Origin of the sequence: Kitasatospora misakiensis (genome assembly GCF_042656005.1) — a bacterium.
GTDB lineage: Bacteria > Actinomycetota > Actinomycetes > Streptomycetales > Streptomycetaceae > Kitasatospora > Kitasatospora misakiensis.
Map to the genome: position 1 here is coordinate 1 of NZ_JBHSOF010000043.1, position 56,518 is coordinate 56,518.

Sequence of the window (56,518 nt, forward strand, 5' to 3'; positions counted from 1 at the left end):
GCCGCCCCGCCCGCCCTTCGGGCGGACGACGGGGGTTTGAAGACGGGCCCTAGCGGCGGCGGGTGGCGCCGGTGATGGTGCCGCGGGCGATGTGGGAGAGCTTGGCCACCTCGAAGGCCGGGTAGGCGCCGCCGGCGAGGAGGGAGAACTTGACGCCCTCGCGGCCGCTCGGGCGGCGGTGGCCGGCGGGCTGGAAGCGGCGGTAGTGGTCGGCGGCCCGGTGGAAGAACTGCGGGCGCTCGGCGCGGGCGACGCAGCCGGCCAGGTCGAAGACGAACAGGTAGTGCCGGATCATCCGGGTGAACAGGGCGTCACGGACGGCCTCCCGGGAGGGTCCGGCGGGGCCGGGCGCGGCGTCGAGCTCGTCCAGCAGGGCGAAGGTCTGCTCGTACTGGTCGAAGATGTCGAAGTTGCTGCTGCCGGGCGAGCCGGTCGGGTGGACGGTCTCGCGGCGGCGCAGCTGGACGCAGGCGCGCGGCAGGACGGCGATCCGGCGGGCCGTCAGCATCGCCCGGTGGACGACGGGGAGTTCCTCGTAGCGGCCCTCGGGGAAGGCCAGCCCCTGGCCGCGCCAGTGCTCGTGGCGCACGAGGCGGTCCCAGATCAGGGCCGGCGCGCCCAGCAGCTCCGGGTGGTCGAGCGGGCCGAAGACCTCGGGACCGGCCTCGGCCAGCAGTGCCTCGGCGCCGCCCGGCCAGTCGCGGCCGCCGTGCTGCCGGGTGTGGCCGAAGAGCAGCAGGTCGACCGGACCGGTCCGCTCCAGGTGGTCGGCGAAGGAGCTCAGGGCGTCGCGGGCGAGCAGGTGGTCCGCGTCGAGGAAGAGCAGGTACTCGCCGCGGGCCCGGGCGGCGCCCGCGTTGCGGCTGACGCCGACTCCGACCGCCGCGTCGAGGTGGAGGACGGACACCTGGGGGTGCCGGGCCGCGTAGCGGTCGACGAGCTGTCCCGGGCAGTCGGGGGACCGGTCGACGACCACCAGCACCTCGAAGTCGCGGAAGGACTGGGCGAGCAGCGAGTCCAGGCAATCCGCCAGCTGTTTCTGCTGGTCGTACGCGGGGATCACGACGCTGATCAGAGGTGAGGCCATGACGCCGGAGCGTAGGAGCGCCTGCGAACCGTGGCAAAGCCCTGACGGTCCGTAAATGCGAGCAATACCCGGCAAATCGTACGGACGTGCGCCATATCTTCACCGACTGCTCCGGTCGCGTCCACGTCAGGAACGCAGGAGCGCGACCGATCGGGGCCCGCGACGGATCGGGGCCCGTGACCGATCCGGGCCCGCGACGGATCCGGGCCCCGGGCGCCCCCGGCGCCGGCTCGGCGCGCGGCATCCCCCGGCGGCGGGCAGGCTGGAGGCGTCATCACGGTGGGAGGCGGACGGAGGCGGGCATGGAGCAGCGGACGCGGCCACCCCGGGTCGGCGAGCTCACCGCCTTCCTGGCCCGGCTCACCGCCGTCCTGCTGCGCAACAGCGGCGAGGGCGTCCAGGAGCTGGAACCGGCCGTCGCCGGCGCCGCCCGGGCGCTGGGCGGCGCGGCGCGGCTGCTGGTCGTCCCGGACGGCGCGGCGCTCACCGTCACCGTCGGCGGGGAGTCCAGCACGGTGACCGTCCGGGCGTTCCCCGAGGTGTTCCGCCTCGACCAGGTCGCCGCCGTCAAACCGCTGCTCGCCGACCTGACGGCCGGCCGGCTCACCCTGCCCGCGGCGGCCGGGCGGCTCGCCGTCATCGACGCGTCCCCGCCGCCGTACCCCTGGTGGGCGAAGGCGCTCGGGATCGTGCTGTTCTCCATCGGCTTCGCGCCGCTGATGCAGCCGACCTGGTGGGAGGTCGGCTCCACGGCCGTCCTCGCCACGGCGAGCGCGGCCCTCGCGACGGCGGCGGGCCGGTGGCCCCGGCTGGGAGCCGTCCTGCCGCTGGTGGCGGCGGTCGTCGTCTCGGTGATCGCGCTGCTGGTGTTCGCCCGCACCCCGGGGCACGGCGGGCCGGTGCTGATCATGCTGCCGGCGCTGTTCTTCTTCGTCCCCGGCGACTACCTGAGCGCCGCCGCCGCCGAACTCGCCGCCGGTCACCTGACGCCGGGCGCCGTCCGGCTGGTGTACGCGGTGTTCCTGCTGCTCCAGCTGTACGTCGGGGTGCTGATCGGACTCGCCGTCACCGGGCGCGACCGGCACTCGCTGTTCGACGTGGCCGCCGCGCAGGACCTGCCGCGCTGGGCGCTGTTCACCGCGTGGATCGTCTTCACGGCGGGTACCGTGCTGGCCTTCGCCGTCCCCGCCCGGCTCGGGCCGCTGCTGCTGCTCCTGGTCTATCTGACGGTGGCGGTGCAGACCCTGGCCACCTGGCTGGCCGGCGAGGTGACCGGGACCTTCGTCGCCGCCACCGTCCTCAGCGGGGTGACGACCCGGATCGCCGCCCGGCCGACCGCTCCGCCGCGGCTCCTCCTGCTGCTGCCCGGCTTCTTCACGTTGACCGTCGGCTCGCTCGGCATGCGCGGGCTGACCGACCTGGCCGGCGGTCACCCGATCGCCGGGTTCCGGGATCTGACGGAGATGGTCACGCTGGTGACGGCGATCGCGGTGGGCCTGCTGGCGGGCGCGGTGGTGGCGAACGCCGGACGGGGCGACCGTCGGGACGCCTGAGACGGGGGCGGCGCGTCAGACGGACTGCCTGGTGGCGGCCGGGCCGCGGGCGGCCGGAACGCCGCCGACCGGCAGGCCGGGAGCCGGGACGGCGACCAGCTCGCGGACGTACCAGTCGAGCCGGTTGCCGGTCGGCTCCGTCACCCGCGCGGAGTACCGGAAGCCGGCCCGCCGAGCCACCGCCGCCGAGGCGAGGTTCTCCGGGTCGACCCGGATCACGCCCTCGGTCGCGCCCTCCTGCGCCGCGTACCGGCAGACCAGGTGCACGGCCCGGGTCACCAGGCCCCGCCCGCGCCAGGCGGGGTAGAGGCCGTACGCGATGTTGACCTGCCCCGGGGCGAGGCACGGCATCGCGAACCGCAGGTCGATCGTGCCGGCCAGCTCCGGCTCCGGTCCGGTCCGGATCCCGAACACCCGGGCCGGACCCCGGTACAGCCACTGCGCCGTGGACCGCCGCACGTACTCCTCGGTGCCGGCCCGGGTGCTCGGCCCGCCGTTCAGCCACCGCACCAGCAGATCGTCCTCACCCGCCAGGTGCGCGTCGATGTCGGTGGCCCGGAACGGTGTGAGCGTGACGACCCCGTCCGACAGCCTGACCTGATTCATACGCCCACTCTGGCCCCCGGGGCGGCGCCGGGGCCACCGAAATTTCGGCCAGCTCGCACCCGAACGGACCGCCCACGAAGCATCGTTGTTCGCCACCGAACGAGCCCCGGGCGATCCGTGAACGAGCCACTGGCGAGCCCCGAACGACTGCCGGGCGAGCCCCGGAACGCCCGCGAACCGCCCCCGGACGGTTCGCGGACGGTGCGGAGCGCCCGCGTCCGGCGGCTCCGGTCGGCGGCCGGTCCGCGTCGTCGTGCCCCGCCCTCGGCCGGCCCGTCGCCGCCCCCGAACGCGGCCGAGCCCGCAGGCGGGGGCCTGCGGGCTCGGGGGTGCCGGGGTCGGCTCAGTACCAGTGGTGGGACTGCCAGAACGCCCAGGCGCCGCACGGGCTGCCGTAGCGGGAGTTCATGTAGTCCAGGCCCCACTTGATCTGGGTGGCCGGGTTGGTGCGCCAGTCGGAACCGGCCGAGGCCATCTTCGAGCCCGGCAGGGCCTGGACCAGGCCGTAGGCGCCGGAGGAGGCGTTGGTGGCGGTGACGTTCCAGCTGCTCTCGTGCGACACGATGTTGCTGAAGCACTGGAGCTGGCCGGCCGGGACGATCTGGGCGGCGATCTCGCGCGGGCTGCCGGAGTAGGCCGGCTTGGCGTTCAGCGCGGAGCGCTCCTGCGAGCGGGAGGCGGCGGCGTCGGACTTCGCCTTGGCGTCCGCCTGCGCCTTCGCCGCGGCTTCGGCCTCGGCCTGGGCCTGCGCGGCGGCCTGGGCCTGGGCCTGTGCGGCAGCGTCCGCCTCGGCCTGGGCCTGGGCGGCGGCGGCCGCCTGGGCGTCGGCCTGCGCCTTGGCGTCCGCCTGGGCCTGGGGCTGCGCGGCGGCCTGCGCGTCCGCCGAGACGGCGCCGGTGGTGCCGGCCACCGCGGCCACGGGGGCCTCGGCGACGGCGGTCCCGCTGTCCGGGATGGCGAGGGCGGCGGTGGCCGCGCTCGCCACCACGAGGGTGGCGATACCGGTGATCAGCGAGTTGCGGCGGGCATGGCTGAGCTGCATGGAGCGGACAATCCTTTTCCGTCGGGGTGCCGTCAGGGCCTCGGTGGCCGTCGGGGCGTGCCGGCCCCGGGCGGGGCGGCGGCGCGGGCGCCGGGCATCACGGGCACGGGGCTCGCTCGGGGGAGCGGCCCGTGGTGGCGTACGGGACGGCCGTGGTGCGTGCCCCGCGGAGTGCGGGGCGGACGAGGTGCGCGGCGGGGGACCGGCCGCGCTGCCTGGCGACGGACCATTCTTGGCAGAGCCCGAGACGGGCGGCAAAGGCGTCGGCTACTACGGCCGGTAGTCGTACCGGGGGCCCGAAACGGCGAAGCACCCGACCGATGGCGGGTGCTTCGATACGTTTTGTCCGTTTTGAGAAATTGATGGGCAGGACCGGGGATCGTCGACGAACGAATGGTCCCAACGGCCCGTCGCCTGCGTTGTTCCGGGCGGTGGCGGTCCGCCCGCCGTCGGCGCCGCCCGCCCGGCGGCCGGGCGACTCCCCGCGCGGGCGGGGCGTCGCGCGGCCGTCCACTATCGACGGCAGTAGATGGCCGAGCCCGTGTGGGGGGCCTCACACCCCGGCGGGCCGGGCCGGACGCAGGGTGACCGGTCGGTCACGCGCTCCGGTACGGGTTCGGCTCCGCGGGCTGCGGCGCACCGGCGTACGGGTCCGACGCGTACGGGGCCGACACGTGCGGGGCCGACACGTGCGGGGTCTTCGCGTACGGGTCCGAAGCGTAGGGGTCCGACGCGTACGGGTTCCCCGCGACGGGCCGCTGCACCCCGTACTCCGGCAGCTCCGGGACGTCGGCCGTGCCCGGCGCCCCCTCGTCCTCTTCCTCCTCCGGCTCCTCCTCCACCGGCACCAGGTCGCGCGCCAGCAGGGTCGCCCCGGCGACGGCGCCCGGCATGGCGACCACCGTCACCAGCGGGACCAGGAACATCAGCACCAGCGGCACACCGAAGCCGAAGGCCAGCCCGAGCCGCCCGCGCAGCAGCCGCAGCCGCTCGCGCTGCGGCACACCGCGCCGCTGGAGGCCGACGGAGGTCAGCTCCAGGGTGAGGAAGAAGCCGGAGACCAGGAAACCCAGCACCGGGACCACGGTCTGCCCGACCACCGGGATGAACCCGGCCGCGAACAGCAGCACGCCGAAGCCGCCGGCCCGCACCAGGACGAAGAGACTGTCCCGGGCGGCCACCACGAGCTCGCGCCAGAGCGGCACGTCCGGCGGGGTCGGCGCGCCGCCCTCGGTCTCGTCGACCTTCTCGCACAGCTCCTCGTAGAACGGCTGGCCGACCAGCAGGGTGACCGCCGTGAAGGTGAGCACGGACAGCAGCAGTCCGCCGACGAAGACGAGCGCGGCGAGCGTGGTGCGCAGCAGGTCCTGCCAGAACGAGGCCCAGTGGTCGGCGAACGGGGTGGCCCAGGCGGCGAGGTCCTCGGACCAGCCGACGAGGAAGAACAGTGCCACCGCGTAACCGGCCAGGGTGATCAGCGCCGGGATCATCCCGAACGCCCACCAGCGGCCGTGCCGCGCCACCCACTTCTGGCCCTTGGCCAGGTACCCCATCCCCGCTGCAAGATCTCGCATGAGGGGAAGGGTAGGGGCTGACGGGTCGCCGGGTCATGTCCGTCCGGTCACGGAACGGAACCGGAGGTTCCCGGTCGGCGGGGGCCCGAGCCCGCTGCGGAGACGCACCGGGCCCGGGAACCGCCGCGGAAACGCGCCGGGCCCGGGAGCCGCCGCAACGGCTCCCGGGCCCGGCGCCCGCGGACGGTACTGCGCTCCGGCTCAGGAGGCCGGTGCCACCGCCGCGGCCCGCCGCCGGCGGCCCACCACGGCCGACGCCGTCAGCACGATGGCCGCGGCGACCAGCGACAGGTACATCTGCTTCCGACCGTCGGCGTCGGTGAACATGTACGCCATCACGAACCCGATCATGCCGATCGCGGCCCAGGTGAGGTACGGGTACAGCCACATCCGGACGGTCAGCCGCTCCGGCGCCTCGCGCTCGATGATCCGGCGCATCCGGAGCTGGGAGAAGCAGATCACGAGCCACACGAACAGCGCCACCGCGCCGGACGAGTTGAGCAGGAAGGAGAAGACGGTGTCGGGCGAGGTGTAGTTGAAGATCACGGCCACGAAGCCGAACACCACCGAGGACAGGATCGCCACCCGCGGCACGCCGCGCTTGGTCACCGTGGCGAAGGCCTTCGGCGCGTCGCCGCGCTGGCCCAGCGAGAAGGCCATCCGGGACGCGGTGTACATGCCCGAGTTGAGGCAGGACAGCACGGCCGTCAGCACGATCACGTCCATCACCCGGCCGGCGCCCGGGATGCCCACGTGCTCCAGCACCGCGACGTACGGGCTGCCCTTGACGGCGGCGGAGTCCCACGGCAGCAGGGTCACGACCAGCAGGATCGAGCCGAGGTAGAAGACGCCGATCCGCCAGATCACGCTGTTGGTGGCCTTGCTGACCGCCTTCTCCGGGTCCTCGGACTCGCCGGCGGCCAGGGTGACGATCTCGCTGCCCATGAAGGCGAAGACGACGGTGAGCATGCCGGTGAACACCGCGCCCACGCCGTGCGGCAGGAAGCCGCCGTGACCGGTCAGGTTCTCGGTGCCGACCGCGTCGGTGCCGGGCAGCAGGCCGAACACGGCCAGCGTGCCGACCACCAGGAAGGCGGCGATCGCCACCACCTTGATGCCGGCGAACCAGAACTCGAACTCACCGTACGAGGCGACCGAACCCAGGTTGGTCGCGGTCAGCACGGCCATCACGATCAGGGCGAACGCCCACTGCGGGACGCCCGGCATCCAGCCGTTGAGGATCTTCGCGCCGGCGGTGGCCTCGACGGCCAGCACCACGACCCAGAAGAACCAGTACAGCCAGCCGATGCTGAAGCCGGCCCACCGGCCCAGCGCCCGGTCCGCGTACGCCGAGAAGGAGCCGCTCTGGGGGTCGGCCGCGGCCATCTCGCCGAGCATCCGCATGACCAGGACGACCAGCACACCGGCCAGCGCGTAGGAGAGCAGGATGCCGGGGCCGGTGGACGCGATGCCCGCGCCCGAGCCGACGAACAGGCCCGCGCCGATCACGCCGCCGATGGCGATCATCGACAGGTGGCGGTTCTTGAGCCCGGCCTTGAGGTGGCCGTCGCCGCCCTGGCCGTGCCCGTTGGGGTGGTGGTCAGCGGAGTGTCCGGGCGGCGGGGATCCGGCCCGGGTCGTGGTGTCCGCACTCATCGTGAGGGTGCCCTGTACCTTTCCAGCGCGGCCTGACCCTCGGCTCGAACGCCGGAGGGTGGGGGACGGTCCGCGCATTGCGGTGCAACCTAACTTCTAGCTCCGGGTATCGGAACACGGCATCGGGAACTCTTCGCTCAGCGGACGCAAACGCCCAGGTCAGAGCGGGTGAAAAGATGACGTGGAAAGCTCAAATCTGACGCACCGCCAGCAACTCGGGGGCCTCCCTCCGGGGGTGATCGGGGCGCCGTACATACTGGCGGCGTGATGATCGTCCTCGTGGTGCTCGGCGCCCTCCTCGTCCTCGCCCTGCTGACCCTCGTCCACTGGTACCTCTGGCGCCGGCTGGTGCGCGACGTGTCGGCCCCGGGCGGCCGTTGGCGCCGGACCGGCACGGTGCTCGCCGTCGCCCTGCCGGTGCTCTCGGTGGGCGCGCTGGTCGGCGGCGAGCTGTTCCCGATGGCGGTCGAGCGCTGGTTCGCCTGGCCCGGCTACCTCTGGCTGGCGGTGCTGCTGTACCTGCTGCTCGGGCTCGCCGTCGGCGAACTGCTCCGGCCGCTGCTGCTCCGCCTGCCGGCCCGCCGTATGGCAGCGGCTCAGGCTATGGCTGTTGACGGTCCGTCGGACGAGTCCTCGGGTGAGCCCGCGGTCGATCCGGCCGCCGTGCCCGCTCCCGCCGCTCCCGCCGCCCCGACCGTGCCCTCGCCGGAGCGGCGGCTGTTCGTCGCCCGCGCGGTCGCGATCGGTGCCGGTGGGGCGGCGGCGGCCGTGGTCGGCACCGGCACCTACGGGGTGCTGCGCGGGCCGCGGCTCAAGCAGGTCACCGTCCCGCTCGCCAAGCTGCCGGCCCGGGCGCACGGGTACCGGATCGCGGTGGTCAGCGACATCCACCTCGGCCCGATCCTCGGCCGCGCCCACACCCAGCGGATCGTGGACACCATCAACGCCGCACAGCCCGACCTGATCACGATCGTGGGCGACCTGGTCGACGGCAAGGTGCCCGAACTCGGCCGGGACGCGGAGCCGTTGGCACAGCTGCGGGCCCGCGACGGGGCGTACTTCGTCACCGGCAACCACGAGTACTTCTCCGGCGCGGCGCCCTGGGTGGACTTCGTCCGCGAGCTGGGCGTCCACCCGCTGGAGAACGCCCGGGTCGAACTGGGCGGCTTCGACCTGGCCGGGGTCAACGACATCGCCGGGCAGCGGGAGGGCGACGGGCCGGACTTCGGCAAGGCGCTCGGCGACCGCGACCCGGCCCGCACCGCCGTCCTGCTCTCCCACCAGCCGGTCACCATCCACGACGCGGTCCGGCACGGCGTCGACCTCCAGCTCTCCGGCCACACCCACGGCGGGCAGCTCTGGCCGGGCAACTACCTGGCCGAACTGGCCAACCCGACGGTCGCGGGGCTGGAGCGGTACGGCGACACCCAGCTCTACGTGACGCGCGGCGCCGGCGCCTGGGGCCCGCCGGTCCGGGTCGGCGCGCCGTCCGACATCACCCTCGTCACGCTCGCCTCGCTCCAGGCCTGACCGGGGCGGCCCGGGGCCTGCCGCTGCCCTTCAGGCCTCGACGACGTCCAGCAGCACGATCCGCCATCCGTCCGCCGGGGGCCCGGTGAGGCGGGCGGCCAGGATCGCGGGGATGTCGCTCTCCTGCGAGTACCCCGGCACGACGGTGACCTCCGCGTGCCGTACGCCCGGCGCGCCGGCCAGGGCGTACCGCACCCGGTACGTCGTCGCGGCCGGCGGCGGGGCCGGTCCGGCGCTCCGCATCGCGCACCCACCTCCGTCCGGGGTCCATTGTCCGCCGAAGGGGCCCGCCGGGCGGCCTGGGCGGCCGGGGCGGCCCGGGCCGAAGGAGCCGGCGGCATCCTGTGGCCGATCCGGGCGAATCCGGGCACAGTGGGAATCTCCGGGGCCGCACGCCCCGGCCGGCGCGACCACCGCGAACCGGCGAACCGACGGGACGGCTCCGGGAAGGAGCGACCCCATGCAGACCACCTGGAAGGGGACGATCAGCTTCGGCCTGGTCTCCATCCCCGTCCACCTGTACTCCGCCACCAAGGAGCACGACGTCCCCCTGCATCAGGTGCACGCCAAGGACGGCGGGCGGGTGCGGATGAAGCGGTACTGCGAACAGGAGGAGCGGGAGGTCCCGTACGCGGAGATCGCCAAGGGCTACGAGTCGCCGGACGGCCGGACCGTCACCCTCACCGACGACGACCTCGCGGACCTGCCGCTGCCCAGCAAGAAGATCATCGACGTGCTGGCCTTCGTCGACGAGGGCGAGATCGACCCGCTGATGTTCTCCAAGGCGTACTACGTCGGCGTCGCCGACAAGGCCGCCTCGAAGCCCTACGCGCTGCTGCGGGACGCGCTGGTGGAGTCCGGGCAGATCGCCGTCACCAAGATCGCGCTGCGCAGCCGGGAGTCGCCGGCCGTGCTGCGGGTGCACGACGGCACGCTGGTCCTCCAGACCTGCATCTGGCCCGACGAGGTCCGCCCGGCGGCCGGCATCGCGCCCGAGGAGGACGTCACCGTCCGGCCGCAGGAACTGAGGATGGCGCGCTCGCTGATGGAGACCCTCTCCGAGGACTTCGACCTCGACCAGCTCCACGACGACTACCAGCAGGCGCTCCAGCAGGTGATCGAGGCGCGGCTGCAGGGCGTCGAGGTGCCGCACGAGGAGGAGGCGGAGGCGGCGCCGGACAACGTCATCGACCTCATGGAGGCGCTGCGCAGCAGTCTGCGGCAGGCCAAGGACGCCCACCCGGGCCGGCCGGCCGCCGAGGACGCCGAGGAGCCGGAAGAGGAGCCGGAGGAGAAGCCGGTGCCCCGCAAGCGGGCCGCGACCGCGAGAACGGCGGCGACGGCCGCCGGGAAGACCACGGCGGGCGGCACGGCGAAGAAGTCGACGGCCACGAAGTCGACCGGGAAGTCCGCCACCGCGAAGCCCGCCGCAACGAAGTCCGCCACCAAGACGGCGGCCAAGACGGCGACGAAAGCCGCCACCAAGACCGCGACGAAGAGCACGACCCGGAAGTCCGCCACTCCCCGGAAGGCCTCGTGACCTCCCCCTCACCCCCCCCGGAGGCGATTCCCGATGGACCTGATCACCTACAAGGCCCAGGACACCGGCCCCGACGCACCGGCCCACCCGAGCTGGGCGCATCGGGCCTGGCACTGGCTGTGCAGTCTCACCCCGACGGCCGTGGTCTTCATGGTCGGACTCTCGCTCGGCCTCGGCGCCGTCGCCTCCCAGGTGACCTGGCTGCCGATGCTGATCGTCTTCAGCGTCATCTGGGGCGCGACCCTGCTCGCCCTGGTCGGCGTGATCGCCCGCTGGGTGACGCCCGGCCGGGGCCGTCACCGGATGGCCACCTGACCGTGCCCCGTCCCCGTTCGCCGCAGCGGGGACGGGGACCGGGCACGATCAGCCCTTGAACAGGTTGTGCCCGACGTCCGAGGGGACGATCTCCTTCACCGGGGTGCTGCCGTCGCCGGGCACCCGCGCGCCGGGCACCGGCTCGTCGCTCTCGCGGTGCAGCAGCACCACCCCCTGCTCGGCCCAGACCTGCCGGTAGCCGTGGGCCAGCAGCAGGTCGATCCGCTCGGCCTGCTCGGCCGAGGTCTGGAACGGGAACGTCCGGGTGTCGGAGCGGATCAGGACGTAGTCGCGCCCGCGCGGCACGCCGTCCACCAGGACGACGTCGGTGCGGCCGACCAGCCGGGGCACCACCTGGTTGTCGGCCTCGACCAGCGCCCCGTCCGGGATCTGCGCGGCGCCCCGGACCAGGGCCGCGCTGCTCGCGGAGGGGCGCCAGGAGGCCGGGGTCAGCAGGCCGATCCCGTTCAGCAGCAGGCCGGCCAGCAGCGCGATCGCGACCGTCGCCGTCCCCAGGCCGTACGCGGTGCGCCGCCTCGCCCCGCCCCGGGCGTACAGGTGGCCGAGCGCCTCCAGGGTGGCGGTGAGCAGCACCGGCCAGAGGAACGCGTCGTAGTGGTGGGCGATCGACCAGTGGTTCGGGTTGTCGGACAGCACGCGCTCGGCGAGCAGCGGCAGCAGGCAGAGCGTGGTCGCGGAGCGCAGCGGCAGGAGCAGCAGGGTGCCGAACAGCCAGAGCACCAGCAGCGGCTTGATGGTGGCGTTGGTGGCGACCTGGACGAGCAGCAGCGGGTCGCCGAGCAGGTTGGTGAGCGCCTCCCCGGCGTTCGGGCCGATCGGGCCGTACACCCAGTAGTAGTCGGGCTGCCCGCCCATCGCGGGGATCAGCCAGACGATGGCGAGGGCGGAGGCCAGCGGGCCGCCGATCAGCAGGCCGGCGCCGTAGGCGAGCCCGCGCCGGTCGCCGGCCCGGTCGCCCCGGCGGTCGCCGCGCGGGCGGCTGCGCCAGAGCAGGACGAGGCCGTACACGCCGACCAGCAGGCCGAGGTCCTCCTTGGTGGCGCAGAGCAGGGCGGCGGCGAGGGCGGCGGTGCCGTAGCGGCGGGCCAGGCCGCGTTCGAGCATCAGCAGGATGAGCGGGACGGCGAAGGCGACCTCGTGGAAGCCGCCCCGGCCGGCGGCCAGCAGCGGCCAGCCGAGGCCGTAGACCAGCCCGGCCAGGTCGGCGACCAGGCGCACGATCCGCAGCTGCGCGGGGTCGGGCGCGAGGTCGAGCTCGGCAGCGCCCTCCGCCCCGTCGGCCGGGCGGGTGAAGCAGTGGACGGCGATCCGGCGGATCAGCGGGACGCCGGCCGCGAGCAGCAGGGCCTGCCCGAGGATCAGCGTGCGCGGGTCCTCCCAGATCCAGTAGAGCGGGGCGAGCGCGGCCAGGATCGGTGAGAAGTGGTCGCCGAGCAGCGAGAACTCGGGCGGGAACTCGTGGTGGTAGCTCTTGACCGGGGAGACCGGCAGGCCTAAGTGCGCGTAGCCGGCCACGCCCTGGTGGAAGATGCCGAGGTCGAAGCCGCCCAGCAGGACCGCCGACCACTGCTGGAGTCCGCACGCCGCGACGACGGCGAAGCTGAGCAGGGTCAGGACGGCGGTCCGGCGACCGGAGAGCGCGCCGGCGCCGGGTGTGAACGGGCGCACGGCGCGCGGCAGCAGCGGTCGGCCGGGGCGGGTGGACGGGCTGAGCCCGGTTTCGACTGGCACGGGATCCCTGAGGTGGTCGGAGGCGAAGGTGGAGGCCGGGGCGGGGACGGGTCAGCCGGCTTCGGGGCTGCCGGGCGCCGGGACGTCGGGCGCCACCGGGACGTCCGTGCCGGGCGGGCGCCGCAGCAGCGTGATGCCGTGGTCGCTGCGCACCACCTGGTAGCCGACGCGCTTGGCGGCGGCGACCTCCCGGCGCTCCCGGTCGGGCGACAGCGGCCAGCCCATCGGCTGGTCCTCGTCGACCACGATCCAGTCGGCCGTCGACCACTTCTGCGGCCAGCCGAACACGATGACCTCGCAGCGGTTGGTCAGCTGCGGCACCAGCCGGTTGGACGCGGCGATCCGGGCGTCGTCCGGGACGGCGGCCAGCACCGAGCGGGCGGCCTCGACCCGCGCGGGGGTCCGCCACAGGTCGGCGGTGAGCAGTTGGCTGAACGCGAAGCCGGGCAGCAGCGCCAGGGTGACCGCCAGACTGGCCGGCAGCGCCGCGCGGGAGACCCAGCGGGGCAGCACCCCGCCGCGGGCGCGGGCCTTCACCAGGACGTCCACGAAGGCGGCGAAGACGATCGGCATCAGCACCGCGCTGTAGTGGTAGTTGGTGCCCCAGTAGGCGGGGTTGTTGGAGAGCAGCCGCCAGCCGAGGGTGGGCAGCGCGACGATCATCAGCGGGGAGCGGACGGCCAGCAGCACGGTCGGTGCGAGCAGCAGCAGGACGGTGGTGAGCTTCTCGCTGGGGGTGACCAGGTCGAGCGGCAGGGTGAGCAGGTTCCGCCCGCCGGAGCCGCCGCTCAGGTTGTCCCAGTACGCGAAGCTGCCGCCGGGGCTCATCGCCGGGAGCAGCACCAGGAGTTCGAGCAGCGAGGCGCCGACGCCGAAGAGGACGCCGGCCGCGCCGATCCGCCGGTCGCCGCGCCACAGGATGTACGCGCCGACGGCGGCCACGGTGATGCCGAGGTCCTCCTTGACCAGTACCAGCGGCGCGGCCCAGGCCAGGGCGGCCACCCAGCGCCGCTCGCCGAGCGCGGTGACCGAGAAGGCGATCAGCGGCACCGCGAAGGTGATCTCGTGGAAGTCGAAGCCGAGCGCCGAGGCGAGTCCCCAGGAGAGGCCGTAGCCGAGGCCGATGACCACGGCGGCGACCGGTCCGAGGCCTCGCAGCGCCCAGCGGCTGATCGGGACGGCGGCGACGGCCACCAGCGCGGCCTGGGCGAACAGCAGGAGCTTCGCCGAGGGCCAGAGCCAGTAGAGCGGGGCGAGGGCGGCGAGGGCGGGCGAGAAGTGGTCGCCGAGCAGATTGAAGCCGGCGCCCTTGAGTTCGACGATCGGGCCGCGGCCCTCGGCGTAGCCGCGCACGCCCTGCTCGAAGATGCCGAGGTCGTACCCGCTGGTGAGCAGGAGCTCGTGACGGCGGACGGTGAAGAAGGCGTAGACCAGGAACAGGGTGAGGGCGACCGCCCAGGGGATGAACCGCGTCCGCCGATCGACGGGGGATAACGTGATCGACGGTTCGTCAGCCTCCGTCCTGCGGTGGAGTGCTGATGTGAGTGTACTAATTGTCACTGAACATCCCCGTCGTTCCGGGCGCGAGTGGTCGTGCGGCCGATTCTTGTCGGCGAATCGGGGCGGCGGGCGGGTTCAGCCATGAGCGAACCCCGCCGGGTGGGTCGGCCCCCCGGGCGGGCACCGTAGCATGGAGAAGCCCTCCCCAGCGATTGAGACGCCGGGGAGGGCGTTCTGGTTCTGTCCGATCGTCAGACGATGCTGCCGGCTTTCCGTTCGCCGATCTGGCGGACCGTCACCGCCACTGCTGGTACGAGCCGCCGTTGCCGCGCAGGGCGTACACGTCCCCGTTGCCGTTGCTGTCCAGGTAGAGGCTGGTGGCGAGGTTCTTGTAGGTGTGGCCGTAGGCGCCGTTCCCCCGGACCCACTTCTGGTAGCTGCCGCCGTTGCAGCTCAGCGTGTAGACGGCGCCGTTGCCGTTGCCGTTGGAGTCGAGGCAGAGGCCGGTGGCCTTGTTCCGCAGGGTGAAGGTGGAGCCGCCCAGGTCGCCGGCGTACCAGCGCTGGTACGCGCCGCCGTTGCCGGGGAGGGTGTAGACGTTGCCGTTGCCGTTGCTGTCCAGGTAGCGGCTGGTGGCGACGTTCTGCAGGGTGATCTCGGTGGTGGCGGCGCCCGCCGGTCCGGCGGCCAGGACGGTCGTGCCGGCGGCCAGGACGGCCGCCGAGGCGACGAGGGCGGCGGAGCGCTGGAGGAGATTCATCGCATTTCCTTCCCGTGGTGACCGGCCCTTCGGCGGGTCATCCAAGAACTTATCCGGAAATGTGCCGGAGTCGATATCACGACCGGCCGGAGCTGCCTTTGTTCGGCCATCGGGAATGACGCTGTCCAAATGTTCTGAATATGATCAGAGCAATTTACCTCCGTTTGTCAACGAAGGGGTTTCTGTGGAGGGCCTGTCCGCGTGACGTGAAGGCTGCGGCTTCCCGCCCGCCGCGCCGGCCTCGGGGGAATCGGGCAAAGCGGAGCAATCGGCCGCCCTCGAACTTGGCCGGATCCGGCCGGGGCGCACGGCCCCGGCCGGGGGCGCACAAGGCGTGCGGAGGGAGCGGGCCCAAGGGAGCGGGCTCAGGCGATCCACACCGTGGTGACGTTGCAGAACTCCCGGATGCCGTGGCCGGACAGCTCGCGGCCGAAACCGGAGCGCTTGACCCCGCCGAAGGGCAGGGCCGGGTGCGAGGCGGTCATGCCGTTGAAGAACACCCCGCCGGCCTGGATGTCCCGGACGAACCGGTCCTGCTCCGCCGGGTCCTCGGTCCAGACGTTGGAGCTCAGCCCGAACGGGGTGTCGTTGGCCAGCGCGACCGCCTCGTCCAGGTCGGCCACCCGGTAGACGGTGGCCACCGGGCCGAAGGTCTCCTCCTGGTGGATCCGCATCTGCGGCGTGATGCCGGTCAGCACGGTCGGCTCGTAGAACCACCCCGCGTCCAGGCCCTCCGGCCGGCGCCCGCCGCACTCCACCCCGGCCCCGTGCTTCCGGGCGTCCTCGACCAGCTCCGCGATGTCCTCCCGGCCCTGCCGGCTGGCCAGCGGGCCGACCTCGGTGGCCTCGTCCATCGGGTCGCCGACCCGCAGCGCCCGCATCCGCACGGTGAACGCCTCGGTGAACCGGTCGTAGACGGCGGCGTGCACGATGAACCGCTTGGCGGCGATGCAGGACTGCCCGTTGTTCTGCGCCCGGGCCGTGACGGCGGTGGCCACGGCGGCGTCCAGGTCCGCACTGGGCAGCACCACGTACGGGTCGCTGCCGCCCAGCTCCAGCACCGCCTTCTTCACCTCGTCGGCCGCCGCGGCCGCGACCGCCCGCCCGGCCGGCTCGCTGCCGGTGAGCGTCACCGCGGCCACCCGGCGGTCGCGGACCACCCCCTCCACCGCGCCCGAGCCGATCAGCAGCGTCTGGAAGCAGCCCTCCGGGAAGCCGGCCCGGCGGAACAGCTCCTCCAGCGCCACCGCCGTACGCGGCACGTTGGACGCGTGCTTGAGCAGGCCGACGTTGCCCGCCATCAGCGCGGGCGCGGCGAACCGGACCACCTGCCAGAACGGGAAGTTCCACGGCATCACGGCCAGCACCACGCCCAGCGGCCGGTACCGCACATAGGCGCGGGCCGCCCCGGCGTCGGCCACGTCGGCCGGCAGCGGGTGCTCGTCGGCGAGCAGCGCCTCGGCGTTCTCGGCGTACCAGCGCATCGCCTTGGCGCACTTGGCGGCCTCGGCGCGGGCGGCGGCGAGCGGCTTTCCCATCTCCTCGGTCATCGTCCGGGCGACCGTCTCGCGGTCCTCGTCGAGCAGGTCGGCGGCGCGGCGCAGCAGACCGGCGCGGTGGGCGAAGGAGGTGGTGCGGTACGCCCGGAAGGCCTCCTCGGCGCGGGCCAGCCGCTGTTCGAGTCCGGCCGCGTCCAGCGGCTCGAAGGTCTCCAGGGTCTCGCCGGTCGCCGGGTTCACGCTTGCGATGGGCATCGGGGCCCCTCCCAGGGGTGCGCGGGGGTGGAGGTGCGGGTCCCTCCCACCCTGGCCCACCGCCCGGGCCGGGTACCCGCACCCGCGCCCGGCGTGTCCCGGCCGGGCGGCTCCGCTCGGGGCCTGCTTGAGCCCCCGGCCCTACTTGGGAAGCGCCTCCGCGCGGGCCGCCGCGTCGCGGGCTCGGGCGCCGGCCCTGGTCCGGCCGGCGGTGACCAGGCGGTTGGGGAAGCGGTGCAGGTACTCCGCCTCCAGCTGCCCGGTGCGCAGGGTGTGCCGCTTGAGGGCCTCCTCCGAGCCGTACAGGAAGGTCTCGTGCCGGGTGCGGTGCAGCTGCTCCAGCTCGTGCAGCAGCGTGTCGTTGCCCAGGGCGTGCGGGGAGATGCCCTCGGGCCTGGCGTGCGGGGCGTCGGGGTGCCGCATGTCCACTACCTCCTCGACGGGAACGGAACGGAACCCCCCGAGTAGCCGTTGCCCCGCAGACCCCGCCGGTACACCCGTTCGACGCCGCCGGGGCCGCCCGGTGCGGAGCCGGAGGAAGGGGAATCGTAGGATGACTTCTTCACATCCGTACCGAAATCCCCCGGACAGGCACCGATGCCCCTTCCCAAGGCCGAACTCCACCTGCACATCGAAGGCACCCTGGAGCCCGAACTCGCCTTCGCGCTCGCCCGGCGCAACGGTGTGGCGCTGCCGCACGCGGACGCCGAGGAGCTGCGGCGGGCGTACGCGTTCAGCGACCTGCAGTCGTTCCTCGACCTGTACTACGCGCTGATGGCGGTGCTGCGCACCGAGGAGGACTTCGAGGAGCTCGCCGAGGCGTACCTGGCCCGGGCCGCGGCGCAGGGCGTGCGGCACGCGGAGATCTTCTTCGACCCGCAGGCGCACACCGCGCGCGGGATCCCGCTGGCGGTCGTGGTGGACGGCCTGGGGCGGGCGCTGGACCGCGCCGAGGAGCGGCACGGCATCAGCACCCGGCTGATCATGTGCTTCCTGCGGGACGAGTCCGCGGAGTCGGCGCTGGAGACCTTCGAGGCCGCCCGCCCCTGGTTCGGCGGGCGGATCACCGGGGTCGGGCTGGACTCGGCCGAGGTCGGCCACCCGCCGGCCAAGTTCCGGGAGGTCTACCGGCGCGCCGCCGAGGCCGGGCTGCACCGGGTCGCGCACGCCGGGGAGGAGGGCCCGGCCTCGTACATCACCGAGGCGCTGGACGTGCTCGGCGTCGAGCGGATCGACCACGGGCTGCGCTGCCTGGAGGACCCGGCGCTGGTCGAGCGGCTGGTCCGGGAGCGGATACCGCTCACCCTCTGCCCGCTCTCCAACGTCCGGCTGCGCTGCGTGGACACCCTGGCCGACCACCCGCTGCCCGCGATCCTCGCGGCCGGCCTGCTGGCCACCGTCAACTCCGACGACCCCGCCTACTTCGGCGGCTACGTCGGGGACAACTTCGACGCCCTCGCGGGGGCGCTGGGCCTGGACGAGGACACCCTGCGGCTGCTCGCCGCCAACTCCTTCCACGCCTCCTTCCTGCCCGAGGAGCGCCGCGCCGCGCTGCTCGCCGAGGTCGCCGCCTACGAGTTCGGCACCGCCTGACCCGGCCGCGGCGCGCCTCCGGACCCGGTCACGGGCCCGGAGGCGGCCGGGGGCAGGTCAGGGCAGGTCAGAGCAGGGTCGACCAGTAGTACCAGAACCGGTTGAGGATCAGCAGGGCGATCACCGCGTACCAGAGCGCCGGAACCACCCAGTGGTAGCGGGCCGCCTCCCGCACCACCGGGCGCAGGGCGCGCGGCACCGGGAGGACGCCCGTGCGCAGGTTGTGCAGGGTGGTGTACCAGAACAGCGGGATCATCGCCGCCCACACCACCATGCAGTACGGGCAGAGCGCGCCGATCCGGTACAGCGCCTGGTACATCAGCCAGGTCACGAAGCCGATGCCGAACACCGTCCCGGCCTGGAGGCCCAGCCAGAACCAGCGCCGGTGGGCGGCGCCGGCCAGCAGTCCGGCGCCGATCGCGATCACCGCGGCGAACCCGGCGAGGCCGAGCAGCGAGTTCGGGAAGCCGAAGGCCTCGGCCTGGTCGCTGCGCATGATCGAGCCGCAGCTGATGATCGGGTTGATGTTGCAGTTCGGGACGTAGGACGGGTCCTTCAGCAGCCGGATCTTGTCCAGTGTGAGGACGGCCGAGGCGAACAGCCCCAGCGCGCCGCCGATCACCAATAGCAGGGCGAACGGGCGGCTCGCGCCGACGGTGCGGCGGTCGGCTGCGGAGGTGGCGGCGGGCGCGGTGGGCGCGGTGGCGGGGGCCGTCATCCGGTCACCTGCTTGACCATCGCGGTGAACTGCTCGGGCGTGACGGCCTTGCCGCCCGCGAAGACGTCCAGCTTCTTCCCGTCGAGGAGGAAGGTCGGGGTGCCGGTGACGCCGCTCTTGTCGAAGGCCTTGCTCACCTGGCCGGCCCAGGGCAGGTAGGTGCCCTCGCGGACCGCCTTGACGAAGCCGTCGGTCTTCAGGCCAGGCACCTTGCCGGCCAGGTCGAGCAGGTGGTTGACGTCGGAGAAGCCGTCGTCGTGCTCGTCCGGCTGGTTGGCGTAGAGCACGTCGTGGAACTGCTTGAACTTGTCCACGCCCTCGTTCAGCGCCGCGCCGGCGGCGGCCAGCGCGGTGCGCGAGCCCTTGCCGCCGAGGCCCTGGTCGAGGAAGGTCGCGAGGTGGTACTCGATCTTGTAGCTGCCGGCGTCGGCGAACTGCTGGACGGTCGGGCCGGTGGTGGTCTCCAACTGCTCGCAGAACGGGCAGCGGAAGTCCTCGTAGACCTCCAGGGTGTGCGGGGCGTTCGCCGAGCCGTAGGTGACCACGGTGCCGTCCGCGCCGCCGGCGTTGGCCGGTACGACCAGCGGGCCGTTGGCCGCGCCGCCGGAGCCGGTCGAGCCGCCGACGGCGAAGGCGACGCCCGCCGCGAGGGCGAGCACGACGGCGGAGGAGCCGCCGACCACCGCCCGGCGGCGGATCCGGGCGGACCGCTCGGCGCGCTCGCGCTCCTCGCGCATCCGCTCGGTGGCGGCCCGGCGGGCGGCCTTCCGGTCGCCGGCGGGGGTGTTCTTCCTGGGGGTGGTGCTCATGGTGGTGCCGTCCTGGTGCTCGTGGCGGGGCGTGCGGGCGCGGAGGGCGCACGGCCGGCCGAGGACCGGTGGACCGGGAGGGTCGCGGGGTCGCTCAGCGGGCGGGCGCCGGCAGCCGCGCGGGCGGGCCGCGCCGGACGGCGGGCCGGAGCCGGACGGACTCGGCGGGGACCAGCACCCGGCTGGCGCGCGGGAACGGCACCCGGACCACCGGGCGGGCCGGCCGCGGGGCGGTGAGCAGCGCGAGCAGGCGGGCGGCCGCACCGGCGGAGCGCCGGCCGCGGTCGGCGAGGATCCGCACCGTGCGGGCCAGCCCGGACAGCGCGGCGTCGGCGCTGCGCAGCCAGTACGCGGCGGCCAGCGCCAGGGTGGTGTGCAGGAGCAGCAGCAGGGCGAGCCCGACCGGCCGGGGGAGGTCGTGGCCGAGCAGCAGGCCGCCGAGCTCGCCGCCGCCGCACAGCAGCGGTTCGAGACCGCGGGCGGCGCCGGGCGGCAGTGGGTGACAGGTCGACTGGGCCAGGTCGAACAGGGCGCTCAGGCCGAGTTCCAACGGCAGGAAGACCGCCGCGACGGCCCGGTGGCCGCGCTCGCGGCCGGCCAGCGCGAAGGCCACCGCGAAGACGGCGGCGCCGGCCACGGCCAGCGTGCCGAGCGGCAGCGGACGGCCGGTGAGCAGCACCTGGCCGAGCCCGGCGAGTAGCACGAGCAGCGCGGCGAAGATCGCGGCGCGCAGCGTCCTGATGGCCGGGGCGGTGTCCATGGGTCCCGAGTGTGCCACAGGTCGAAAGCCGGACGAGTGGCCGCCCGGCAAGCTGTGAAGATCCTCACCGCCCGCTCTGAGCTGGGCTTATACGCCATTTACGGTCTCGATGCCGGGAGCGTCGACGACCGGCCCGGCCGGTTTCGCGGCGGCCGCCACCCGGGCCTCCACCAGATCCCGGAACAGTTCCAGGTCGCTCCGGACGGTCCGCTCGACGGCCCCGGCCAGCGCGAATCCGCCGGGCCCGCCGAAGATCCGGTGCACCGCCGCCGGGTTGTACTCGACGCGGATCTGCACCCGGGTGTGCGCCCGGTCGAGCGGGCGCAGCGCGAAGGCGCCGTGCAGCGGCGGGTCGTCCAGGGTGCGCCAGGCCATCACCCGGCCCCGGCCCCGGTCGGTGATCTCGGCCTCGACGTCCCGTTCGCCGCCGGCGATCTCCACCCCGAGGTGGGCCAGGTTGCGGCCGTGCGGCTGGGCGCTGCGGACGCCGCCGAGGAACCGCGGGTACTCGTGGACCCGGTGCAACTGCTCCCAGGCCGCCAGGACCGGGGCCTCGATGTCGATCTGTTCCTCAAGCGTGCTCATGGCCGGCCGGACCTCCTCGGGTGGGCGCGCGGTCCACCCTCCAGACTGCGCCGGAAGGGTGCCCCGGGCAAAGGGGGCCGGGGTGGGCAGGCGGCGAGCGCCGGGCGGGCGGCTGCGCGAGACTGGGCGCATGCCGGAGCTGCCCGAGGTCGAGGCCCTGACCGCGTACCTGTCCGAACGGCTCACCGGCCGGGTGATCGCCGAGGTCCGGCCGGTGGCGATCAGCGCGCTCAAGACCTACGACCCGCCGGTCACCGCGCTGGCGGGGCGGACGGTCGGCCCGGTCGTCCGGCACGGGAAGTTCCTGGACATCGAGGCGGGCGGGCTGCACCTGGTGGTCCACCTGGCCCGGGCGGGCTGGCTGCGCTGGAAGGAGCACCTGCCCGCGGAGCCGCCGCGGCCGAGCACGCGCAACCCGCTGGCGCTGCGGGTGCGGCTGGAGGGCCCGGACGGGGACGGCTTCGACCTCACCGAGGCCGGCACCAAGAAGGGGCTCGCCGTCCACCTGGTGCGGGACGCCGCGGAGGTCCCGGGGGTGGCGCGGCTCGGTCCCGACCCGCTGGCCCCGGACTTCGACCTGGCGCGCTTCCGGGCGCTGCTGGGCGGCGAGCGGCGCCGGATCAAGGGGGTGCTGCGGGACCAGAGCGTGCTGGCCGGGGTCGGCAACGCCTACTCGGACGAGGTGCTGCACGCGGCGCGGATGTCCCCGTACAAGCTGGCGGCGGACCTGTCGGAGGAGGAGACGGCGCGGCTGTTCGAGGCGCTCGGCACGACGCTGCGTGAGGCGGTGGAGCGCTCGCGGGGCCTGGCCGCCGGGGAGCTGAAGGCGGAGAAGAAGCTGGGGATGCGGGTGCACGGGCGGACCGGACAGCCCTGCCCGGTCTGCGGGGACACCGTGCGGGAGGTGTCGTTCGCCGACTCCTCGCTGCAGTACTGCCCGACCTGCCAGACGGGCGGCAAGCCGCTCGCGGACCGGCGGCTCTCGCGGCTGCTGAAGTAGCGCGGATGTCGGCCGGTCCCGCCCGGTGGGGGTGGGCGGGACCGGCGGACGCCTGAAGACGGACCCTAGGGCTTGCGGGCGACGCCGCCCCAGTAGTACGCGGCGTACGGGTCGGCCGGCTGCTCGCCGTCCGGGTGCCAGGCCATCACCGGGGCGACGCCGGGCTCGACCAGCTCCCAGCCCTCGAAGAACCGGCTGACCTCCTCCTTGCCGCGCGGCACCAGGGTCATCCCGGCGGCCCGGGCGGAGGCGGTCACCTGGGCCACGGCCTCCTCGTTGAAGTCCTGGGTGGGGTGGGTGAGCGCCAGGTAGCTGCCGGAGGGGAGCGCGTCGCGCAGCGCGGCGACCTTGCCCCACGGGTCGTCCTCGTCGGCGATCAGCATCAGTACGGCGATCATCAGCAGGCCGACCGGCTTGCTCAGGTCCAGCGTCGAGGTGAGCGCCGGGTCGGCGAGCAGCTCGGCGGGCTTGCCGAGGTCGGCGTGGATGTAGGTGGTGCGGCTGGCCGGGGTGGAGACCATCAGCGCGCGGGCGTGGGCCAGCACGATCGGGTCGTTGTCCACGTAGACGACCCGGGTGCCGGGGCTGACCGCCTCGGCTATCTCGTGGGTGTTCGGCGAGGTGGGGATACCGGTGCCGAGGTCGAGGAACTGGCGGATGCCGTAGCGCTCGGCGAGGTGGCGCACGGCGCGCTTCTGGAAGCCGCGGTTCTCCTTGGCCTGCGCCTTCATGGTGGGCACGGCCTGCTCGATGGCCTGGCCCATCGCGCGGTCCGGCGGGAAGTTGGTCTTCCCGCCCAGCCAGTAGTCGTACACCCGGGCGGAGTGCGGGGTGGTGGTGTCGACCCCGTACTTCTCCCACTGGCTGAGCTCGGCGGCGTCGGTGTCGGACCGGTCGGTGAAGTCCTGACTTGTCGTCATGGCCACGTCCTCTGAAGGCAGATCATCACACTGGGCGAGGTCAGAGTAGCGGGCCCGATGGAGCCCCGGTCAGGGGGTGGGGGCGCGACGGGTGGCGTGGGCCGTTGGGGTGATGATCGGGTCCGTCGGGGTTGCCGCTGGGAGACGGGCCGGTGACCGGGGGAGACATCCGTAATGCTGTCTGATCGTCAGATTACTTCGCGAAGGTTGCTGCTGGTCGCGGCGGGGATGTCGCTGCTCGGGCTCACCGGCTGCGGCCGGGGCGAGGAGGTGGCGAAGGCCGCCGCCGAGGCCCGTTCGGCGGGGCCGGAGCCGGCGCCCGGGGCGCTTCCCACCGCCCAGTCGTCCATGACCCCGACCGCCGACCCGACCGCCGCCGCCTCGACCGCGCCCGCCTCGCCCTCCGCCGCGGCCGCGCCTGTCGCACCGCCCGCGTCCGCTCCCGCCGCCCCGCCCGCCGCCGCTCCGTCCGCTGCCGCCACGGCGTCGGCGTCGGCGTCGGCGTCGGCGTCGGCGTCGGCGACGGTCGCGCCGGCGGCGGCCGCGACGGCCGCGCCGGCCGGGCCGGAACCCGCGCGGGCTCCGGCCGTGGCCGAGGCCCCGCTGGTCTACGAGCTGGACGCCGAGCGGCAGGTGGTGGCGCTCACCATCGACGACGGCCCCGACCCCCGGCACACCCCGACCGTGCTGGCGCTGCTGGAGCAGTACGGCATCCGGGCCACCTTCTTCCTGATCGGCGAGAACGCCGCCGGGCACCCCGGGCTGGTCCGCGAGATCGCCGCCCACGGTCACCACATCGCCAACCACACCTGGACCCACCCCGACCTGCGGAACCTCTCCGAGGCCAAGGTCCGCGACGAGTTGGAGCGCACCTCCGAGCTGCTGCACCGGACCACCGGGAAGGCGCCCACCTGGTTCCGCGCGCCGGGCGGCGACTGGTCCCCGGCCTCCCTGCGGGTCAGTGCCGCGCTGGGCATGCGCCCGATGGCCTGGTCGGTCGACCCCCGGGACTGGGCCCGCCCGGGGACGGGCGTGATCACCGACCGGATCCTCAAGGACGTCCGCCCCGGGGCCATCGTGCTCAACCACGACGGCGGCGGTGACCGCTCGCAGACGGTGGCGGCGCTGAAGGCGTACCTGCCGGTGCTGATCGACTCCGGGTACCGCTTCACCGCGCCGCCCGGGTGAGTCCCGGCTGTGCGGAGCCGGATGCGAAAAGGTCGCGCGAATAGTGCCTAAACCACCCGAAAGGATGGACAAGCAGAATCGTTTCGCCGATTTTTGGGCCTCTAGGGTGATCTCACACCATTTCCCCCGGTGCCACCCCGTCACCCGGTGCCACTGAGTAGCGCCCGAAAGGCCCCCAGTCATGCGTCTGCGCAACAGCGTGCTCGCCGCCACCAGCGCGATCGCGCTCGTCCTCGCCGTCCCGGTCTCCGCCAACGCCGCGGTCGGCGACTTCCTCTACAAGGTCGGCCCCGGTGTGCCGGCCGGGATCGCCGACCCGGCGAGCGGCGGGTGCGTCAACCTGCCGTACACCACCGAGGAGGATCCCGGATTCGCGCCCCAGAACCTCACCGCCTCGACCGCCACGGTCTTCCGCGACTTCGACTGCGGCGGTGACACCTACGCCGTGATGAAGCCGGGCATGCGGTTCGGGGACCGGCTGGAGGTGCGCTCCGTCCGATTCTCCTGACGTTCTCCTGACTTCTCCTGCACTTCTCCCGACGCGGCCGACTTCGGCGAAGCACGGGTCCGGGCGACGGCCGGAGGTGCCCCGGCCGGCCCGGTGGCTCCCGCGGATGCTCGGTGGCTGCCGCGGATGGGGGATCTCGCCCGGACGGCGTAGCGTGACGAGGGGAGGGGTACGCGCAGGCCCGACACGGCGCAGGAGGAACGATGTCCGAACGGGAGCCGGACCCGGCGAAGCAGGAGGAGTTCGCGGGTCGCGTGGTGCAGGTGCTGAACGACGCCTGCCTGGGATTCATGGCCAGTGTCGGCCACCGTACCGGCCTTTTCGACACCATGGCCGGCCTCGAACCGTCGACCAGCGAGGAGCTCGCCCGGGCGGCCGGGCTGGACGAGCGCTACGTCCGCGAGTGGCTGGGCGCGATGGTGGTCGGCGGGTTCGTCGCGTACGAGCCGGAGGGCCGCACCTACCGGCTGCCGCCGGAGCACGCCGCCGCGCTGACCCGGGCGGCCGGGCCGGACAACATGGCCGGGCTGATGCAGTACCTGGCCCTGATGGGCGAGGTCGAGGACCGGATCGTGGAGGTGTTCCGCAAGGGCGGCGGGCTGCCGTACTCGGCGTACCCGCGGTTCCAGGAGCTCACGGCCGAGGAGAGCGCCGCGGGCTTCGACCTGGCGCTGGTGGACGCCGTGGTGCCGCTGGTGCCCGGGCTCGCCGAGCGGCTGCGGTCCGGGATCGACGCGGTGGACATCGGCACCGGTCAGGGCCACGCCGTCAACGTGCTGGCGAGCGCCTTCCCGGCCAGCCGGTTCACCGGGGTGGACATCTCCCCGCAGGGCATCGGCGCGGCCAAGGCCGAGGCGGCCGTGCACGGCCTGGACAACACCCGCTTCGTCCTCGCCGACTCGGCCGAGCTGACCGGCGGGTACGACCTGGTCACCGCCTTCGACGTGATCCACGACCTGGCCCGGCCGGACCGCACGCTGCGGGCCGTCGCGGCCGTGCTGCGGCCCGACGGCGTCTTCCTGATGGGCGACATCGCGGCCAGCAGCCGGCTGGAGGAGAACATCGGCCACCCGCTCGCCCCGGCGCTGTACACCTTCTCGACCTTCTACTGCATGACGGTCTCGCTCGGCGAGGGCGGCGCGGGCCTGGGCACCGTCTGGGGCGAGCAGACCGCGCGGCGGATGCTGGCCGAGGCGGGCTTCGGCTCGGTGGAGGTGTCGCGGATCGAGGGCGATCCGCTCAACCAGTACTACGTGGCGAGGCTGGCCGTCGCGGCATAGGGCCCGGCACAGGACCCGGCACAGGACCCGGAGGCTTCGAGGAGTCTTCGAGGAGCCTTCGAGGAGTCGGAGGGAAGGAGGACGTCGATGACCGGCAACGGCTACGCACACCCCGAGGCACTGGTCGACACCGGGTGGCTGGCCCAGCACCTGGACGACGGCACGCTCCGCGTGGTCGAGGTGGACGAGGACAACGGCGCGTACGAGCGCGGCCACCTGCCGGGCGCGGTCGGCTGGAACTGGGCCACCGACCTGCACAGCCCGGTCGGGCGCGACTACACGGACCGCGTGGGCGTCGAGCACCTGCTGCGCGCGGCCGGGGTCGAGGACGACACCACCGTCGTGCTGTACGGCGGCAACAACAACTGGTTCGCCGCCTACGCCTACTGGCTGCTGCGGCTGCGCGGCTTCGGCCCGGTGCGGCTGCTGGACGGCGGGCGCAAGAAGTGGGAGCTGGAGGGGCGCGAGCTGACCGAGGAGGTGATGGACTACCAGCACAGCCCGTACCGGCTGACCGGGCCCGAGCACCCCGAGGTGCGGGCACTGCGGGACGAGGTCCTGGCCAGGGCGCGGGTCTTCGCCAAGCCCGGTTCGGACGCGGTGCTGGTGGACGTCCGCTCGCCGGCCGAGTTCCGGGGCGAGACGCTGGCCCCGCCGCACCTGCCGCAGGAGCAGGCGCAGGTGCCCGGGCACATCCCCGGCGCGGTCAACATCCCCTGGTCGCAGGCGACCAACGAGGACGGCACCTTCCGGTCGGCGGAGGAGCTGCGGGCGCTGTACGCCGGGCGGGGCGTCGAGGAGGAGCGCGAGGTGATCACCTACTGCCGGATCGGGGAGCGCTCGGCGCACACCTGGTTCGCGCTCTCCGAACTGCTCGGGTTCGAGCACGTCAAGAACTACGACGGGTCGTGGACCGAGTACGGCTCGCTGGTGCGGGCGCCGGTGGCGCTGGGGGCGTGACACCGGCGGCGGCCTGCGCGTCCGGTGGTGGTGTCGTCGCGTCACGGGGTGGCGGCACCGCCATTTCGGCCTGTTTCCTCTCATGAACATTTCAACGTTTATGCGTAGCGCGGGGCTGAAGGGGACAAGGATCGATCCGACCCGTTGTCCCAGTAACCCTGTGGAGGACCACCGTGCGCAAGAGGCTGATCGTCTCTGCCGCTGCCGGCGCGCTCGCCCTGCTGCTCTCCGTTCCCGCCTCCGCCGCCCAGGCCGGCCCGGGCGCGGCGGGGATCGGCGACCCCTACTACCCGAATGCCGGCAACGGCGGTTACGACGTCTCGCACTACGACATCCGGCTGAAGTACGCGCCCGCCACCGACGAGTTGGAGGGCACCACCACCATCCTGGCCACCGCCACCCAGGACCTCACCCGCTTCAACCTCGACTTCGTGCTCAGCGTGAAGGAGGTGCTGGTCAACGGCCGGGCCGCGAAGTTCTCCACCAGCGGCGAGCAGGAACTGGTGGTCACCCCGGCCCGGACCATCGCCAAGGGCAGCCCGGTCACCGTCGTCGTCCGCTACGCCGACAAGCCGGGCGAGGTCGAGCGCGGCGGCTACTCCGCCTGGCTGCGCACCCCCGACGGCGGGGTGGCCGCCAACGAGCCCGAGGGCTCCGCCTGGTGGTACCCCAGCAACGACCACCCCACCGACAAGGCCACCTTCGACGTCTCGGTGCTGGTGCCCGAGGGCACCCAGGTGGTCAGCAACGGCACCCAGACCATCAGCTCCCGGCCCGGCTGGACCCGCTACAACTACCGGCAGACCAAGCCGCAGGCCACCTACCTGGCCACCCTGGCGATCGGGAAGTTCGACATCCGCAAGGACGTCACCCCGGGCGGCCTGCCGGTCATCACCGCCTACAGCCCGGACCTCGGCGCCAACCTTGGCGCGGCCCAGGCCAGCGTCGAGCGGACCGGCGAGCTGACCGACTGGCTGAGCGGCGTGTTCGGCCCGTACCCGTTCGACACGGTGGGCGGCTACGTGCCCAACGTGCCGACCGGGTACGCGCTGGAGACCCAGGGCCAGGTCTTCTACAGCCCCGCGCAGTTCGCGCGCGGCTCCAACACCTCCGTCGTGGTGCACGAGCTGGCCCACCAGTGGTACGGCGACAGCGTCTCCGTGCAGCGCTGGAGCGACATCTGGCTCAACGAGGGCTTCGCCCGCTACGCGCAGTGGCTCTGGTCGGAGCACGAGGACGAGGGCACCGCGCAGGAGCTGGCCGACTACGTCTACAACAACTACGCGGCCGACAACGCGTTCTGGTCGATCAAGCCGGGCGACCCGGGCCCGGACCACCAGTTCGCGGGCGCCGTCTACGACCGGGGCGCGATCGGCATCCAGGCGCTGCGCAACGCCGTCGGGGACGACAAGTTCTTCGCGATCCTGAAGGGGTGGCCGACCGAGCGCAAGTACGGCAACGCCACCATCCCGCAGTTCCAGGCGTACGCGGAGCGGATCTCGGGCAAGCCGCTGGGCGAGCTGTTCAACACCTGGCTGTTCACCGCCGGGAAGCCGACCGTGGGCTCGGCGGGCACGGCGTCGCCGCTCGCCGCGAGCCTCGCCCCGAGTGCCTCGGGTGCTTCGGGTGCCGCTGGTGTCCCGGAGGTCGCGCAGGTGGAGCCGAAGTCCTGGAAGAAGATCCAGGACACCAACGCGGTCCACGACCACAAGGGCTGACACCCGGTCGGTGGTCCTCCCGCGGGCCGGGGCCCGGCCGTCCGTGCGAGAGCGGACGGCCGGGCCCTTCGGTGTGCCCAGGGTCGGCCAGCGGCACCCGGTCGGCGGGGGGTCAGGCGGTTGACGACGTCCCAGATGGCTCGCCGGCCCCAGGTGGCGGGCCCGCTGCTCAACCTGACCGCCTCCGTCGTCGGCGGTGCCACGATCGGGAGCGACTCGCCCTACGTCCTCATCCCCGTCGGCGGCATCCCGGTCGGCAACGTCGGGAGCTCAGTCTCCGGCGACGGCCGGGGCGGTGGCCGGTGAGCCGTCCGCCGTCCAGCTCGCCAGCAGCGCGAGCCGCTGGGCCGTCGGCGAGCCGGCCGCGGCGGTGTAGGCCACCAGCTGCTGCTCGGGACTGCCGTTGATCGCCAGGGTCTCGTAGCCGAAGGCGAGTTCGCCGACCAGGGGATGGGCGATCAGCTTGACCCCGTGCGTCTTCGCCCGCACCTGGTGGTCCGCCCAGAGCCGGCGGAACTCCTCGCTGCGCACCGACAGATCACCCACCAGCGCGGCCAGCCGTGGGTCGTCGGGGTGGCGTCCGGCGTCCAGCCGCAGATGGGCCACGGCCTCCGCGGCGACGGCCGCCCACTGCGGGTAGACCTCCCGGGCGGCCGGGTCGAGGAAGACGTACCGGGCCACGTTGCGGTGCTCCGGCGGGAGGGCGGAGAAGCCGCTCACCGCGTCGCCGAGCGCGTTCCAGGCCAGCACGTCCATCCGGCGGCCGAGCACGAAGGCCGGCACCCCGGGCATCAGGTCGAGCAGCAGCCGGGTGCCCTCCCGGACCTGCTGGCGGCCGGGGGACGCCGTGGCCGGCCGGGACGGACGCAGCAGCGCGCGCAGGTGCGCCGTCTCGATCTCGTCCAGCCGCAGGACCCGGGCCACCGCCTCCAGCACCGCGTCCGAGGCGCTGCCGCCCCGGCCCTGCTCCAGGCGGATGTAGTAGTCCACGCTGACGCCGGCCAGTTGGGCGACCTCCTCGCGGCGCAGGCCCTGCACCCGGCGGCGGCCGTGCGCGGGCAGGCCCACCTCCTCCGGCCGGATCCGGGCGCGGCGGGTGCGCAGGAAGTCCCCGACGGTGTTCTCCATGGTCGCAGCGTAGTCGGGGCACGGTCGGGGCGGCCGGGCGCAAGGGTGGTAAGAACTTGCCCAGGATGCGCGGACCCAGGACGGCGGTACCGGGGAAGATCGCGACCCTGGGTGGCGCGGCGCGACGGCCGCAGAGTGGTGCCTCGTCAGCCCCACCGCACCAACGAACCGCACCGGAGCAGAAGATGACCCACCCCGCCCTCGCCACCCGCACCGCCGTCGTCACCGGAGCCGCCAGCGGTATGGGCGCGGCCACCGCCCGCCTGCTCGCCGCCGGCGGCGCCCGGGTAGCCCTGCTGGCCCGCCGCGCCGACCGGCTGGACGCCCTGGCCGGCGAGATCGCCGCCGCCGGCGGCCGGGCGCTCGCCGTCACCGCCGACGTCACCGACCAGTCCTCGGTGGACGCCGCCGTCCGGGCCGTGCACGACGCCTACGGCCCGGTCGACCTGGTGGTCAACAACGCCGGGGTGATGCTGCCCAACCCCGTCGCGGACGGCCGGATCGACGAGTGGACCCGCATGATCGACACCAATCTCACCGGCGCGCTGCGGATCGTCCGGGCGTTCTCCGGCGACCTCGTCGCGGCCGCCGCCGAGGGCCGCACCGCCGACCTGGTCAACGTCTCCTCCATCGCCTCGCACGTGGTCTTCCCGGACTACGCCGTGTACGGGGCCACCAAGGCGGCGCTCACCCAGCTGTCCGCCGCGCTGCGCACCGAACTGGGCCCGCGCGACGTGCGGGTCAGCGCGATCGAGCCCGGGCTCACCGACACCGAGCTCGGCGGGCACATCGACAACCCGGTGCTGCGCGAGCAGCTCAACGGCATGTTCGCCGCGATGCCCGCGCTGACCGCCGAGGACATCGCCGACCTGATCGCCTTCACGGTCACCCGCCCGCGGCATGTGAACCTCCGCCACGTGGTCGCCCTGCCGACCCGCCAGGCCTAGGGTCCGTCGTCAAGAGCGTCAAGGCGGGGCGCGGGCGCCAAGGCGATCGTGTGGTGATCGTTCCCCGGCTGCCGCGCCCGCCGGTACGAGAGGTACCGGCGGCGCTGCTGGTCCAGACGGGCTGACCGGGGCCGCCGCGGGGACGGCGGCCGGCGGCCGGGGGGCGGACGGGGGCGTCCGGTCGCGGTCAGCGGCGGGTCGCGGTGACCAGGTGGTAGTCGAGCAGGCCGTCCCGCCAGGTGTGGAGGAAGTTGCGGGTCCAGTGGCCGGGCGGGACGGTGCCTTGGAGGTACCGGTCGAGGCCCGGCCAGACGTCAGCCCCGATGGACTCGGTGGCGACGTCGGCGAACCCGGCGGACCCGAGGTCGGCGGTGAAGGCGGCCAGCGGGTGGGGGACGTCCAGACCGTTGGCGAAGCTGCCCAGCAGGATGCTCAGCCGCTCGGCGACGTCCGGCCCCTCGGCGGAGAAGAAGGTGGTCACCACCAGCCGGCCGCCGGGGCGCAGCACCCGGGCCGCCTCGCGGGCGAAGCCGGTCAGCTCGCGGAAGTGCTGGGCCGCCTCGACCGAGTACACGCCGTCCAGCGAGGCGTCCGCGAAGGGCAGTTCGTCCGCCGAGCCGAGGCTGTAGCCCAGCCGGTCGGGGAAGGTCGCGAGCGCCCTGGCGTTGACGGTGCGGGCGCGCTCGATCTGGTCGGGGTGGATGTCGACGCCGGTGACGGCGGCGAACCGGAACTCGCAGAGCGCGAGCGCCGCGCCCAGCCCGCGCCCGCAGCCGACCTCGCCCAGCCGCAGGGACTCGGTCGGCTCCGGGAAGGCGCGCAGCACCCGGCGGTAGAGGTTCTCCTGGCTGCGGATCCGGTCCTCGGGTGTCGGCGCGGCGGTGGGGATGGCGCTCCAGTCCCCGAAGTTGATGAATCCGCCCGCGAAGGAGGCGGCCTGTGACAGATCGTCGGCGCCGTAGGTCTGGCGTACCGGTCCTGGGATGCGGTCCTGGCTCATGGCTCGCTCGGGCTCCTCGTGTGTCGTGTCGGCGGCCGCGGTGACGGCGGCGGCCGGTGGGCGGCGACGGGCGGGGGAGGGTCGGGGCTCGTACGCTCCGGTGTCCCCGCGGGCGCGCGCCGCAGTACGTACCCAAACCGGCCGACGGCGGAACTACCCGAAGGGAGTGGTTTCGCGTGAGAAAAGTGCGTGCGGCCCGGCGGGGCGGGTTGGGAGACTGGGCGCCGATCGTTCGAATCCGACGGAGGCGAGGAGCGTCATGGGGATGGGCACGGGGACCGGGACGGGCACGGGTACGGGGGAGGAGCGGGTCGCCCCGCCGCTGACGGGGGGTGAGCGCGAGATGCTGCGGGCGTTCCTGGACTTCCACCGGGGGACGCTGGCGATGAAGTGCGCCGGGCTGACGGACGAACAGCTCAGGCTGCGGTCGAGCCCGCCGTCGACCCTGACGCTGCTCGGGCTGGTGCGGCACATGGCGGAGGTCGAGCGGACCTGGTTCCGGCGGGTCATCGACGGGGAGGACATCCCGCTGGTGTGGTCCGCCGAGGGCGACTTCCAGGCCGCGTACGACGCGAGCGGGGCGGACCGGGCCGAGGCCTTCGCGGCCTGGGAGGCGGAGGTCGCGCACGCCCGGCGGATCGAGCGGGAGGCGGAGTCGCTGGACGTCACCGGGTACCAGCCGCGCTGGAAGGCGGAGGTCTCGCTGCGGCTGGTGATGCTGCACCTGATCCACGAGTACGCGCGGCACAACGGGCACGCGGACTTCCTGCGGGAGGCGATCGACGGGGAGGTCGGCGCGTAGCGGAGTGGTGCCGGCGGGAACCCGCCGCCGGGTCGGTCGGAGGCCCGCCAGGCCGGTGGTGAACGCCGGGCGGGGTGGCAGCCGTACTCGTCACCGTGATGGTGATGACCACGGGACGCGGTGCTGGCAAGCTGGCCGCCATGGCGGAAGCGGCGGGTGAGGCGGGAGTCCGGGAGCTGGTCGCGGGGTGGCTCGCGGCCGAGCGGCCCGGCGACGACGGGCGGGGCGAGGAGGAGCGGGCCGGGCCGGACCAGGTCGGGGGTGGGTGGGCGGTGCCCCCGGCCGGGGCGGCGGTGGTCCTCGCGGCCGCCCGGCGGCTGGCCGGGGGCGGCCCGGGGCGGCCGGGGGCGCGGACGGCGCTCCCGGACGGGCTGCGGATGATCGCCGAGGCGCTGGTGGTGGACGAGCACCCCTCGGCGGCGACGTGGACGGCGACCGATCGGACGGAGGCCGTGGAGTGGGTGGCGCTGCTGCTGCACCGCTTCGGTGAGGACGGCGTGACGATGCTGACGGCGGAGCTGCTGAAGGGAGCGGCCCGGGAAGCGCGCTGAATGCGGCGCGGGTCTGGAAGGTCCTCAGCCGGCCAGCGTCGCCAGCCGTTCGTCCAGCGCCCGGACGACCGTGGTCTCACCGAGGAGCCCGTACAGGCCGCGCGCCGCGCGGAGGGTGCCGACGGCCTCCGGGGCGCGGCCGGTGGCCAGCAGGAAGTCGGCGAAGTGGCGTTCGGCCACCGCGTGCAGATGGACGGCGCCGGAGAACCGGCAGCGCTCCACGGTCTGCCGCCAGGCCTCCTCCGCGTCGCCGTACCGGCCGAGCAGTTGGAGGGCGTGCGCCTCGTTGATCATCGCGGAGAGGTGGAAGACGGCCAGCGGGTGCTCGACGAGCAGCGCGCGGGCCTCCCGGGCGCGCCGCAGCGCGCGCGCCGGATCGCCGGCGAGGCCGTGGAAACCGGCGGTGTTGCTGAGCGCATAAGGGGCGTGCTCGGCGTGGCCGTGCGCCTCCGCGAGGGCGATCGCCCGCTCGCCCAGCCGGACCGCCTCGTCCGGCCGTCCGCCGGCCGCCGTGGTCACGGCCAGCACGGTGAGCGCCTGCACCCGGACGGCGTCGGCGGTGCCGGAGCTGCGGTCGACCGCCCGGCGCGCCAGCTGGTGCGCCTCCGCCGTCCGGCCCCGGCCGCTGAGGGCGCGGGCCGTCACGGCCTCCATCGCGGCGACGGCGGCCGGGTCGCCGGTGCGGCCGGCGGCGTCGAGCCCGGTCCGCAGGCAGGTCAGCCGGTCCGTGCGGCGGCCGACGCTGTAGTAGAGGCCGTCGGCGTGGTAGGCGAGCCGCCACGAGCGGTCGTGGTCGCCGCCCTCGGAGGCGGCGGAGACCAGCCCGCGGACGGCGGGCTCCTCGTCCCGGAACCACTCCAGGATCGAGCGGACGGTGGGCAGATGGGGCCGGGCGGTGCGGTGGCCGTCGGACCGCTGGGCCGGGACGCGGTCGCCCAGGTCCCGTGGCCCGGGGGCGGGCTGGAGCAGGGCGGCGCCGTGGGCCAGCGTCGCCAGATAGTGGTCGGCCAGCGCGGCGGTGGCCGTGCCCCGCTCGGAGGCGTGCCGCTCGTCGAGGAGTTCGACGCCGTACAGCCGGATCAGGTCGCAGCGGCGGTAGCGGCCGGGGGAGATCTCGGTGAGCAGATGGTGCGCGGCGAGCGCGGACAGCGCGCCGCGGGCCTCGGCGGGGCCGCCGCCGAGCAGCGCCGCCGCCGCCGGGACGTCCGTCTCGGTGCCCGGGTGGACGGCGAGCAGGGCCAGCAAGTGGGCAGCCATATCGGACATGTGACGGAGCGTCGAATCGAGCGCGGCGCGCAGGCTGCTGCTGCCCCGGGTGTCCAGGGCGTGCAGCCTGGTCCGCTCGTCGGCGAGCTCGGGCACCAGGTCGGCGATCGCCCAGGCGGGGTGGGTGGCCAGCCGGGCGGCGGCGATCCGCAGGGCGAGCGGCAGCCGGCCGCAGAGCTCGGCCAACCGGGCGGCGGCCTCGGGTTCGGCGGCCACCCGGGGGCCGAGCAGGTGGGCCAGCAGGTGGCCGGCCTCCTCGGCGGGCAGCGGGCCGAGGCGCAGCAGGCCGGCGCCCTCGGTGACCACCAGGTCCTCCAGGGTGCTGCGGCTGGTGACCACGGTCGCGCAGCCGGGGCCGGCGGGCAGCAGGTCGGCCAGCGACCGGGCGTCCGGGACGTCGTCCAGCACCACCAGGAGGCGGCGGTCGCGGCTGAGCGAGCGGAAGAGCGCGGCGCGGGCCGCCCGGTCCTCGGGCAGCTCGGCCTCCGGGACCCCCAGGGCCCGGAGGAACCGGCCCAGGACGGCGCCGGGTTCGACGGGCCGGCCCGGGCCGAAGCCGTTGAGGTCGGCGAAGAGCCGCCCGTCCGGGTAGCCGGGGGCCGCCCGGTGCGCCCACTGCAGGGCGGTGGCGGTCTTGCCGGTGCCGGCCGGCCCGACCAGGACGCCGGGCCCGCCGACGGGGTGCGCTCCGCCGAACCGGTCGGCCAGCCAGCGGAGTTCGGCCGCGCGCCCGACGAACCCGGCCGGTGGGCGCGGGAGTTGGTCCGGGACGGACGGTGAGGCGGTGAACCGGTCATCCCCTGAGGGGAGTTGGCGGGGTGCGGGGGTGGTGCGCGAGGCGGGTTTGCCGCTCGCGAACGGGACCGCCGCCGTGCGCCGGGGGCCCGCGGCCGGGCCCGGGCCGCGCGCCGGCTCCTCCACGAGCACGTCCGACACCGCCGACCGCAGGGCGCGGCCCGGGCCGACACCGAGGTCCGTGGCGAGCCGGCGGCGGGTGCGGTGATAGACGTCCAGCGCGTCCCACGAGCGCCCGGACTGGTTCAGGCAGAGCACCAACTGCGCGGCGAGCGACTCGTTCCACGGGTCGGCCTCCAGCGCGCGGTCGAGGTCGGACACGGCGTCGGCGCCGAGGCCGAGCCGGAGCAGGCGGTCCGTCCAGGCCTCCAGGGCGAGCGTCCGCTCCTTCCGCAGACGGTCGGCGAGCGCGTCCCGCAGATCGGTCTCGGGCAGGTCGGCGAGGGCGGCGGGCCCGTGCCACAGGCCGAGTGCCCGGCGCAGCAGCCCGGCCGCCGCCTCGTCGCCGTCCGGGACGCTCTGCGCGGCGGCCCGGGCGACCAGGTCGTCGAAGAGCAGGGCGTCCACCGCGCCTGCCGGGCCGTCAAGCCGGTAGCCCGGTGGGCGGGTCGACAGGACGAGGTCCGAGCCGGCGATCAGCTTGCGCAGCGCGGCGATGTGGCCCTGCAGCGCGGCCCGGGCCCGGGCCGGGGGAGCGTCCCCCCAGAGCAGTTCGAAGAAGCGTCCGACCGGGACGGTGCGGCCGAGTTCGAGCGCCAGCAGGGCCAGCGTGGCGCGCCGCTTGGCGGCGGCGGGCTCGACGGACCGGCCGTCGGCGGTCCGTAGTTCCACCGGGCCCAGCAGCCGAACGAACACGGATCCTCCCAGGTGAGAGCGGGTGGACGAGGGTCTCCATCCCTGTGCGGGGCGCAGTCTAGCCACGCTGGAGGGTCGTCTTGTGACGGTCGGTGTCCGATTTTGCGAAGGGTGGGGATCTGTCCGGCCGGGGGGTTGACGGGAGCCGGTTCGTCACCCCCGCGCCGCTGGACGGGCGGTGATTCCCCCTCGGTCGTGGACGGCGCGTCCACCCGGGCCGCTCCCGGCGGCCGGGGCCGCGCGGCCGGTGGAGCGGTGTCCGGCGGGTGCGGACGGGGCCGGTGGCGGGCGGATCCGCGCGCCCGCCGGTGGGCGGTGCGGCGTCCGCGCGCGGGGGGAGCGGGTGGGCCCCCGGCGGCGGAGTGGGACGAAGGTCCCAGGGGCGGGGCCGAGGTTGCGGGTCGTCCGGGCGGTGCGCGTGCCCGGCCGTTCGGGAGGACTGCGCGTTCGGGAGGGGCGCCCTGCCCGAACGGGAAACGGCCCCGGAGGCCGCCGGGACGGGCCCCGGGGCTCCGGAGCGGCGGCCGCGACGACCCGTCACCGATGTTCAACGGCCGGGGCGCTGCGGTGGGTTCACCGGCCGGCGGGCGGTGAACCCGAGCCTCCGGGTACCCCGTCGAGCAGGATGCGGGGCCGTCCTGGTGCGCCGCGATACTCGACAGCCGGAAGGGGCGACCATGCTGCGTATGAACGGGCCGCTGCGGATCACCGTCCTCGACAAGGACGCCTACTTCGAGCAGCGCGCGGTGGTGCGCACCCCGTACGGCACCCTGGTGCTGGAGGGGCGGATCGGCGCCTCGCTGGACGTGCGGGCCGACGAGTGGGAGCTGGAGTTGCAGCACTGCGTGCCCGGCGTCGGCTGGCGGCCCAACGTCCGGGTGCTGCCGTACCCGTGGCAGACCACCGGGGACGGCCTGCGCAGCCGGATCGTGCGTAGCAAGGACTGCGACTGGCCGCAGGGCGACCCGACCGAGCGCAACTTCATCCTGCGGCTCTCCGCGACGGTGGCCGAGCGCCCGCTCGCGGCCCCGTCCGCCGCCGACGCGGTGGGCCCGGCCACCCGCGGCGGCCTGCGGACCAGCTCCGGCGCGGACCTCGGCACGGGCGCCGGGTCGGTGCCAGTGCCGGGCGTCCGGGCCGGGGAGGTGCTGCGCGGGGCCTCCGCGGACGCGATACCGACCGGCGCGGACCGCCTGCCGACGGGCCGGGTGGCCCCGGCGGTCTGGCCCGCGCCGACGGCCCGGGCGGTGCCGGCCGAGCGGACGGCACCCATGGCGGGCGCCGAAGGGTGGGCGAGGGGCTGGTGAGGGGGTGGTGAGGGGCCGCTGAGCCCGCTCGCCCCGGGCTGTCCGCACGCTGACGGCGAAGGCATCGACGCGGCGTTCATTACGATCAGGTTTCAGCCACCGACTCAAGACTTGCCATGCGGGCATGTAATCGATTCCAATCGTCGCAACGCGTCGATGTAATCGATTCCACGAGGAGGTGGGGCGACTGTGACGAGCATCAAGGACGTCGCCGCCGAGGCAGGCGTGTCCGTCGCCACTGTCTCGCGTGTCCTGAATGAGCACCCTTCGGTGAGTGAGGACGCGCGGACGCGGGTGCTGGCCGCCGTCGCGTCGCTCGGGTACCGGCCCAACGCCGTGGCGCGCTCGCTGCGCACCGATCAGACCCACACCCTGGGCCTCGTGATCAGCGACGTGCTGAACCCGTACTTCACCGAGCTCGCCCGGTCCGTGGAGGAGGAGGCGCGGGCGCTGGGGTACAGCGTGATCATCGGGAACGCCGACGAGCGGCCGGAGCTGCAGGACCACCACGTACGGACGCTGCTGGACCGCCGGATCGACGGGCTGCTGGTCTCGCCCACCGACGGCGGCTCGCCGCTGATGCTGGACGCCGCCCGGGCCGGGACGCCGATGGTGTTCGTGGACCGGTGGATCCCCGGCGTGGACGTGCCGGTGGTGCGGTCGGACGGGCGGGGCGCCATCCGGGACCTCGTCGCGCACCTGCACCGGCTGGGGCACCGGCGGCTGGCGATCATCACCGGGCCGGCGGCCACCACGACCGGGCAGGAGCGCGTGGAGGCGTTCCGCGAGGCGCTGGAGGAGTGCGGCCTCGACCTGCCGGACGAGTACATCGGCCAGGGCGACTTCCAGGCCGACAGCGGCCGGCGGGCGACCGAGCGGTTCCTCGACCTCGCCGAGCCCCCGCAGGTCGTGTTCGCGACGGACAACCTGATGGCGCTGGGCGCCCTGGACGCCGTACGCGCCCGCGGTCTGCGGGTGCCGGACGACATCGCGCTCGCCGCGTTCGACGACATCCGCTGGTTCGTCCACACGGACCCGCCGATCACCGCGATCGCCCAGCCCACGGGCGAGCTGGGCCGGGCCGCCGTGCGCGCGCTCGTGGACCGCATCGAGGGGCGGGCACCGCGATCCGTGACGCTCCCCGCCCGTCTCGTCGTTCGCCGCTCGTGCGGCGAGAACCCCGCGACGAACGAGAACCCCGCGACGAACGAGAACCCCGCGACGAACGAGAACCCCGCAACGAACAGGAGCCAGACGTGAGCAACGCGGACGAGTTGCTGCGCATCGAGGGCATACGGAAGTCCTTCCCCGGGGTGGTCGCGCTGGACGGCGTCGACTTCGACCTGCGGCGGGGCGAGGTCCATGTGCTGCTCGGTGAGAACGGCGCGGGAAAGAGCACCCTGATCAAGACGCTCTCCGGTGCCCACACCCCCGACGAGGGCCGCATCCTGGTCGGTGGCGAGGAGGTCCGCATCCATGGTGCGCAGGACGCCGAGCGGCTCGGGATCGCCACCATCTACCAGGAGTTCAACCTCGTCCCCGATCTGACGGTCGCCGAGAACATCTTCCTGGGGCGCCAGCCGCGCCGGTTCGGGATGATCGACCGGAAGAAGATGGAGGCGGACGCCGCGGAGCTGCTGGAGCGCGTCGGCCTCAGCGTGTCGCCCCGTGCACGGGTGCGCGAACTCGGCATCGCCCGCCTGCAGATGGTCGAGATCGCGAAGGCGCTGAGCCTGGACACGCGGGTTCTGATCATGGACGAGCCGACGGCCGTGCTGACCTCCGAGGAGGTCGAGAAGCTGTTCGTGATCGTGCGCAAGCTGCGCGAGGACGGCGTCGGCATCGTCTTCATCACGCACCACCTGGAGGAGATCGCCGCCCTCGGGGACCGGGTCACGGTCATCCGGGACGGCAGGTCGGTCGGCCAGGTGCCCGCCGCCACGCCGGAGCAGGAGCTCGTACGGCTGATGGTGGGCCGGTCCATCGAGCAGCAGTACCCGCGCGAGCGGGCCGCCACGGGCAGCGCGCTGCTGTCCGTGCAGGGACTCTCCCGGGACGGCGTCTTCCACGACGTCAGCTTCGAGGTGCGGGCCGGCGAGGTCGTCGGCGTCGCGGGGCTGGTCGGGGCGGGTCGTACCGAGGTGGTCCGGGCCGTCTTCGGGGCCGACCCGTACGACCGCGGGACGGTCCGCGTCTCCGGGGCCGACCTGAAGCGGCACGACATCGGCGCCGCCATGACCGCGGGAATCGGGCTGGTGCCCGAGGACCGCAAGGGCCAGGGGCTCGTGCTCGACCAGTCGGTCGAGGAGAACCTCGGACTCGTCACCCTCAAGTCCGCCACCAGGGGCGGCATCGTCGACCTCAAGGGTCAGCACGACGCCGCCGCGCGGATCGCCGGGCAACTCGGCGTCCGGATGGCCGGGCTCGGTCAGCAGGTGCGCACGCTGTCCGGCGGCAACCAGCAGAAGGTCGTCATCGGCAAGTGGCTGCTGGCCGACACCAAGGTGCTGATCCTCGACGAGCCCACCCGCGGCATCGACGTCGGCGCCAAGGTCGAGATCTACCAGCTCATCAACGAGCTGACGGCGGCCGGGGCCGCCGTCCTCATGATCTCCAGCGATCTGCCCGAGGTGCTCGGGATGAGCGACCGGGTGCTGGTGATGGCCCAGGGCCGGATCGCGGGCGAGTTGTCCGCCGAGGAGGCCACGCAGGACGCGGTCATGTCGCTGGCCGTGAGCAATCCCACTACCGAACTGGAGGCCCCCCGTGGCCGCTGAAACGCTCAAGAGCGGTACGGGCGCCGGTGGCGCCGCGACGTTGCGCCGTCTGCTGCTCGACAACGGCGCGCTGACCGCGCTGATCGTCCTCGTCATCGCCATGTCGGCGCTGTCGGGCGACTTCCTCACCACCGACAACCTGCTCAACGTCGGCGTCCAGGCGGCCGTGACCGCCATCCTCGCCTTCGGCGTCACCTTCGTGATCGTCTCGGCGGGCATCGACCTGTCGGTCGGTTCGGTGGCCGCGCTGTCGGCGACCGTGCTGGCGTGGAGCGCCACGTCGCACGGGGTGCCGGTGGCCGTCGCGGTGCTGCTGGCGCTGGCGACGGGTGTGGCCGCCGGCCTGGTGAACGGCTTCCTGATCTCGTACGGCAAGCTGCCGCCGTTCATCGCGACGCTCGCGATGCTGTCGGTGGGGCGCGGTCTGGCACTGGTGATCTCGGACGGATCGCCGATCGCCTTCCCCGACTCGATCTCCCACCTGGGTGACACGCTAGGCGGGTGGCTGCCGGTGCCGGTGCTCGTCATGGTGGCCATGGGGCTCGTCGCGGCGTTCGTCCTCGGCCGTACCTACATCGGCCGCTCGATGTACGCCATCGGCGGCAACGAGGAAGCGGCCCGGCTCTCGGGCCTGCGGGTGCCCAAGCAGAAGCTCGCGATCTACGCGCTCTCCGGTGTGTTCGCCGCGGTCGCCGGTGTCGTCCTGGCCTCCCGGCTCTCCTCCGCGCAGCCGCAGGCCGCCACCGGGTACGAGCTGGACGCCATCGCCTCCGTCGTCATCGGCGGCGCCTCCCTCGCCGGGGGTACGGGCAAGGCCTCGGGGACGCTGATCGGCGCGCTCATCCTCGCGGTGCTGCGCAACGGGCTGAACCTGCTGAACGTCTCCGCGTTCTGGCAGCAGGTCGTCATCGGTGTCGTCATCGCCTTGGCGGTGCTGCTCGACACGGTGCGGCGCAAGGCCGGGGCCGCCCCCACGGCGCTCGGGGCGCCCGGCGGCGGACGGGGCCGGCAGGTCGCCACGTACGGGCTCGCGGCCGTCGTGGCGGTGGCGATCGTGGGTGCGACGTCGTTCCTGCACGGCGACGCGAAGCCTGGCACGCAGAAGATCGGCCTCTCGCTCTCCACGCTCAACAACCCGTTCTTCGTGCAGATCCGGACGGGTGCGCAGGCCGAGGCGAAGAAGCTGGGGGTGGAGCTGACCGTCACCGACGCGCAGAACGACGCCTCGCAGCAGGCCAACCAGCTGCAGAACTTCACCAGTTCGGGGCTCGGGGCGATCGTCGTCAATCCGGTGGACTCCGACGCGGCGAGTAACCCCGTGCAGGCCGCGGGCAAGGCGAAGATCCCGGTCATCGCCGTCGACCGCGGCGTCAACAAGGCCGAGGTGAACGCGCTGGTCGCCTCCGACAACGTCGCCGGCGGCGAGCAGGCGGCGAAGGCCGTCGCCGAGAAGCTCGGCGGCAGCGGGAAGATCGTGATCCTCCAGGGGCTGGCCGGTACCTCCGCCGCGCGCGAGCGGGCCGAGGGCTTCGCCAAGGGACTGGAGGCGTACCCGGGGATCGAGGTCGTCGCGCAGCAGCCGGCCGACTTCGACCGGACCAAGGGGCTCGACGTCATGTCGAACCTGCTCCAGGCACACCCGGACGTCCAGGGTGTCATCGCGGCGAACGACGAGATGGCGCTCGGCGCGGTGAAGGCGCTCGGCTCCAAGGCCGGCGAATCCGTGCAGGTCGTCGGCTTCGACGGAACTCCCGACGGACTGAAGGCGGTCGAGCAGGGGACGCTGTACGCGTCCGTGGCCCAGCAGCCCTCGGAGCTCGGGAAGATCGCCGTGGACAACGCGGTCAAGGCGATCAAGGGTGAGAAGGTCGAGGAGACCATCAAGGTGCCGGTGAAGGTGGTCACGAAGGAGACCGTGGCCGGGTTCACCGGCTGAGACGGGAAGAAGGGGTGGCCGGAGTGCCCGCGGAAGCGGGGCTCCGGCCGCCCTGTTTCGGATGTCCTGATTGGGGAGTTTCATGTACGACTACGACGTGTTGGTCGTCGGGTCGGCCAACGTCGATCTCGTGATCGGTGTCGAGCGCAGGCCCGGGGCCGGGGAGACGGTGCTCGGGTCGGACCTCGCCGTCCATCCCGGCGGCAAGGGGGCCAACCAGGCGGTCGCCGCCGCGCGGCTCGGGGCGCGTACGGCGCTGCTCGCGCGGGTCGGGGACGATGCGAACGGGCGACTGCTGCTGGAGTCGCAGCGGAACGCGGGGGTCGACACCGAGGGCGTCCTGGTGGGCGGGGCCCCGACCGGCGTCGCGCTGATCACCGTCGACCCGTCGGGGGACAACAGCATCGTGGTGTCACCCGGCGCGAACGGGCAGCTCACGCCGGAGGACGTCCGGTCCGCCGGGCCGCTGCTCCAGGCCTCGCGGGTGGTCTCGGCGCAGCTGGAGATCCCGCTGGAGTCGGTCGTGGAGGTCGTGCGGCAACTGCCGTCCGGCACGAGGTTCGTGCTGAACCCCTCCCCGCCGCGGGCGCTGCCGGCCGAGGTCCTGGCGGCCTGCGACCCGCTGATCGTCAACGAGCACGAGGCCCGGGTGATCCTGGGCGGCGAGTCCATCGGCGACGATCCCGCCGCATGGGTACGGGAGTTGCTCGCGAGCGGGCCCAAGTCGGTGGTGGTGACGCTCGGTTCGGAGGGCGCGCTGGTCGCCTCCGCCGAGGAGGAGGCCGTGCGGGTCGCGTCGGTGAAGGTCGACGCCGTCGACACGACGGGCGCCGGTGACTCCTTCACGGCGGCACTGGCCTGGAAGTTGGGTGCGGGGGCCTCGCTCGCGGAGGCCGCCGCGTACGCCGCCCGGGTGGGCGCCGTCGCCGTGACGCGGCGCGGGGCGCAGGAGTCGTTCCCCACCGCCGAGGAGGTCGAGGCGCTGTGAGGAAGGGCGGGATTCTGAATCGCCATCTCACCGGAGCCCTCGCCGAGTTGGGGCACGGTGACCGGGTGCTCGTGTGCGACGCGGGGATGCCGATTCCGGACGGGCCCCGGGTGGTCGACCTCGCCTTCCGGGCGGGGATTCCGTCCTTCGAGGACGTCCTGGCCGGGCTCCTCGACGAGTTGGTGATCGAGGGGGCGATCGCGGCGCAGGAGGTACGGGAGGCGAACCCCGCCGCGGACGGGCTGCTGACCGGCTCCATCGCCGAACTGGCGTACGTGCCGCACGAAACGCTGAAGGAGCTGAGTGCGGGGGCGCGCCTGGTGGTGCGGACCGGCGAGGCCCGGCCGTACGCGAACGTGCTGCTGCGGTGCGGGGTGTTCTTCTAGCGGCTGCGCTGCGCTGGAGAGGACGGATGGTCGGCGCTCGCGCGCCTGGCAGTGCTTCGCCCCGCCGGGTGACCGGCGGGGCGAAGCACTGCCAGGCCTCGGTCAGGGGGCCTCGGCGGTGTCGAGGTGGAGGCCCGGGGTGAGGTGGAAGCGGTCGGGGGTCGCCGACCGGGGGCGTTCGGCGGGGGGCATGGCCGCGCGGCGTTCCAGCCAGGCGCGCAGGCGGGTCAGGGAGTTGCGGTTCCGCTCGGACGGGTCGCCGCCCGTCTCGCGCAGCAGGACGCAGGCCGGGCGGTCGCCGTCGGCCGTCACCACCCCGACCACGGTGAACGCCGTGCCCGGCGGGAACACCACCTGGGCCGGCCCGTTGCCCGTGTCGAAGACGGACGTGCGCCGGCCGGTGGCCGACCAGACGAGGAACTCCACCGGTGAGCCGGGGAGTTCGGCGCCGGGCGCGGTCAGCCCGGCCAGCGGCGCCGGCTCCCGGAACTGCCGGCCGGTCGGGTAGTGCGCCAGGACGGACTCCGGGTCCGGGCCGGGCCCGGCACCGAGCAGCACCGCGCCGTGGTGGCTCGGCAGCCGCCGCAGACCGGAGCCCAGGCAGTGCAGGAACGGCCGTAGCTCCGGGTCGCCGGACCGGGCGGCGGCCACCAGCGCGGCCCGCGTCGTGGGCGCACCGGTGTCGGTGTGGTGGAGCAGCACGGCGGCCAGGTCGGGCTTGAAGTCGTCCTGGGAGGTGGTCCGCAGGCCGGGGAGCCGGGTGGCGAGCTGTTCCAGCCGCCCGGTGCAGCGGTGGTAGTGGTCGCCGAGCAGGGTGCGGACGGCGTCGCGCTCGGCGGCGGTGCTCGCGGTGACCGGGGCGGGGCCGTCGTCGAGGCCGAAGTACCGGGCGTACTGCGGGCGGGGGGAGGGGAGGGGCGGGCCGGACGGTTCCTCATCCGGGGCGGGGGTGACCGGCGGTTCGGTGACTGGTGGGGGTTCGGCCGTCGGCTCGGCCGGCTCGGCGGTCGGTTCGACCGGGGGGACCTCGGGGGTGCGGAAGGGTAGGGGTGCGCCGCCTGCGGTGGAGGGCGCGGTGGGTGGATCGGTCGGCCCGCGCCTGGTGCCGAGGTCCGGGCCGGATCCGGCAGTGGTGGTGACGCTCTCGGCCGTCGGCGGGGGGCTCGGCTCACCGGTCGCGAGCGGCACCCGCCGGGGCGGCGCTCCGGCCCCGGTGGCGGGGCCGGTGGCGGGGCCGGCGGTGGCCCGGACGGGGGTGGGCAGCGAGACCGGTACCGGCTCGGGCTCGGGCTCCGGGACGGGTGGCACCCGGTGACCGGACGACAGTTCGGCGCGGGACTCGGCGCGCGTCTCGGCGAGGGCGGCCGGTCCGGGAACGGGCGGCACGCGGTGGGCGGCGCCGGGCCCCAGGGCGGCCGGGGCCTCCGGCTCCGCGACCCCCGGCGCGCCGGCCCAGCGCGTCGATCCCGTCCCCCCGATGCCGTACGACACCGGCGCGACGGCGGGCGGGCCGTTCAGCGGCTGTTCGGCGCCGAGCCACTCCAGCTCGTAGGTGCGCGCGACGAACCGGCCGACGCGTTCGGCGGTGGGCTCCAGCAGCCCGTGGACGAGCAGTCCGAAACCCTCGGCGCCGACCGCCGGCAGCCGGTCGAGGAGGGCGCCCAACTCCTCGAAGGCGTCGGCCGGGACCGGGCGGTCCCGCTCGCCGACGATCAGCAGCGGGCGGGCCGGCTCGGGCCGCCGGAAGCGCGGGGTGAGCACGTGCGGCGGTTCGGGGCGCAGCCAGAGCCCGGCCGGGACGGCCTCCAGCGCCCAGAACGGGAACGCCCGGAACACGCCGGGCCCGGCCGTCCGCCAGTCGGCGCCGCCGTTGCGCCAGGCGGCGGGCGTGGTGGGGCAGCCGGGGGCGGTGGCGAGGCGCAGCAGGAACGGTTCCCACCCGATCCGGCCGTCGCGGTCCAGGATCCGCGAGGTGGGGCCGTCGGGGCCGAGGACGGGCAGGCCGATCGCGGCCTGCACCGGCCGGGCCGTCCGGGCGGTCAGCGCGCCGGTGAGCGCGGAGAGTTGGTCGGGGGCCGCCCACGGGGCGCTGACCAGGGGGCGGTCGGCGCCGAGCGGCAGGGAGAGCACGGCCTCGGCGAAGTCCTCGGGCAGCAGCACCGGCCAGGCCGGGGTGCCGATCACGACGACGGCGTTGCCGGGCGGGGCGGCGGCCAGCCGCAGGTCCGGCAGCGGGGCGGTGGACGGGTCGGCCGGGTCGGTGAGCCAGAAGCCGGTGGGCAGCCGCAGGATCCGGACGGCGTCGGCCCGGCTGCGGACGGCGGCCGGAGCGGTGGCCGGAGCGGTGGCAGGAGCGGACGGTTCGGCGAGGGCAGCCCGGCGCGGGTGCGGCTGCGCGGGCGCGGGCCCGACGGGGGCGGCGGCGCCGATCGTGCCGTGCAGACGCCGGGGCGGTTCGCCCGGTTCGCACCGCCACCACGCGGAGCGTTCGACCGCGCCCTCGGGGTCGTTGACGGTGAGGGCGCCGGCCGGGGTGATCTCCACCAGGCCGTCCGGCGCGACGACCGGCACCCCGGCCCGTTCGGCGACCACCTCGGCCGGGCGGCGGCCGTTGGGCGCGAGTGCGGCGAGGCCGGAGGCGGCGAGCACCAGGTGGCCGGCGCCCCGGGCCCGGGCGATCACACCGAGGTCGGCCATCCGGTCGCGCAGGACCTTGGCCGAGTCCGGCGCGACGGCGACCACCACGACGGCGTCCGGGACGGGCCGCAGCGCGCCGATCGCCGCCGACAGGTCGTCCTCGCGGGCGGTGGACGGGGCGATCACGAAGTGCGGGCCGACCGGGCGGAGCACCGACGGCCCCGGCTGCGGCGCGCGGGCGGGGGCCGTCGCCGGCACCGGGAGGGACGCGGCGGGTGCGGCCGGTCCACCCCCGGCGGGCAGCGCGCGCTGCGGGCCGCGCCGGAGTCCGAAGCGGCGGCGGCGCTCGACCGGGGGCGCGGGGTCGCCGGAGCGCGCACCGGTGCGGGAGAGGCTCATCGTCCAGGACTACGGCCCCGGCCACGCCCCCGGTTCACCGCCGGGTCACTACGAGCCCGCCGACGGATCCTCCACTCCGACCGGCTCCCGCTCCGGCTCGGGGTCGGGCATCAGGCCCGTCTGGACCTGGACGGTCCGGCGTCGGGTGATGTGCAGTGCGCGGCCGGGCGGCAGGGCGCGCGGCTTGACGCCGCCGAAGAGGGCGCCCTCGCTCGGCGGGCACGACAGCAGGGTGACCGGGGTGTTGACGTCCTGGAGGCGGCGCAGCAGCTGGTCGGAGTAGGCCCGGCCGATGCCGTTGGCGGAGCGGGCGACGATCAGGTGCAGTCCGAGCTCGGTGCCCTGGGCGAGGTGGTCGAGGAGCGGGCCGAACGGGCTGCCGCCGGCCTGGCCGGGGATCAGGTCGTAGTCGTCGACGACGACGAACAGCTCCGGCCCCACCCACCAGTCGCGCAGCCGCATCCGGGCCGGGGTGATCTCCTCGCCCGGCAGCCGGGCCTCCATGGCCCGGGCGGCGCCGGTGACGACCTGCCGGAGCACGTCCACCGAGACCGCGTAGCCGAGCCGGTACTCCTCCGGGACGCTCTCGTAGAGCCCGCGCCGGAAGTCGACGAGCATGATCCGGGCCTCCGCGGGGGTGTAGGCGGAGGTGATGGCGGCGACCAGGTGCCGCAGCAGGTTGGTCTTGCCGCTCTCGCTGTCGCCGACCACCAGCAGGTGGGGCGACTCCTCGAAGTCGTGCCAGAGCGGGGAGATCGCGGTGTCCTCCAGGCCGATGGCGACCCGCAGTCGGCCCTCGGGCGCGGGCAGCGAGGCGGCGTCGAGGTGCAGCGGCAGCATCCGGACCTCGGGTGCGCGCGGTCCGGTCCAGTGCTCGTTGACCGCGTCGACGAGGTCGGCGATGCCGTCGGCGAGGTTCTCGGGGTCGCCCTGCCCGTCGATCCGGGGGAGGGCGCCGAGGAAGTGCAGCCGGTCCCGGGTGAGGCCGCGGCCGGGGACGCGGGGGACGGTCTCGGCGGCCCGCATGTTGATCATGGAGTCGATGGCGTCGCCGAGCCGGAGCTCGAAACGGGTGCCGAACTGGTCGCGCACGCCGCTGGACAGCTCGCCCCAGCGGGCGGCCGTGACGACCAGGTGCACGCCGTAGTTGAGGCCGCGGGCGGCGATCGGGGTCAGCGCGGGCAGCAGGTCCATGAACTCCTGGCGCAGGGTGCCCCAGCCGTCGACGACCAGGAACACGTCGCCGTGCCGGTCGTCGGCGAGCTCCGGGTCGCCCGCGGCCTTGCGGCGGCGGAACGTCGCGACAGAGTCGATGCCCAGCTGGGCGAAGCGCTGCTCCCGGCGCGCGATGACGCCGTTCACCTCGGCGAGCGTGCGGCCGACCCGCTCCGGGTCGTGGCGCCCGGTGACGCCGCCGACGTGCGGCAGCCCGCGCAGCGAGGAGAGCGTGCCGCCGCCGAAGTCCAGGCAGTAGAACTGGACCTCCCGAGGCGTGTGGGTGAGGGCCAGACCGGTGATCAGGGTGCGCAGCAGGGTGCTCTTGCCGCTCTGCGGGCCGCCCGCGATGCCGACGTGGCCGCCCGCCGCCGACAGGTCGGCGGTCAGCAGCTCGCGCAGCTGCTGGAACGGCCGGTCCACCACACCCACCGGCACGGTCAGGGTGCCGATCGGCGCGCGGTCCTCGGGCGCCAGGCCGTGCTGCGGCGTGGGGGTGAGCGGCGGCAGCAGCTCGTCCAGGGTGGGCGGGGTGTCCAGCGGCGGCAGCCAGACCTGGTGGGCGGGCGGGCCCGCGTCGAGCATCCGCTCGGCCGCCAGCTCCAGCAGGGTCGGGGCGTTCTCCTCGGCCCGCTCCCGGGCCTCCTCGGCCGCCAGCACCTCCGGGTCGGGGTCGCGCGGCGCGGTGTACTCGGTGCCGTACGGGACGATCTGGCCGGCCACCGCGGCCTGTTGGACGGCGCCGCGCCGGCGCCGGTACGGCCCCGAGACGTACGCGGCCTTGAACCGGGTGAGCGTGGCGATGTCGCTGCGCAGGATGCCGTTGCCGGGCTGGGAGGGCAGCTGGTAGGCGTCGGGCACGCCCAGCACGCCGCGGCTCTCCATGGCGGAGAAGGTCCGCAGGCCGACCCGGTAGGAGAGGTGGGACTCCAGCGCGTGCATCCGGCCCTCGTCCAGGCGCTGCGAGGCGAGCAGCAGGTGGACGCCGAGCGAGCGGCCGAGCCGGCCGATCATGATGAACAGGTCCATGAAGTCGCGGTGCGCGGAGAGCAGTTCGCTGAACTCGTCGACCACGACGAAGAGCGTCGGCAGCGGGTCGAGCTGGGCGCCGCCGGTCCGCGCGCTCTCGTAGTCCAGCAGCGAGCTGTAGTTCCCGGCCGAGCGGAGCAGCTCCTGGCGGCGGTTCAGCTCGCCGTGCAGGGCGTCGCGCATCCGGTCGACCAGGGCGGCCTCGTCGGCCAGGTTGGTGATCACCGCGGAGGTGTGCGGGAGTTCGTCCAGGCCGAGGAAGGTGGCGCCGCCCTTGAAGTCGACCAGGACGAAGTTCAGCGTCTCGGAGGAGTGGGTGAGCGCGAGCGCCAGCACCAGGGTGCGCAGCAGCTCGGACTTGCCGGAGCCGGTGGCGCCGATCAGCATCCCGTGCGGGCCCATGCCGCCCTGCGCGGACTCCTTGAGGTCGAGCTCCACCGGCCTGCCGTCCGCGCCGACGCCGATCGGCACCCGCAGCCGCCGGCTCCGCGGGCGGTCCGCCCAGCTGCGGGCGATGTCGTGCTGGTACAGGTCGTTGACGCCGAGCAGCGAGGTGAGGTCGAAGTCCGTGCTGAGCGGCTCGGAGACGTCCAGCGCGTCGCCCAGGCGGTACGGGGCGAGCGTGGTGGCGTAGCGGCGGGCGGCCGGGGCGCTCAGCGCGTCCGGGCGGCCCAGCGGGGTGGTCTCGTCGCGCCGGTTGCGGTCGGCGGTGACCATGTCCAGCCGGTCGCCGGTGATCCGCAGCCGCAGCCGGAACGGCGCCTGCTTCCACTCCACCGCGCCGGCGACGTCCAGCAGGACGGCGTTGCGGTAGCCGGCCAGCAGGGCCCGGCTGCCGCCGGGCAGCTTCACGCCGTCCAGGACGATCAGGGTGAACGGTTCGTCGCGGCCGGGCTGGGTCTCCGGCTCGAAGGGCGGCCGGTCGGCGAACTCCGGGCCGAGCAGCTGCTCCAGCTCCAGGAGCGAGTCGGCGACCAGGCGCACCGGGCCGGCGCCGTCCGTCTCGGTGGGGTGCAGGGCGTGCGGCAGCCACTTCAGCCAGGCCCACTCGGCGCGCAGTTCGGGGGCGACGGCGGCGGCGATCCGCAGCTCGTCCGGGGCGTGGAAGAACGCCAGCTGGGCGATCATCGCGCGGGCCAGGTCGCGGGCCGGGCCGGGGTCGGCCGGCTCGGGGGCCTCCGCCCCGGCGGGGAGCGGGGGAGCGGCGGCCCCGCCGTCCGCCGGGTCGGCGCCGGCGTCCGGCTCCGCCGACGGGTGCTCGCAGCGCAGCAGCAGATGGGCGTAGCCGCGCACGTGGACGGCGATCGGCTGGTCGTCGATCGAACCGTAGGCGTGGATGAAGCGGCGCAGCGCGTGCGCGCAGAGCGGTTCCAGGTCCTCCACCGGCTGGGTGGCCAGTGGCGCCAGCTTGACGGCCAGGCGCTGGGAGCCGGTGGCGATCCGGACGTCGCCGAAGTCCGGGTGGGCGGCCCGCCGCTCCCAGAGCCGCGAGGTGCGCACCAGCGAGCCGAGCGCGCCGGGCTCGGGGTGGCGCCAGGCGAGCGCCAGCCGCTGGTTGACGATGTGGCGGCGGACCTGACGGCGCACCTGGGAGAGGTAGCGCAGGTAGTCGCGGCGCTCCCCGCGCAGCTGGCGCTTGCGGTCGCTCGCGCCGCGGACCAGCTGGGTCACCAGCATGCCGATGGCGGACAGGCCCATCATGCCCATCGCCACGTAGGTGAGCGGCCCGCCGCCGGACTGCGGATTGAGGAAGATCATCACCATCGAGAGCGAGCTCAGCGCCATCGGCGCCATGGCGATCATGTTGGACATGCCGCTCTGCTGCTCCGGCAGGACCGGCGGCTCCTGCAACTGGAGCTCGCCGTCCGGCATCGCCGGTCCGGGGCGCCGGGGCGGACGATCGACCAGGACCACGCTCAACGGGCTCTCCTCTCGCGGCGCCGGCGACGCACGCCGGTGACGATGAGGTCCGACGGATCGGGCCGCGCCGCACTCGGGCCTACGGCCCGCGAGGCCCCGGCGGTTCACCGGGCGGACCACCGGCCGGGCCGGTACCGATCACCGGGTGAACCGTCCGCCCGGTGCCGTCCGTACCTGTGACGGGAGATCGGGCGGGCCGATCCCACGGGAGGACGCGACAGGTGAGCAGCACCACGGCGGCGACAGGACTGGTCCGGCTGAGGTTCCGCGCCCCCGGCGCCGCCTTCGAACTCGCCCTCCCCGGCGACGTCGTCCTCGCCGACCTGCTGCCGGCCGTCCTCGGCTACGCCGGCCCGGACGTCACCGAGAGCGGCACCGAACACTCCGGCTGGATCCTCCAACGCCTCGGCGGTCCGCCCCTCGACGAGGAACGCACCCTGGAGGAGCTCGGGCTGAGCGACGGCGAGGAGCTCTTCCTCCGCCCGGGCCGGGACGCGCTGCCCGAGGTGCACTTCGACGACCTGGTGGACGGCGTGCGGAGCGGCACCGCCGCCCGCGGCGACTCCTGGCGGCCCGCCGCCACCCACCACCTCGCGCTCGCCCTCGCCCTGGTCGCGCTCGCCGGCGGCCTGCTGCTGGTCGCCCTGCCCGGCCCGGACGGCCCCCGCTGCGCCGCGGCGGCGGTCGTCGCGGTACTGCTGCTGGCCGGGGGGACGGCGGCGGCCCGGCTGATCGACGACTCCCCGGCCGGCACGGCGCTGGCCGCCGCCGGGGTCGGGTACGCGGCGGCCAGCGCCGCCCTGGTTCCCGGTGTCACCGGCCCGGCCCGGCTGCTGGCGGGCGGTTCGGCGGCGGTCGGCGCGACCGTACTGGCGCTGGCCCTGGTCGGCGCGGGACCGTTCTTCGCCGGGCTGCTGACGGCCGCCGGGTTCGCGCTCGCGGCCGGCGGGCTCGCCGCGTACGGCGTGCCCACGACCCACGCCGCCGCGGTGACCGCCGCCGCGGCCGTGCTCTTCGGGGCGTTCGTCCCCGGGCTGGCGTTCAAGCTCGCCGGGCTGCGGCTGCCCGCGCTGCCCCGCAACGCCGACGAACTCCAGGAGGAGATCGAGCCCTTCCCGGCCGAGGACGTGCTCGCCCGCAGCCTGGTCGCGGACGGCTACCTGGCCGGGTTCTTCATCGCGGTCGGCGCGGTGTGCGCGACCACCCTCGCGCTGCTGACCACGGCCCGGGACGGCGGTTGGGGGGCGACCGCGATGTCCGCCGACCTCGCGGTGCTGGTCCTGCTGCACGCCCGGGACATCGGCGGCCTGCGCCAGCGGCTCGCCCTGCTGCTGCCCGGCGCGCTGGGCCTCGCCCTGCTGGCCGTGCGGTTCGGCCGGGACGCCGAACCGGCCGGGCGGCTCGTGGTGTTCGTCGTGCTGTTCGCCGCCGCGACCGGGCTCTGCGCGGCGGCCTGGACGGTGCCCGGCCGCCGGCTGCTGCCGTACTGGGGCCGGGCCGGGGACCTGCTGCACTCGCTCGCCGCGCTCGCCCTGCTGCCGCTCGCGCTCCAGGTGTTCGGCTTCTACGGCGCGATGCGCGGCCTGGCGGGCTGACCCGCACCCTGCACCCCGCACCCCACATCCCGCACGAAGCACGACAAACGACGCACGAAGCACGAAGCTCCGAGGAGGACCACCGCCATGCAGTCCCGACGCGACCAGGTGCAGGCCCACCTGTTCGTGATGAGCCGGGTCGCCGCGGGCGTCCTGCGCGCCGAGCCCGACGCCCCCGACACGCCCGTCGGCCGGACCAACCGCGGCGCCGCGACCGGCCTGGCCCTCGCCCTGCTGATCGGCGCCGGCGCCGGCATCTACGGCCTGGTGAAGCCCGGCGGCGCGACCGGCTGGAAGAAGTCCGGCACCCTGGTGGTGGTCAAGGAGACCGGCGCCCGCTACGTGGTCGCCGCCGGCCTGCTCCACCCCGTGCTCAACGAGGCCAGCGCGCGGCTGCTGGTCGGCGACCAGCTGAAGGTCGACCAGGTCTCGGCCCGCTCGCTGGAGGGTGCCGAGCGCGGCACCCCGATCGGCATCGTCGGCGCCCCCGACGGGCTGCCCGGCCCGGCCGCCCTCCTCGGCGCCGACTGGCTGCTCTGCACCGTGCGCACCACGGGCACGGGTACGGGCACGACGGGCACGGGCACGGGCGCGGCCCGGCCGGCTCCGCAGCTGTCCGTCGCCATCGGCACCCACCGGACCGGCCGCCCGGCGGGCGACCAGGGCGTACTGGTCGCCGGGCCCGACGGCGCCGTCCACCTGCTCTGGCACGGCCGCCGGTTCGCCGTGGACGCGGCGGGCGGCGCCGTCCGGGCGCTCGGCTACACCGCGGCCACCCCCGCGCCCGTCACCGCCTCCTTCCTCGCCGCCTTCCCGGCCGGACCGGACCTGCGCGCCCCCGACGTGCCCGCCCGGGGCAAGGACGGTCCCGTGCTGTCCGGGCGGCCGACCCGGACGGGTCAGCTGTTCACCGGCACCGGCGAGGAGCGCTACCTGCTCGCCGAGCAGGGCCTGGTGCCCGTCAGCGCCACCCAGTTCGCCCTGCTCCAGGGGGACCCGCGCACCCAGCAGGAGGCCTACGCGAACGGCCCGGTGACGCCCGCCCAGGTCGGCGCGGCCGACCTCGCCGCCCACACCGCGCCCGCCGCCGCCGCGGCGGCCTTCGCCCCGGAGGGGCTGCCGGGGCGGCCCCCGGCGCTGCTGCCGCCCCGGCCCGAGCAGGCGCTCTGCGCGGCGCTGCGGCCCGCCGGTGACGGCGGGGAGCTCGACGTCGCCGTGCTGGACGCCAACCCCGTGCTCGGCCTGCCGCCGGTCCTCCAGCCCGGCGTCGTCCCCAGCTGCACGCCCGCCGACCGGATCGCCGTCCGGCCCGGTGGTGGGGCGCTGGTGCGGGCGCTGTCCGGCGGCGGGTTCGGCAGCACCCTGTACCTGGTCACCGACAGCGGCGTGAAGTACCCGCTGGCCTCGGCGGCGGTCGCCGAGCGGCTCGGCTACGCGAAGGCGGCCCCGACGGCGGTGCCCGGGCGGGTGCTGTCGCTGCTGCCCACCGGACCCAGCCTCGATCCGGCACCGCTGGCGGGCGGCGTGGTCCAGCCCCCGGCCGGCACCGAGGGCCGGTGCGCGCGCTGATCCCGAGAGCGGCCCCGTCCGGCGGTGAAACGTCGAGCGGTGGTGAACCACTGGGCGGGGTGGCCCCGTTCATCCTGGCGGGCCGGTCCGACCGGCCCGCGGAAGACCCGTCGGCCGGGACCGGCCGGCGTCACCGGAGGAGGTACACGCGATGGCCCAGCAGACGACGGTGGACCAGAAGGTCCTGGCCGACATCAGGACCAAGGTCGAGCAGCGCTACGCCGAGATGACGGCGACCGCCACGTACATCGAGGACATCAACTCGGCCGTCCGGGACAGTTTCCAGGGCGCGGCCAGCACCACCTTCCAGAACCAGATCAACGGCTGGCTGGAGCAGTACGCGGCGGTCAAGCGGGACTACGAGGCCTTCCACGCCAAGATCGGCGACAGCGGCCAGGTCTTCAACAACGCCGACGACCAGACCCAGAACCTCGCCGGAACCATGATGGGCGGCGGCCCGGGCGCCCACGTCGAGAGTGTCCTGAACCCCCGTTAGTCACCCCCGCCCCCGTACCGACCACGCCTTCCGAAGGGACCGCAGCCATGGGCCACATGTCGCTCCACTACGCCGGTATCGACAGCGCCATCTCCGACCTCGAAAGCCACTCGAACACCATGCACAACGCGATGACCGACCTGGAGACGTACCTCCGCGGCAAGATCAACGTCGAGCTGCAGGGTGACTTCTCGGTGGCGGCCGGCAACCTCGCGGACACCCTCAAGGCGGCGGACGGGCAGATGACCCAGAAGATCGTGCTGGCCCACCAGGCGCTCACCGAGATCCGCAACGTCATCCAGGACGCGGACATGCGGGCCAGCACCCACTTCGACCACGTCCGGGGCTGACCGTGGCGGACGAGGACGAGGAGCACGGCGGGGGCGGCGGCAGCTTCAAGGTCACCGACAACACGCTGGCGGCCTTCTCGACCGAGAAGCTCGCCAAGCTCATCGAGGCGATCAACACCTCCGTGCCGGTGTCGCAGGTCAGGGCGTACGGCACGGGCGGCACGCCGTTCCGCGCGGGCAACAACTCCGGCGCCTTCGGGGCCCCCGACACGCTGGAGGCCAAGGTCAAGGACTACGCCGGTTCGATCGACGCGCTGATGAAGACCGTCGTCGACCAGCTGAACACCCTGATCGTCGACCTCCAGCTCGCGGACCGCTACCTGACCAACGCGCGGGACGAGGCCCTGGACTACGCGCAGTTCATGAGGCTGGCCGAGCGGACGCTGAACCCGGGGACGAAGTAGCCATGGGATACCTCTGGGAAGACGCGCTCACCTTCCTCGGCTCGTCGACCGACAAGAAGCCGACCACCCGGGAGGAGGTCCGCGACGATCCGAAGCCCTGGGTCAACACGGACGTCCGGATCAGCGAGGCGCTCTACGGCTGGCAGGGAGCGGCGACCGACGGCACGGGGCGGGACTACTCCTCCTGGGTGGCCTGGTACTTCACGTACCACAACGGCCAGAAGGAGCAGAAGGCCTGCTACGTCGTGGGGACCAACCTCCACTGGGACAACCTCGACGGCAAGGACGCCAGGTTCGCGGCCTGGACGGGCAGCCGGGCGCCGCTGGAGCGGTTCGTCGACGGCACGGTGAAGGCCACCGACCTGCTGGACCCGGCCGGGTTCGCCGTCGCCGCGGACGCCCTGCGGGACACCACCTACTTCCTCGACGGCTGGATCAAGGCGATCGGGGAGGAGTGGGTCAAGGGCATCGGCACCGAGGACGGTGACTGGCAGGGCAGCGCGGCCGGGGCGTTCCGCGCCCTCCTCCTGGCGTTCCGGAACGAGCTGGACGCCGACAACCGGATGATCCGGCTGGCCGACGTCGCCGAGAAGCTGCGGGCCTGCGGACCGGTCGTCAAGGAGGAGATCACCAGCACCCTGTGGAAGGGCTTCCAGGCTTGGTGGGCCTCGCGGGACGCCTGGCCGGTGAACGCCGTGACCGCGGCCATTCTGGAGGCGCTGAAGGGCGCGAAGCTGACGGTGAAGGCGGAGCCGAGGACCCCGACCTGGGAGTACAAGCCGCCCGCGGCCGGCACGAAGATCGAGGGCGAGAAGCAGACCCTGGCGGGTCTCTCGGTCACCCTGTCGGGCGCGGCGGGCGGCGATCCGAAGACGGTCGAGTTCTGGCAGGGCGTGGACAAGCGGGCGCGGCAGATCTGGGTCGCCAACCTCGCGGCGACCGTGGACACCGCGGCGAACAACGCGCTCACCAAGATCGCCAAGCTCTACGGGGCCGCCTCGGACGCCGCGCTGCCGCTGAAGCCGTTCCCGCTCCTGATGCCCCCCACCAAGCAGCCGACGGAGGAGGAGCTCAAGAACAAGGACGAGAAGGGCGGCGCCGGCGACCCCGACAAGAAGATCGACGAGCTCGGCCTCGGCGACTCCGGCTCCAAGGGGGGCGGCGGCGGGCCCGACACCAAGAACCTGGGCGGCGGCCCGAACATCAAGGACATCAAGGACATCAAGGACGCCGGCGGGGGAAGCGGCACCGGCAACTCCGGGCTGGGGAACACCGGCAACCTCGGGCTCGGCAACTCGGGGCTAGGCAACATCGGCAACATCGGGCTCGGTAACTCCGGCGGCTCCGGAAGCGGCTCCGGCTCCGGCTCCGGCTCCGGCACCGGGACCGGCGGCCTCGACCTGATCGGCAACCCCTTCCCGGGGAGCGGGCCCCTGACCGACGACCTCCTCCCGGGCA

At 74.4% G+C, this 56,518-nt stretch carries 48 protein-coding genes (1 of these 48 cut by a window edge); 27 read left to right on the forward strand and 21 right to left on the reverse strand.

Going from position 1 to position 56,518, the window contains the following annotated elements:
• Positions 1–49: 49 nt before the first annotated feature.
• Positions 50–1,087, reverse strand: coding sequence for a glycosyltransferase family 2 protein (locus ACFP3U_RS27175; RefSeq protein WP_380228333.1), 1,038 nt, complete (start codon positions 1,085–1,087; stop codon positions 50–52).
• A 302-nt stretch (positions 1,088–1,389) separates the two neighbouring features.
• Between ACFP3U_RS27175 and ACFP3U_RS27180 the strand changes: the two genes are divergently transcribed.
• On the forward strand, positions 1,390–2,640 hold the full coding sequence (locus tag ACFP3U_RS27180) for a threonine/serine exporter family protein (RefSeq protein ID WP_380228334.1): 1,251 nt from the start codon (positions 1,390–1,392) through the stop codon (positions 2,638–2,640).
• 15 nt (positions 2,641–2,655) lie between these two features.
• Here the strand turns inward: ACFP3U_RS27180 and ACFP3U_RS27185 are convergent, their stop codons facing one another.
• From ACFP3U_RS27185 to ACFP3U_RS27200, 4 genes are all read right to left on the reverse strand, one after another.
• Complete coding sequence (locus ACFP3U_RS27185; protein WP_380228335.1) at positions 2,656–3,246, reverse strand: GNAT family N-acetyltransferase; 591 nt, start codon at positions 3,244–3,246, stop codon at positions 2,656–2,658.
• A gap of 343 nt (positions 3,247–3,589) precedes the next feature.
• On the reverse strand, positions 3,590–4,288 hold the full coding sequence (locus tag ACFP3U_RS27190) for an aggregation-promoting factor C-terminal-like domain-containing protein (RefSeq protein WP_380228336.1): 699 nt from the start codon (positions 4,286–4,288) through the stop codon (positions 3,590–3,592).
• A gap of 596 nt (positions 4,289–4,884) precedes the next feature.
• Positions 4,885–5,862, reverse strand: coding sequence for an EI24 domain-containing protein (locus tag ACFP3U_RS27195; RefSeq protein WP_380228337.1), 978 nt, complete (start codon positions 5,860–5,862; stop codon positions 4,885–4,887).
• Between the two features lie 201 nt (positions 5,863–6,063).
• Positions 6,064–7,518, reverse strand: coding sequence for an amino acid permease (locus ACFP3U_RS27200; RefSeq protein WP_380228338.1), 1,455 nt, complete (start codon positions 7,516–7,518; stop codon positions 6,064–6,066).
• A gap of 267 nt (positions 7,519–7,785) precedes the next feature.
• On the opposite strand from ACFP3U_RS27200, the gene ACFP3U_RS27205 reads away from it, so the two are divergent.
• Positions 7,786–9,048: a metallophosphoesterase gene (locus ACFP3U_RS27205; protein WP_380228384.1), complete on the forward strand. Its 1,263-nt coding sequence runs from the start codon at positions 7,786–7,788 to the stop codon at positions 9,046–9,048.
• Positions 9,049–9,078: 30 nt separating this feature from the next.
• On the opposite strand, the gene ACFP3U_RS27210 is transcribed toward ACFP3U_RS27205, so the two are convergent.
• On the reverse strand, positions 9,079–9,291 hold the full coding sequence (locus tag ACFP3U_RS27210; protein WP_380228339.1) for a hypothetical protein: 213 nt from the start codon (positions 9,289–9,291) through the stop codon (positions 9,079–9,081).
• A 217-nt stretch (positions 9,292–9,508) separates the two neighbouring features.
• Between ACFP3U_RS27210 and ku the strand changes: the two genes are divergently transcribed.
• A complete protein-coding gene (ku, locus tag ACFP3U_RS27215; RefSeq protein WP_380228340.1) occupies positions 9,509–10,588 on the forward strand; it encodes a non-homologous end joining protein Ku in 1,080 nt (359 codons plus the stop codon).
• 33 nt (positions 10,589–10,621) lie between these two features.
• Entirely contained in the window at positions 10,622–10,903 is a 282-nt protein-coding gene (locus ACFP3U_RS27220) for a hypothetical protein (protein WP_380228341.1), read from the forward strand.
• A gap of 48 nt (positions 10,904–10,951) precedes the next feature.
• On the opposite strand, the gene ACFP3U_RS27225 is transcribed toward ACFP3U_RS27220, so the two are convergent.
• The 5 genes from ACFP3U_RS27225 to ACFP3U_RS27245 all read right to left on the reverse strand — a co-directional run bounded on the left by ACFP3U_RS27225 (position 10,952) and on the right by ACFP3U_RS27245 (position 17,092).
• Entirely contained in the window at positions 10,952–12,655 is a 1,704-nt protein-coding gene (locus ACFP3U_RS27225) for a DUF2079 domain-containing protein (RefSeq protein WP_380228342.1), read from the reverse strand.
• Between the two features lie 51 nt (positions 12,656–12,706).
• Positions 12,707–14,215, reverse strand: a complete 1,509-nt coding sequence (locus ACFP3U_RS27230) for a DUF2079 domain-containing protein (protein WP_380228343.1) — start codon at positions 14,213–14,215, stop codon at positions 12,707–12,709.
• A 235-nt stretch (positions 14,216–14,450) separates the two neighbouring features.
• Positions 14,451–14,915 carry an RICIN domain-containing protein gene (locus tag ACFP3U_RS27235; protein WP_380228344.1) on the reverse strand — a complete coding sequence of 155 codons (465 nt, stop codon included), beginning with the start codon at positions 14,913–14,915 and terminating at the stop codon, positions 14,451–14,453.
• A 365-nt stretch (positions 14,916–15,280) separates the two neighbouring features.
• Entirely contained in the window at positions 15,281–16,669 is a 1,389-nt protein-coding gene (locus ACFP3U_RS27240) for an NADP-dependent succinic semialdehyde dehydrogenase (protein ID WP_380228345.1), read from the reverse strand.
• Between the two features lie 141 nt (positions 16,670–16,810).
• Positions 16,811–17,092: a DUF6158 family protein gene (locus tag ACFP3U_RS27245; protein ID WP_380228346.1), complete on the reverse strand. Its 282-nt coding sequence runs from the start codon at positions 17,090–17,092 to the stop codon at positions 16,811–16,813.
• Between the two features lie 174 nt (positions 17,093–17,266).
• Here ACFP3U_RS27245 and ACFP3U_RS27250 point away from each other — a divergent pair, with 174 nt between their 5' ends.
• Positions 17,267–18,262, forward strand: coding sequence for an adenosine deaminase (locus ACFP3U_RS27250; RefSeq protein WP_380228347.1), 996 nt, complete (start codon positions 17,267–17,269; stop codon positions 18,260–18,262).
• A 67-nt stretch (positions 18,263–18,329) separates the two neighbouring features.
• Here ACFP3U_RS27250 and ACFP3U_RS27255 read toward each other — a convergent pair whose 3' ends face one another.
• The 4 genes from ACFP3U_RS27255 to ACFP3U_RS27270 form a co-directional block, all read right to left on the reverse strand.
• Complete coding sequence (locus ACFP3U_RS27255) at positions 18,330–18,980, reverse strand: vitamin K epoxide reductase family protein (protein ID WP_380228348.1); 651 nt, start codon at positions 18,978–18,980, stop codon at positions 18,330–18,332.
• Positions 18,977–19,789: a DsbA family protein gene (locus ACFP3U_RS27260; RefSeq protein WP_380228349.1), complete on the reverse strand. Its 813-nt coding sequence runs from the start codon at positions 19,787–19,789 to the stop codon at positions 18,977–18,979. The genes ACFP3U_RS27255 and ACFP3U_RS27260 overlap by 4 nt, the downstream gene beginning before the upstream one ends.
• Before the next feature lie 94 nt (positions 19,790–19,883).
• Positions 19,884–20,549, reverse strand: a complete 666-nt coding sequence (locus ACFP3U_RS27265) for a hypothetical protein (protein WP_380228350.1) — start codon at positions 20,547–20,549, stop codon at positions 19,884–19,886.
• Positions 20,550–20,636: 87 nt separating this feature from the next.
• Positions 20,637–21,134, reverse strand: a complete 498-nt coding sequence (locus ACFP3U_RS27270) for an SRPBCC family protein (protein ID WP_380228351.1) — start codon at positions 21,132–21,134, stop codon at positions 20,637–20,639.
• A 130-nt stretch (positions 21,135–21,264) separates the two neighbouring features.
• Here ACFP3U_RS27270 and ACFP3U_RS27275 point away from each other — a divergent pair, with 130 nt between their 5' ends.
• Positions 21,265–22,134, forward strand: coding sequence for an Fpg/Nei family DNA glycosylase (locus ACFP3U_RS27275; RefSeq protein ID WP_380228352.1), 870 nt, complete (start codon positions 21,265–21,267; stop codon positions 22,132–22,134).
• A 65-nt stretch (positions 22,135–22,199) separates the two neighbouring features.
• On the opposite strand, the gene ACFP3U_RS27280 is transcribed toward ACFP3U_RS27275, so the two are convergent.
• On the reverse strand, positions 22,200–23,054 hold the full coding sequence (locus ACFP3U_RS27280) for an SAM-dependent methyltransferase (protein WP_380228353.1): 855 nt from the start codon (positions 23,052–23,054) through the stop codon (positions 22,200–22,202).
• Between the two features lie 174 nt (positions 23,055–23,228).
• Between ACFP3U_RS27280 and ACFP3U_RS27285 the strand changes: the two genes are divergently transcribed.
• The 6 genes from ACFP3U_RS27285 to ACFP3U_RS27310 all read left to right on the forward strand — a co-directional run bounded on the left by ACFP3U_RS27285 (position 23,229) and on the right by ACFP3U_RS27310 (position 29,014).
• Complete coding sequence (locus ACFP3U_RS27285; protein WP_380228354.1) at positions 23,229–24,242, forward strand: polysaccharide deacetylase family protein; 1,014 nt, start codon at positions 23,229–23,231, stop codon at positions 24,240–24,242.
• 181 nt (positions 24,243–24,423) lie between these two features.
• The gene (locus ACFP3U_RS27290; protein WP_380228355.1) at positions 24,424–24,750 is read left to right on the forward strand and encodes a hypothetical protein; all 327 of its coding nucleotides are present in this window, start codon (positions 24,424–24,426) and stop codon (positions 24,748–24,750) included.
• Between the two features lie 203 nt (positions 24,751–24,953).
• Complete coding sequence (locus ACFP3U_RS27295) at positions 24,954–26,030, forward strand: class I SAM-dependent methyltransferase (RefSeq protein ID WP_380228356.1); 1,077 nt, start codon at positions 24,954–24,956, stop codon at positions 26,028–26,030.
• An 87-nt stretch (positions 26,031–26,117) separates the two neighbouring features.
• A complete protein-coding gene (locus tag ACFP3U_RS27300) occupies positions 26,118–26,990 on the forward strand; it encodes a sulfurtransferase (protein ID WP_380228357.1) in 873 nt (290 codons plus the stop codon).
• A 173-nt stretch (positions 26,991–27,163) separates the two neighbouring features.
• Positions 27,164–28,708 carry a M1 family metallopeptidase gene (locus ACFP3U_RS27305; RefSeq protein WP_380228358.1) on the forward strand — a complete coding sequence of 515 codons (1,545 nt, stop codon included), beginning with the start codon at positions 27,164–27,166 and terminating at the stop codon, positions 28,706–28,708.
• Between the two features lie 135 nt (positions 28,709–28,843).
• Entirely contained in the window at positions 28,844–29,014 is a 171-nt protein-coding gene (locus tag ACFP3U_RS27310) for a hypothetical protein (RefSeq protein ID WP_380228359.1), read from the forward strand.
• Here the strand turns inward: ACFP3U_RS27310 and ACFP3U_RS27315 are convergent.
• On the reverse strand, positions 28,979–29,836 hold the full coding sequence (locus ACFP3U_RS27315) for a helix-turn-helix transcriptional regulator (protein WP_380228360.1): 858 nt from the start codon (positions 29,834–29,836) through the stop codon (positions 28,979–28,981). The two genes, ACFP3U_RS27310 and ACFP3U_RS27315, sit on opposite strands and share 36 nt — an antisense overlap.
• A 185-nt stretch (positions 29,837–30,021) precedes the next feature.
• Between ACFP3U_RS27315 and ACFP3U_RS27320 the strand changes: the two genes are divergently transcribed.
• Positions 30,022–30,783 carry an SDR family oxidoreductase gene (locus ACFP3U_RS27320; protein ID WP_380228361.1) on the forward strand — a complete coding sequence of 254 codons (762 nt, stop codon included), beginning with the start codon at positions 30,022–30,024 and terminating at the stop codon, positions 30,781–30,783.
• Between the two features lie 187 nt (positions 30,784–30,970).
• Here the strand turns inward: ACFP3U_RS27320 and ACFP3U_RS27325 are convergent, their stop codons facing one another.
• Positions 30,971–31,783 (reverse strand): class I SAM-dependent methyltransferase, encoded by an 813-nt coding sequence (locus ACFP3U_RS27325; RefSeq protein ID WP_380228362.1) that lies wholly within the window; start codon positions 31,781–31,783, stop codon positions 30,971–30,973.
• Between the two features lie 265 nt (positions 31,784–32,048).
• Here ACFP3U_RS27325 and ACFP3U_RS27330 point away from each other — a divergent pair, with 265 nt between their 5' ends.
• Both ACFP3U_RS27330 and ACFP3U_RS27335 read left to right on the forward strand, forming a co-directional pair.
• Positions 32,049–32,585, forward strand: coding sequence for a DinB family protein (locus ACFP3U_RS27330; RefSeq protein WP_380228363.1), 537 nt, complete (start codon positions 32,049–32,051; stop codon positions 32,583–32,585).
• A 104-nt stretch (positions 32,586–32,689) separates the two neighbouring features.
• Positions 32,690–33,136, forward strand: a complete 447-nt coding sequence (locus ACFP3U_RS27335; RefSeq protein ID WP_380228364.1) for a hypothetical protein — start codon at positions 32,690–32,692, stop codon at positions 33,134–33,136.
• 24 nt (positions 33,137–33,160) lie between these two features.
• Here the strand turns inward: ACFP3U_RS27335 and ACFP3U_RS27340 are convergent, their stop codons facing one another.
• On the reverse strand, positions 33,161–36,052 hold the full coding sequence (locus ACFP3U_RS27340) for an AfsR/SARP family transcriptional regulator (RefSeq protein WP_380228365.1): 2,892 nt from the start codon (positions 36,050–36,052) through the stop codon (positions 33,161–33,163).
• Between the two features lie 677 nt (positions 36,053–36,729).
• Between ACFP3U_RS27340 and ACFP3U_RS27345 the strand changes: the two genes are divergently transcribed.
• The 6 genes from ACFP3U_RS27345 (at position 36,730) to rbsD (ending at position 43,446) form a co-directional block, all read left to right on the forward strand.
• A complete protein-coding gene (locus ACFP3U_RS27345; protein ID WP_380228366.1) occupies positions 36,730–37,359 on the forward strand; it encodes a hypothetical protein in 630 nt (209 codons plus the stop codon).
• Positions 37,360–37,548: 189 nt separating this feature from the next.
• Positions 37,549–38,619 (forward strand): LacI family DNA-binding transcriptional regulator, encoded by a 1,071-nt coding sequence (locus ACFP3U_RS27350; RefSeq protein WP_380228367.1) that lies wholly within the window; start codon positions 37,549–37,551, stop codon positions 38,617–38,619.
• Entirely contained in the window at positions 38,616–40,136 is a 1,521-nt protein-coding gene (locus tag ACFP3U_RS27355; protein WP_380228368.1) for a sugar ABC transporter ATP-binding protein, read from the forward strand. The genes ACFP3U_RS27350 and ACFP3U_RS27355 overlap by 4 nt, the downstream gene beginning before the upstream one ends.
• Positions 40,126–42,072, forward strand: coding sequence for an ABC transporter permease/substrate-binding protein (locus ACFP3U_RS27360; RefSeq protein WP_380228369.1), 1,947 nt, complete (start codon positions 40,126–40,128; stop codon positions 42,070–42,072). The genes ACFP3U_RS27355 and ACFP3U_RS27360 overlap by 11 nt, the downstream gene beginning before the upstream one ends.
• An 82-nt stretch (positions 42,073–42,154) precedes the next feature.
• Positions 42,155–43,060, forward strand: coding sequence for a ribokinase (locus ACFP3U_RS27365; protein WP_380228370.1), 906 nt, complete (start codon positions 42,155–42,157; stop codon positions 43,058–43,060).
• Positions 43,057–43,446 carry a D-ribose pyranase gene (gene rbsD, locus ACFP3U_RS27370; protein WP_380228371.1) on the forward strand — a complete coding sequence of 130 codons (390 nt, stop codon included), beginning with the start codon at positions 43,057–43,059 and terminating at the stop codon, positions 43,444–43,446. Before ACFP3U_RS27365 ends, rbsD begins: the two co-directional genes overlap by 4 nt.
• Before the next feature lie 102 nt (positions 43,447–43,548).
• Here rbsD and ACFP3U_RS27375 read toward each other — a convergent pair whose 3' ends face one another.
• Together ACFP3U_RS27375 and eccCa are read right to left on the reverse strand one after the other, a co-directional pair.
• Positions 43,549–46,482 carry a hypothetical protein gene (locus ACFP3U_RS27375; RefSeq protein ID WP_380228372.1) on the reverse strand — a complete coding sequence of 978 codons (2,934 nt, stop codon included), beginning with the start codon at positions 46,480–46,482 and terminating at the stop codon, positions 43,549–43,551.
• 48 nt (positions 46,483–46,530) lie between these two features.
• The gene (gene eccCa / locus ACFP3U_RS27380; RefSeq protein ID WP_380228385.1) at positions 46,531–50,598 is read right to left on the reverse strand and encodes a type VII secretion protein EccCa; all 4,068 of its coding nucleotides are present in this window, start codon (positions 50,596–50,598) and stop codon (positions 46,531–46,533) included.
• A 269-nt stretch (positions 50,599–50,867) separates the two neighbouring features.
• Here eccCa and eccD point away from each other — a divergent pair, with 269 nt between their 5' ends.
• The 6 genes from eccD to ACFP3U_RS27410 all read left to right on the forward strand — a co-directional run.
• Positions 50,868–52,241 carry a type VII secretion integral membrane protein EccD gene (gene eccD / locus ACFP3U_RS27385; RefSeq protein WP_380228373.1) on the forward strand — a complete coding sequence of 458 codons (1,374 nt, stop codon included), beginning with the start codon at positions 50,868–50,870 and terminating at the stop codon, positions 52,239–52,241.
• An 87-nt stretch (positions 52,242–52,328) separates the two neighbouring features.
• On the forward strand, positions 52,329–53,810 hold the full coding sequence (eccB, locus tag ACFP3U_RS27390) for a type VII secretion protein EccB (protein ID WP_380228374.1): 1,482 nt from the start codon (positions 52,329–52,331) through the stop codon (positions 53,808–53,810).
• Between the two features lie 151 nt (positions 53,811–53,961).
• Positions 53,962–54,306 carry a hypothetical protein gene (locus ACFP3U_RS27395; RefSeq protein ID WP_380228375.1) on the forward strand — a complete coding sequence of 115 codons (345 nt, stop codon included), beginning with the start codon at positions 53,962–53,964 and terminating at the stop codon, positions 54,304–54,306.
• Positions 54,307–54,353: 47 nt separating this feature from the next.
• Complete coding sequence (locus ACFP3U_RS27400; protein WP_380228376.1) at positions 54,354–54,656, forward strand: hypothetical protein; 303 nt, start codon at positions 54,354–54,356, stop codon at positions 54,654–54,656.
• A gap of 2 nt (positions 54,657–54,658) precedes the next feature.
• Positions 54,659–55,060 carry a hypothetical protein gene (locus ACFP3U_RS27405; RefSeq protein ID WP_380228377.1) on the forward strand — a complete coding sequence of 134 codons (402 nt, stop codon included), beginning with the start codon at positions 54,659–54,661 and terminating at the stop codon, positions 55,058–55,060.
• A gap of 2 nt (positions 55,061–55,062) precedes the next feature.
• A protein-coding gene (locus tag ACFP3U_RS27410) for a hypothetical protein (RefSeq protein ID WP_380228378.1) crosses the window boundary here: on the forward strand, positions 55,063–56,518 show its 5' portion. Its footprint extends 698 nt past the window's final position; 1,456 of the gene's 2,154 nt are visible here — the first part of the coding sequence; its start codon is at positions 55,063–55,065; its stop codon lies beyond the right edge, outside the window.

Coding starts and splice junctions, on each gene's coding strand:
- ACFP3U_RS27175 (WP_380228333.1), bottom strand. CDS start 1,087: ATGGCCTCACCTCTGATCAGCGTCGTGATCCCCGCGTACGACCAGCAG.
- ACFP3U_RS27180 (WP_380228334.1), top strand. CDS start 1,390: ATGGAGCAGCGGACGCGGCCACCCCGGGTCGGCGAGCTCACCGCCTTC.
- ACFP3U_RS27185 (WP_380228335.1), bottom strand. CDS start 3,246: ATGAATCAGGTCAGGCTGTCGGACGGGGTCGTCACGCTCACACCGTTC.
- ACFP3U_RS27190 (WP_380228336.1), bottom strand. CDS start 4,288: ATGCAGCTCAGCCATGCCCGCCGCAACTCGCTGATCACCGGTATCGCC.
- ACFP3U_RS27195 (WP_380228337.1), bottom strand. CDS start 5,862: ATGCGAGATCTTGCAGCGGGGATGGGGTACCTGGCCAAGGGCCAGAAG.
- ACFP3U_RS27200 (WP_380228338.1), bottom strand. CDS start 7,518: ATGAGTGCGGACACCACGACCCGGGCCGGATCCCCGCCGCCCGGACAC.
- ACFP3U_RS27205 (WP_380228384.1), top strand. CDS start 7,786: ATGATCGTCCTCGTGGTGCTCGGCGCCCTCCTCGTCCTCGCCCTGCTG.
- ACFP3U_RS27210 (WP_380228339.1), bottom strand. CDS start 9,291: ATGCGGAGCGCCGGACCGGCCCCGCCGCCGGCCGCGACGACGTACCGG.
- ku (WP_380228340.1), top strand. CDS start 9,509: ATGCAGACCACCTGGAAGGGGACGATCAGCTTCGGCCTGGTCTCCATC.
- ACFP3U_RS27220 (WP_380228341.1), top strand. CDS start 10,622: ATGGACCTGATCACCTACAAGGCCCAGGACACCGGCCCCGACGCACCG.
- ACFP3U_RS27235 (WP_380228344.1), bottom strand. CDS start 14,915: ATGAATCTCCTCCAGCGCTCCGCCGCCCTCGTCGCCTCGGCGGCCGTC.
- ACFP3U_RS27240 (WP_380228345.1), bottom strand. CDS start 16,669: ATGCCCATCGCAAGCGTGAACCCGGCGACCGGCGAGACCCTGGAGACC.
- ACFP3U_RS27245 (WP_380228346.1), bottom strand. CDS start 17,092: ATGCGGCACCCCGACGCCCCGCACGCCAGGCCCGAGGGCATCTCCCCG.
- ACFP3U_RS27250 (WP_380228347.1), top strand. CDS start 17,267: ATGCCCCTTCCCAAGGCCGAACTCCACCTGCACATCGAAGGCACCCTG.
- ACFP3U_RS27255 (WP_380228348.1), bottom strand. CDS start 18,980: ATGACGGCCCCCGCCACCGCGCCCACCGCGCCCGCCGCCACCTCCGCA.
- ACFP3U_RS27260 (WP_380228349.1), bottom strand. CDS start 19,789: ATGAGCACCACCCCCAGGAAGAACACCCCCGCCGGCGACCGGAAGGCC.
- ACFP3U_RS27265 (WP_380228350.1), bottom strand. CDS start 20,549: ATGGACACCGCCCCGGCCATCAGGACGCTGCGCGCCGCGATCTTCGCC.
- ACFP3U_RS27270 (WP_380228351.1), bottom strand. CDS start 21,134: ATGAGCACGCTTGAGGAACAGATCGACATCGAGGCCCCGGTCCTGGCG.
- ACFP3U_RS27275 (WP_380228352.1), top strand. CDS start 21,265: ATGCCGGAGCTGCCCGAGGTCGAGGCCCTGACCGCGTACCTGTCCGAA.
- ACFP3U_RS27280 (WP_380228353.1), bottom strand. CDS start 23,054: ATGACGACAAGTCAGGACTTCACCGACCGGTCCGACACCGACGCCGCC.
- ACFP3U_RS27285 (WP_380228354.1), top strand. CDS start 23,229: ATGCTGTCTGATCGTCAGATTACTTCGCGAAGGTTGCTGCTGGTCGCG.
- ACFP3U_RS27290 (WP_380228355.1), top strand. CDS start 24,424: ATGCGTCTGCGCAACAGCGTGCTCGCCGCCACCAGCGCGATCGCGCTC.
- ACFP3U_RS27295 (WP_380228356.1), top strand. CDS start 24,954: ATGTCCGAACGGGAGCCGGACCCGGCGAAGCAGGAGGAGTTCGCGGGT.
- ACFP3U_RS27300 (WP_380228357.1), top strand. CDS start 26,118: ATGACCGGCAACGGCTACGCACACCCCGAGGCACTGGTCGACACCGGG.
- ACFP3U_RS27310 (WP_380228359.1), top strand. CDS start 28,844: ATGGCTCGCCGGCCCCAGGTGGCGGGCCCGCTGCTCAACCTGACCGCC.
- ACFP3U_RS27315 (WP_380228360.1), bottom strand. CDS start 29,836: ATGGAGAACACCGTCGGGGACTTCCTGCGCACCCGCCGCGCCCGGATC.
- ACFP3U_RS27320 (WP_380228361.1), top strand. CDS start 30,022: ATGACCCACCCCGCCCTCGCCACCCGCACCGCCGTCGTCACCGGAGCC.
- ACFP3U_RS27325 (WP_380228362.1), bottom strand. CDS start 31,783: ATGAGCCAGGACCGCATCCCAGGACCGGTACGCCAGACCTACGGCGCC.
- ACFP3U_RS27330 (WP_380228363.1), top strand. CDS start 32,049: ATGGGCACGGGGACCGGGACGGGCACGGGTACGGGGGAGGAGCGGGTC.
- ACFP3U_RS27335 (WP_380228364.1), top strand. CDS start 32,690: ATGACCACGGGACGCGGTGCTGGCAAGCTGGCCGCCATGGCGGAAGCG.
- ACFP3U_RS27345 (WP_380228366.1), top strand. CDS start 36,730: ATGCTGCGTATGAACGGGCCGCTGCGGATCACCGTCCTCGACAAGGAC.
- ACFP3U_RS27365 (WP_380228370.1), top strand. CDS start 42,155: ATGTACGACTACGACGTGTTGGTCGTCGGGTCGGCCAACGTCGATCTC.
- ACFP3U_RS27375 (WP_380228372.1), bottom strand. CDS start 46,482: ATGAGCCTCTCCCGCACCGGTGCGCGCTCCGGCGACCCCGCGCCCCCG.
- eccCa (WP_380228385.1), bottom strand. CDS start 50,598: ATGCCGGACGGCGAGCTCCAGTTGCAGGAGCCGCCGGTCCTGCCGGAG.
- eccB (WP_380228374.1), top strand. CDS start 52,329: ATGCAGTCCCGACGCGACCAGGTGCAGGCCCACCTGTTCGTGATGAGC.
- ACFP3U_RS27395 (WP_380228375.1), top strand. CDS start 53,962: ATGGCCCAGCAGACGACGGTGGACCAGAAGGTCCTGGCCGACATCAGG.
- ACFP3U_RS27400 (WP_380228376.1), top strand. CDS start 54,354: ATGGGCCACATGTCGCTCCACTACGCCGGTATCGACAGCGCCATCTCC.